Source organism: Marinihelvus fidelis (genome assembly GCF_008725655.1).
GTDB classification, from domain to species: Bacteria; Pseudomonadota; Gammaproteobacteria; order Xanthomonadales; family SZUA-36; genus Marinihelvus; species Marinihelvus fidelis.
Map to the genome: position 1 here is coordinate 45,001 of NZ_VYXP01000007.1, position 57,671 is coordinate 102,671.

A 57,671-nucleotide genomic window follows, 5' to 3' on the forward strand; every position below is an offset into this window, starting at 1 on the left:
TAATAGCTCACTGGTCAAGTCGGTCTGCGCGGAAGATTTAACGGGGCTTAAGTAGTGTACCGAAGCTGTGGATTCGTAACTTTGGTTACGGATGGTAGAGGAGCGTTCTGTAGGCCTGCGAAGGTGAACCGAGAGGTTTGCTGGAGGTATCAGAAGTGCGAATGCTGACATGAGTAACGATAATGCGGGTGAAAAACCCGCACGCCGAAAGCCCAAGGTTTCCTAGCGCAACGTTAATCGGCGCAGGGTGAGTCGGCCCCTAAGGCGAGGCGGAAACGCGTAGTCGATGGGAAGCAGGTTAATATTCCTGCACCAACTGTTACTGCGATGGAGGGACGGAGAAGGCTAAACACGCCAGGCGTTGGTTGTCCTGGTTCAAGCATGTAGGAAGAGATCTTAGGCAAATCCGGGATCTTATATTCTGAGGTGTGATGAGGGGTCCCAACATAGGGACGAAGGTGTTGACGCCATGCTTCCAGGAAAAGCTTCTAAGCATAGGTAACAGTTGACCGTACCGTAAACCAACACAGGTAGGCTGGTTGAGAATACCAAGGCGCTTGAGAGAACTCGGGTGAAGGAACTAGGCAAAATGGTACCGTAACTTCGGGAGAAGGTACGCCCTTGCCGGTGATGAGACTTGCTCTCTAAGCTGGTGGGGGTTGCAATAAAATGGTGGCTGCGACTGTTTATTAAAAACACAGCACTCTGCAAACACGTAAGTGGACGTATAGGGTGTGACGCCTGCCCGGTGCCGGAAGGTTAAGTGATGCGGTTAGCTTCGGCGAAGCTGTTGATCGAAGCCCCGGTAAACGGCGGCCGTAACTATAACGGTCCTAAGGTAGCGAAATTCCTTGTCGGGTAAGTTCCGACCTGCACGAATGGCGTAACGATGGCCACGCTGTCTCCACCCGAGACTCAGTGAAATTGAAATCGCTGTGAAGATGCAGTGTAACCGCGGCTAGACGGAAAGACCCCGTGCACCTTTACTACAGCTTCACACTGAACTTTGACTAGGCTTGTGTAGGATAGGTGGGAGCCTTTGAAGCGTGATCGCCAGATTGCGTGGAGGCAACCTTGAAATACCACCCTGGTGTAGTTGGAGTTCTAACCCAGACCCGTTATCCGGGTCGGGGACAGTGTGTGGTGGGTAGTTTGACTGGGGCGGTCTCCTCCCAAAGAGTAACGGAGGAGCACGAAGGTTGGCTAATCACGGTCGGACATCGTGAGATTAGTGCAAAGGCATAAGCCAGCTTGACTGCGAGATCGACGGATCGAGCAGGTACGAAAGTAGGTCTTAGTGATCCGGTGGTTCTGAATGGAAGGGCCATCGCTCAACGGATAAAAGGTACGCCGGGGATAACAGGCTGATACCGCCCAAGAGTTCATATCGACGGCGGTGTTTGGCACCTCGATGTCGGCTCATCACATCCTGGGGCTGAAGCCGGTCCCAAGGGTATGGCTGTTCGCCATTTAAAGTGGTACGCGAGCTGGGTTTAGAACGTCGTGAGACAGTTCGGTCCCTATCTGCCGTGGTCGTTAGAGATTTGAGGGAAGCTGCTCCTAGTACGAGAGGACCGGAGTGGACGAACCTCTGGTGTTCCGGTTGTCACGCCAGTGGCATTGCCGGGTAGCTAAGTTCGGACGGGATAACCGCTGAAAGCATCTAAGCGGGAAGCCCCTCCCAAGATGAGATCTCTCACTCCTTGAGAGTGTAAGGACCCTTGTAGACTACGAGGTTGATAGGCTGGGTGTGGAAGCGCAGTAATGTGTGAAGCTAACCAGTACTAATTGTCCGAGTGGCTTGGTCATATAACCAAAGCGTTTCCTGGTATGCGTGGCATACCATGGAAAGCATCTTCGCTGACACGAGCGCGAAATCCAGTGCAACTGGAGGACGTGCCGCTCTTGACAGAATTACCAAATCTGTAGGGTTTGAAGCTTCGGCATCAAACCTGAAGAGGCGAAGCGCACCGTGGCAACACTGCGTGCGACGAGCTCCCGGTTTCGGGTGATGGATCTTTGATTCATCGTGCGCCTCAACCCTTTTGCCTGGCGGCAATAGAGCACTGGTACCACCTGATCCCATTCCGAACTCAGTAGTGAAACGGTGTATCGCCGATGGTAGTGTGGGAGTTCCCATGTGAGAGTAGGTCACTGCCAGGCTTTATCCCAGAAAGGCCCCGGCGCGCAAGCGTTGGGGCCTTTCCTTTTTGGCAGTGCAGTAACGGGCACAGCAGGTGTGGAGGCAGTGCGGATCGCGGCGGTGCCGCTTACGCCTCACTCCTCACTCCTCACTCCTCACCACTCACCCCAGCTAAGGAAACAACGGCGGTGGAACACGACGCTTCGTGTTCTGCTCAAACGAATAAGCCAGCCGAATTAGCTCGGGTTCACTGCAGGCCGTTCCCATGAACGTCACGCCATAGGGCATTTCGGCGGGTAAAAAACCCTCGGGCAGTGGCGGATCAAAGGTCAGCGGGTAGGTGCCGTAAGGAACGATGATCTGTGGGTAACCTGCCTTGTCGGCCAGTTGCTCGCCCAGCCAGGCGGGGATCAGCAAAGCATCGAGGTTTGCGGATTGCAGCGCCGCGTCGATACCTTGTGCCCGGGTAAGCCTGAGGTCCTTGGCGCGGTCCGTTTCGTAGCGTTCCCGGTCGCGCTCGATATCCATCTCATCAGAAAAATCGAGCTCCTGCTGGTCGTACTTGATGGCGTTGAGTTGAGGGTGGCTGGCGTTGAACTCGCGTAAGGCTGCCAGGCTGACTACCGGTGCTGTATCGCCAAGGGATGCCAGCCAATGATTGAAATCTCGTTTCATGCCGTACTTCATGACAATGGAACAATCCTGATCATTGCCCCGGACCTGGGTGTCATAACAGTTACCAAAGAGAAGCTGGTTGTCGTCGGGGTTGGTGGCCACATGGCTGGGCACCACGACCGGGTCGACGATGATGGCGCCATTGGCTTTCAGAACCGCGATGACCTCATTCATTCGCGCCAGCCCCCCGGGCTTTAGCCCGCCCCTGGGTTCAGTCTCTCCGGGCGGGGTAACGGGGTCGTAATAGAAGGCGCGTGGCACGCCAATGCGCGCGCCGCGTAACCCATCCTTGTCGAGAAACGCCGTGTAGTCATGGTTAGGTACTGCTTCACAGGTGCCGATGGCGGGATCATTGTCATCGTGATTCTCCGCATTTTCCATGGCGCCCAGCATAATTGCCGCACCTGCGACGGTCCGGGTCATCGGTCCGGCAGAATCCTGGTCGAGCGTAATGGGAATGATGCCATGACGACTCAGGCGACCGATGGTGGGATCAATTCCGACCAGCATATTGTTGTTGGAAGGGATTACCAGTGAGCCCGATGTCTGGGTGCCCACGTTCCCGGCCCAGAAACTGGCGGCCGTTCCGATTCCTGAACTGGACCCACCGGGCGACATGACGGGCCGCCCGTCATTGAAACCCTTCCGGGGGTCGCGTCGCGGGTCGTATGGGTTCATGCCGTAATCGCCTCTTAGCGCGCTGTAGTTATCGGGCATTCCGGTGGCGACCCAGTTGGCCAGTTCCGTCATGGTCGTCTTGGCGATGATGATTGCGCCGGCGCGTTTAAGGTTGGTGACGATCGTGGCTTCATAGGGTGGTATGAATCCCTCGAACGCCATGGCACCCGCTGTTGTCGGCATGTCGATCGTGTGAATGTTGTCCTTAAGCGCGATGGGAATGCCATGCAGCGGCCCACGAATGATGCCTTCACGTCGTTCTTCATCCAGTTGGTCAGCAATGGCCTGTGCGCGGTGGTTCACCGCCATCGTTGCGCGCAAATCGAGTTCGTACAACGCGATTCGTTGCAGGTACTGGTCGACAAGTTCGCGGGATGTCACACGGCCGCTTTGTAGTGCCTGTTGAATCTCTGGAATCGTGGTGTCGACGACGCTGAACGATATGTCCTGGTGGGTTGCCGTGTACTCATCCGGTGTGGTTTGGCAACCCGACGCGGCAACGCAGAAAAGAGCGGAAACAAGCAGTTTATGTTTAATCACGACGCCCCCGTTGGTCGTTTGAGCAGAGTCACATCAAGAGACTTTCTCCCGACTCTAGCACGGGCTGAATTCATGAAGCCAACCACCAGCCTGGGTGCCTGTGCCGGCGGGATTTCTTTTTCGTTCTATAATCCCGTTTCCGTTTCACTGCACCCGGTAGGTTCCAACCGGATGTGCAATCACTTCATAAGCAGAAAGATACCTGACAATGACAATCATGGATTTCCACGCCCTGCTTGACGGCGGTTCGCCTGAAGAACGACCGGCGCCCGCTGCGGCCAGTGGTCGTGAACTTGAAGAACTGCTGAACCCGGTTTCCTGCGAAGACTTCGTCAATAGCTGGTTTGGTCGTACTTCCCTGAACGTGGAAGGCTATGCACAAAAGTTTGAGTCGATTTTCAGTTGGGAACGGCTGAAGCATGCGCTGGCCAGGGGGCGGAACATCCCGGACAAGCGTTACAACATTACCGCCTCGTTCTCACGTGGTGAAACGTCCGGTAAAGGCAAGCCCATGACGTCCGCGACTCACGACCAGGTCAGTGACTTGCTCAACGCCGGTGCGACCATCTGCATCACCAACATTCACATGGCGGATGCCACGTTGGCCCGTTGGGCAGCGGCGCTGCGGGCGCAGATGAATTTTGCCGGCACCGTTGGTGTGAACTGCTACATCTCGCCCGATGGCGCCGGGCTGCCCACACACTATGACAAGCGTGTCGCTACGACGTTACAGATTGCCGGTAAGAAGCGCTGGCGGTTTTCGACTGAAGCGGCTAAAGCGTGGCCCGACCATAATGGCCTGTACCAGGACGGGCGTATCGAGCCGCAGGGTATTGACGGTGGAAAGCTGCCGGATGAAATGGAGTTTCGCGAGGTCGAACTGAACCCCGGTGATCTGCTCTGCCTGCCTGCCGGCGCATGGCACTCGGCCCGTGGTGTAGGGGTTTCAATGGCCCTGAACGTCTATTTCTCCCCGCGTAATTTTGTCGACCAGTTGATTCCACTTCTCAGGGCCTTCGCCAGTGAGGATGGAAACTGGCGGGGCGGCCCGCCGGCGACCGTGGGGGCTATTCGGGGTGACATACCGGAAAACGTCACCAGGTATATGCGTGAGCGCCTGGATGAGTTTTGTACGTTGGCCCGGGAGACCCTGGAAAATCCTGGATCGATGGCCGAGCCCTGGCTCAGCGCACTGACGCAGATTCCGTATACGGGCTGGCGGCCGGAACCAAAACGCCAGATACCAGGTATCACGCCGGCCCAGCCGTTTTACGTTGGCAAGTCATCGTTGCGGTTCGTTAAACAGCACGATCGCATTGTTGTGCCCTGTGACAGCGGGCTGCTCAATCTGCCGCTTGAACTGGCCCCAATGCTCAACCGTTTATCCACCGAGACAGGGTGTTTTACCATTCCGGAATTGTTGTCCTGGCCAGAGGTGCCCGAAGGGTACCCTCGTGAAAAGACCATGGCCTACCTGCAGCAGTTGTACGCCAACGGAATTCTCGAAATGGCCCAATAGGCTTGGGTGTTCTCGCGTGCAACTATCGCGAGGGCATCACCTGCCGGGAGAGGGGCGTGCCGAGCTTATCCAGGAATGCGCCAAATACCTCGTCGCTTAATGCGATGGAGCCATCGATCAGTTCATGGGTCTGGCGCCAGATGGACTGGGCGTCGTGGGGTACGCCGCTGGTGTGAAGCTCATCCAGCATGGTGGGGAGTTTCAGCCAGCGGTTAATCAGGCGGCCGTCCAGTTCCAGGTGAAACTGGAAACCATAAGCCTGTTCCCCGACACGGAAAGCCTGGTTTTCACAGCGCTGGCTTCGCGCTAGCCGGGTCGCGCCATCCGGCAGGTCGAAAGTGTAGCCGTGCCACTGGAATATCGGCCGGGAGCGGCCCAGCCTGCACAGCACCGGGTCATCCTTTGCGGCCGCGGTGGGTTCAACGTCGTACCAGCCAATCTCCCATTCCCGGGCCGGTTTTGTGGGCGCACCCAGCGTATGCGCGAGCAACTGTGAGCCCAGGCAGATCCCCAGGACCGGCATATTTCGGGCCAGTGCCCGCTCGATACAATGCATTTCGGTTCTGAGATGAGGATACCGGTCCTGCTGGTCAGGCATCATCGGGCCGCCCAGGACGATCAATGCCTGGTAGCGGTCGATGTTCGGCTGTGCATCGGGGTTGCGGTGGAAATTGATGTAACGGATCCGGTGGCCACGACGGCGCAGCATCGGGTCCAGGGTGCCGAGCGGCTCTGATGCGACGTGTTGGAAAACTAGCACTTTGGCCATGAACTACCCTTCTGCACCAGCTCCTAACCGGCGCATCCTCCCACGGTTCCACAATCGTGCAAGATAATGGATTCCTGCGGTAACGAGCAACCTGACCGCTTTTAAACAGGGCCGGGGCGGCTTGCCAATCGCGAGGTTAATCGTTTAGCATCAGGGCGATGTTAAACGTTTAGCATGCCCCCTGGCACAGGTAAACCGGTGTCATTAAAGGAAATTGGCTGCGCCTTGTGTTTTTTCTTGACAGCGCAAGACATTTGTTGCGATGCTGTTATGGTAGCGTTAACATCCAAGACAGGCCGGACGATGATCCGGCAAGAAAAGAGCCTGAAAAGGCCAGCAAGACAGGTTCATGCGACCCCAGGGTCGCGGTTCGCGAACAGTAGCGATATGACACAGTTCGATTGCATCAGCCGATAGCACCACTTGCGTTTGCCTGGCGGCGACGCACGGGAAGCATCGTGCACACACACGTTGGAGGAACGACATGTACTACAAAAGAAACAAGCTAAGCGAGATCATTGCCGCCACATTGGCGTCTGCGGTGGTCATGCCGATGGCCTACGCGCAGGATTCGGAAGGCGAGGACACTATCCTGGAAGAGGTCGTCGTGACCGGTATTCGCGGTTCAATGGAACGCGCCATGGACATCAAGCGTGATTCCAGTGGTGTCGTTGATGCCATTTCGGCCGAGGACATCGGTAAATTCCCCAACACTAACCTTGCCGAATCGCTGCAGCGTATTCCGGGTGTGTCCATTGACCGCCAGAATGGCGAGGGCTCAAAGGTGACGGTGCGTGGTTTTGGCCCCGGGTTCAACCTGGTGACTCTGAACGGCCGAACCCTGCCCACCGCAACAGTCGGGATTATCGGCCAGCGTGACAACTACACCGGTGGTCAGGGCCGTAGTTTCGGCTTCGAGAATGTCGCCGCTGAAGGTGTCGGTGGCCTGGAAGTATTTAAGACCGGTAACGCACTTCTGCCTTCGGGTGGTATTGGTGCCACGATCGACATCCTGACACGGCGTCCGTTGGACTACGATAACACCGCCAGCATTGCGCTTAAGGCCAATGCAGACAAAAGCGTAGGCGATAGCGGTAGCGCGATCACGCCGGAAGCGTCTGGCCTGGTTAACTGGTCAAATGACAGCGGCACGTTTGGTATTGGCATTTTTGGCTCGTACTCGGAACGTGATTCCGGTGCGGCCATCGGCCAGGCCAACGACTGGGTGGTTCGCCGTGCTAACGATTTCTTCAGCAACACCAGTATCGTCCGCGCCGATGGCTCGACATCGGTGACAAACCCGCCGGCGGACGGTGAGTTGTACGCAATCCCGCAGGATAGCCGCTACGACTACAGTGAAATTACGCGAGAGCGCATGAATGGCCAGTTGGTGGTGCAGTTCGCGCCGACGGACAACCTGCGTTTCACCGTTGATTACACGGCCGTAAACAACCAGCAGACGGAAATGCGCTCTGAGCAGACCAACTGGTTTGCTACGCCGTTTGACCAGTTGATCTTTGATGGTGAAGGCCCCGTCTCCCAGGCATTGTTCATGCAGGAGAACAACAACGGCACCAAGGATATCGGTTTCGAGCAGACCAACCGCGCAACCGACGAGTCGATCGATTCGTTCGGCCTGAACATCGAGTGGGACCTGTTTGAAAACCAGACGCTGCGCTTTGACGGACACACTTCGTCCGGTGAAGCACGCCCGGACAACCCGCTGGGTCACACGGCGACATTCGTGACCTTCGGTGCCCCGGTGATTTTGCAGCACTCCGTGGACTGGAGCGAAGGATTCCCGATCCAGAGATACACCTACGACGATTCGATTCGTGGTAATGGCAACGGCACGATCGACCAGGGCGACCTGGCCACGCAGGTGCAGCGTAGCTCGACCCAGATCCAGGAGAGCGATGTCGATGAATTTGACCTTCGTTACTCGTTCGACTGGGACAGCGCGCGCCTGGATATTGGCGCCAACAAGCGCGACACCTCGGTTTACGTGGAAGCGACGACGACCGAGCAGGAACTGGGTACCTGGGGTATGGCTAACCCGGGCGACGTGGAAATGTTCGCGCCTGGCCTGGTTGAGAAATACTGCATGGCCTGCCAGTTCAACGACTTCCCGGTGGGTGATGCGTCTGAAGCCTTCAGGGTCGACGCCACCCAGTTGTTCCCGATCTTCGAGTCGGCTTACTCGCAAAACGCCGTATCCCGGAACAGCAGCCAGAACACGGTCGAAGAAGATATCACCGCGTATTACGCCTCCTTCCAGTGGGATACCGAGGTGTTCGGTCTGCCGATGGAGTTGAACGCCGGCGTACGTTACGAAGAAACAGAGGTTGACGCGTACGCTTTCCAGGCCGTACCGAATGGTATTACCTGGCGCTCGGACAACGACTTCCTGATTACCTACAACGCGAGCAACGAGAACGTTGAGGGCTCTGGCAGCTACGATCATTTCCTGCCTAACCTGGACCTCAAGTTCGACCTGACCGACGAACTGGTGGCTCGCTTCTCTTACAGCGAAACCATCGCCCGGGTGCCATACGGCAACATGTTCGCAGCCACCACGGCTGGCGCACCGAACCGTCCGACCGCGCTTGGTGGACAAACCGGTGGCAGCCGCCAGAACCCTGGCCTGTTACCGCTGGAGTCGACCAACTTTGACGTGTCGGTCGAGTGGTATTACGGCGATTCCAGCTACGTGTCGCTGGGTTACTTCAACAAGGATGTGTCCAACTTCCTGGGCACCGGCGTGTTTGACCAGCCATTGTTCGGCCTGACCGACCCAACGGCCGGAGCCCCTGGATCGCGGTCCGGCGATGCCCTGGACATTATCGACAGCCTGGGTGTCGACCGCTCCGAGGCCAACATGTTCACCCTTGTCGCCCTGATCGACGAGTTCCAGGGTGACCTGGCCGCGGCCCAGGCCGAGTTCGAAGCCAACCTGGTCAACGGCGCGTTGCCCCAGGACTATGTCGACCTGATCGCGACCAACTACGATATCGTCGGTGACGCCAACGATCCGTTGATGATCTTCCGCGTGACGCAACCGATCAACAACGAGGACGCCAACATCGATGGCTGGGAATTCGCCTGGCAGCACTTCTTCGGTGACAGCGGCTTCGGTTTCGCCGGTAGCTACACGGTCGTGAACGGTGATATCGATGCCGATCCGGGCCAGGATCCGGACGCCAACGAGTTCGCACTGGTGGGTCTGTCCGATACTGCAAACGCCACGCTGATCTACGAGAACCACGGCTGGCAGGCGCGCGTTGCCTACAACTGGCGCGACACGTTCCTGAATGCCACCAACCAGGGTGGCAGCCGTAGCCCTCAGTTTACTGACGAATATGGTCAGTACGACTTGAGTGTCTCGTACCAGTTGACGGATCACCTGCAGGTACAGTTCGACGCCATTAACGTGACCGGCGAAGACCTGGTGCAGTACCGTCGCAAGGAGAAGATGGTGGTCTGGGCCTACGAGCTCGAGCCGCGCTACTCCCTGGGTGTGCGCTACCGCTTCTGATTACCACCCAACTGCAGTATAGGGAGGGGCCGCCTCGTTTGGGCGGCCCTTTCCATATGCGGCCAGAAAAACCGGGCGACGCGGTTGACGCCGGCGCCCATTTGATAACATGCAATCATTCTTTGGACGGATGCCCAGATGACCAATACTGTTCTGCTGGATAATGTCAGTCACCACGACCTGAAGGTCAGAACCGGCCATTCGGCCAATTTCGGTGATGCCGTTAATATGGCGATGGTGTTCCCCACCGAATTTCCTTTTGTCCAGCGCGAATACCCCATCCTGTTTCGCAGGGAAACCAACGGTGATTTCCAGGCCGTCGTGCTGCTGGGGTTCGATAAGGGTGAGAACCTGTTCCTGGATGCTTCCGGTTGGAATGCTCGTTACGTCCCCGCAGTCCAGGAGCGTGGACCGTTCCTGATCGGGCTGCATGGCGCTAAAGATGGTGTGGATGAACCCGAGCCGATGATCCATGTCGACCTGGATCACCCGCGCGTCAACCGGCATGAAGGTGAATCGGTGTTCCTTCGGCATGGTGGTCACTCGCCCTACCTGAAACGCATCAATCGGATTCTTCAGCTGATTTTTCACGGCGCCGAGCTGGCCAGGCCGATGTTTGCGGCTTTCGAGGAAGCCGGGCTGATCGAGGCCATGGAAGCGAAGGTGAGCCTGGATGAGCGCACGCAGTACACGCTGCCCGATTTTTTCACCATCAATACCGATCGCCTGGCGGCACTGGACGGCGCGATGCTGGAAAAACTGAACCGCGATGGTTACCTGCAGCTCGCCATCATGGTGGCGAACTCACTGGGCAACATTGAATGGTTGATCGAGCTCAAGAACCGCAAACGCGCGGCGGCGAACGCCTGATCGCGCGGTGACGGCCATGCGCGAAACACGGGTGCTTGAAGACATCGCACCGGAGCATGTTCCATGGTCCGAGATTGTTGAGGAAGGCTGTCCCGTCATCCTGAAGGGGCTGGTGCGGGACTGGCCATTGGCGCGGACCAGCGCTCCGAGGGAGGCTGCGTCGTATTTGCGGCAGTTCTACCAGGGTCGTCCCGTGACCGCGTTCCTCGGTCGTCCGGAACTGCATGGTCGGTTCGGCTATACCGAAGACGCCACCCGTCTGGATTTCCAGTCTGAACGGGGCGACCTTGGGGCATACCTGGAGCGCATCCTGGAACTCGCCGGTGATGCCGGCGCGCCATCTATCTATATCGGCTCGACCGATGTTGACCAGTTCCTGCCCGGCTTCCGTACTGAAAATGACCTGGTGCTGAACCACGACATGTTTGAGGCCTCCCCGCCAATGGTCGGCGCGTGGATCGGCAACCGCACGACCGCGCTCGCTCATCACGACCTGTCTTACAACGTGGCCTGTTGCCTGGTGGGTCGGCGACGGTTTTCCCTGTTTCCGCCGGAGCAGGTGGCCAATCTTTACCCGGGTCCGCTGGACCCGACACCGGGTGGCCAGGTGGTCACCATGGCGGATATTGGGGACCCGGATTTCGATCGGTTTCCCGGCCTGCGCGAGGCGCTCGATACCGGCGAAGTGGCGGATCTTGAGCCCGGTGACGCCCTGTACTACCCGGCGTTGTGGTGGCACCAGGTCAGTGCCCTGGAGGATTTCAATATCATGGTGAACTACTGGTGGAACCGCGTGCCGGATTTCGTCGACACGCCACAGACCACGCTGATGCATGCGCTGCTGAGTCTTCGTGACCGGCCGGAGCCGGAAAAACGTGCCTGGCGGGCCATGTTTGACTACTACGTGTTCGGGCCGGCGGATCGCGCCGGTGCTCACCTGCCGGAAGGCGCGCGCGGACCATTGGCACCGCTGGATGATATGTCGGCGCGCCGGCTGCGCGCTCTACTGCAGAGGAAGCTGAACCGATGAGTTCCAAGGGCGAACAGGCGGTTCGGCGAGTGGTGATCGCTGGCGGCGGTACCGCCGGGTGGACCGCCGCTGCCGCGCTGGTACGCCAACTGGGCGCACTGCTGGATATCACCCTGGTGGAATCGGATGCTATCGGCACAGTGGGTGTCGGCGAAGCGACTATTCCGACATTCAGGACATTTCACGCCCTGATCGGTGTTGATGAACGCGAGTTCATGCGCGAGACCAAGGCGACGTTCAAGCTGGGGATTTCCTTCGAGGACTGGGATCGGCTGGGCGAGCGTTACATTCATCCCTTCGGCGAAGTCGGCAAATCGACCTGGATGGGCGATTTCCAGCACATGTGGCTTATGGCGAAGGACCGGGGTGAAGCCGGTGAGCTGGGAGACTACTGTTTTGAGCACGTGGCGGCGCGCGCCGGGAAATTCGCCGTGGCCGAGGGCTCGAAGATCAACTATGCCTACCACCTTGATGCTGGGATGTACGCGAAGTACCTGCGCGGCAAGTTTTCACCCATGGGAATCAACCGCATCGAGGGCAAGATCGACCAGGTTGAGCAGGACGGCGAGTCCGGATACGTCACGGCGCTGGTACTGGAGGACGGCACCCGGGTCGAGGGCGACCTGTTCGTCGATTGCACCGGTTTTCGCGGCCTGTTGATCGAGCAGACGCTGGAAGCCGGCTACGAGGACTGGCGTCACTGGCTGCCCACGGACAGCGCGCTGGCCGTGCAGACCGAGAATGCCGGCAGCACACCCCCGTACACCCGCGCGATGGCGCGCAGCTCGGGGTGGCAGTGGCGGATTCCGTTGCAGCACCGCGTGGGCAACGGCCTGGTGTTCTGCAGTCGTTACCAGGATGAAGATCCGGCGCGTGAAGAACTGCTGGGCAACCTCGAGGGTGAACCACTTACCGAGCCGCGCCTGATTCGTTACGTGACCGGCCGGCGACGACGCGCCTGGGTGAAGAACGTGGTGGCGCTGGGCCTGTCCAGCGGCTTCCTCGAGCCGCTGGAGAGCACCAGTATTCACCTGATCCAGATTGGCGTGATGCGGTTGATTCAGTTGTTTCCCTTTGACGGCAATTTCGAGGCCCTGGCCACGCGTTACAACGCCAAGTCTGAAGCAGAGTTCGAAAACGTCCGCGACTTCATCATCCTGCACTACACGCTGACGCGGCGTGACGACACGCCGTTCTGGCGCCATTGCCGTGACATGACTATTCCGGACAGCCTGGCCGCTCGTATCGAGCTGTTCCAGGAGAGCGGTTGCGTCTACCCGGCCGCCGAGGAGCTGTTCAAGGTGACGTCGTGGCTGTTCGTGATGATGGGACAGGGCGTGATGCCGCACCATTATCACCACATGGGCGCTTTGCTCGGTGACCAAAGACTGAACCGGGCGCTGGGCTCACTGAAAGCGAACATTGCCGCCGCAGTGGACAAAATGCCCACCCACCAGGTCTTCATTGACCGCTACTGTCGCGCGCCGGACGCGTAAACCGGCCTCAGAGGAACAGCTTCCGATAGATTTCGTCGGCCTGCCGCTGCATGTCGCGCGCTTTTACCGTGTCACCCAGCTGCTCATAGACCTGAGCGGCCAGGGCGTAAAACCGTGGCTCGGTGTCGAGTTTCTCGATGGCTGACAAGGCCAGCAATTCCGCCTGGCGGAGTTCACCCTGGTCCAGCGCGACCTGGGCGCGTGTGTAGGCGAAATACGGGTTGGCCTCGCGGTATTCGGCCGCCAGGCGGCGGAAGTATTCGGCGCGTTCCTTCTGGCCTACGGTGCCATACAACGTCCCCAGGTTGCTGGTCAGGCTCAGGTCCCGTGGATTCCAGGACAGGCCTTGCAGGTAAGCCGTCTCCGCGTCCAGCAGCCGTTGGTTGCGAAAGTAGAGGTTCCCCAGGTTGTTCCAGATGTAACTGCGGCCGGGGTCAAGTTCCAGCGCACGACGCATGTGGCGGAATGCGGCCAGGTTGTCGCCTTCGGCCAGGATTTCCATGGCGCGGTTGCTGTAGTAAAGCGCTTCGACCCGCCGGCCGGATATGGTCTGTTGACGGTAGCTGGGGTTGTAGCGCTGCATCTCCAGGTCCACGATCAGTTCTTCGCCGGTGCGCAGCCTGACCTTGGCGTTGACGTGACGTAGCAACATCATGGTGTTGCTGCCTTCTCGCATGTCCCAGGCGGGTGGCAGGATGACGTCGTTGACCTCGGCCACCAGGTTCATCTGCCGTGCCATGGCCACGTAGATCAGCGTGTAGCTCAGGCAGTTGACCTTGCGGGCGGCGAAAGCACGTGTCGGCGGCAGGGTCGGGTTGACGGCGTTATAGTCGATACCGAATCCACCGGTCGGAACCGGGCCCAGCAGGCGCAGGTGAAGTGCTTTCGCCCGACTGTAAGGCGATGCATGTGCGGCTTCGATTTCTTTAGCCGCCGAAACCAGGATCGGCGGCAAGGCATTGAGATCTTCGGCGGGGAGTTCGTGTTCGCGGATGACCTGGCCGGTGAGCGAATGGCCGGACAAAAGCTCGGCAACCGCCGTCTTTGACGGGGTCTGCACCCAGTCCGGATGCGGATCGACGATGCTGCAGGCCGCCAGGCCCAACGTCGCGATCCCTGTCGCGAGCGCCCGCTTCATGGCCAGTTATCCTGGAAAGCTGCTTAAAGCATACGCCTTTTAGCGGGCGCCGGCACCTTCAGCGTGCCGTCGAGGTGCTGGTCCCCTACTTAGCCGGCTTCCAGGATGGAGAGTCGGCGGGCGGCTTCCATCATCGCGCGGCCGGTGTGATACGGGCCTTTCCACGCGCCGGCGCGGTAGTGCGGATCCGGTGCATTGTCCGAAGGGGCGCCCTGGCTGCGCCACTCCACGCCGCCTGGTGCGATGTGGGCGCGTTGCGTGAATGCCCAGACGGTATCGGCGGCCTCGCCCCAGCGGTCGTCGCCGCTAAGCAGGTCGGCATTCAGGAAGCCTACCAGGGCCTCGGCCTGAACCCACCATGTGCTTTCGGAAGGGTCGCCGTTGCCATCCGGACGGTCCTGTACAAAACCGGCAGCGGTCATGGCCTGTGACAACACCCTCTCGGCTAACGCCAGCGCGCGTGGCCGGACGGCGGTCCTGACCACGGGGTCATCAAGCGCTTCCGCGGCCTCCCAGAGCAGCCAGCTGGCCTCGATTTCGTGGCCAAAGGATTCGACTGCGGGCAGCTCGTTCCACTGGCGGTCGAAGTACAGGCCAAGTCTCGGTGTGTCCGCTACCAGGACATGGTCGATGAACAGGTCGATGGATTCCCGCAAGGCCTTGCGACTGCGTGCGTTCGGCGCGGCCTGGTGCAGCGCGGTGCAGGCTTCCACCAGGTGCAGGTGCGTGTTCATGGTCTTGGGCGCGTCGAGGTCGTCGTCGCCCAGGCGCATGTCGGCGGCCGGCGTCCAGTTTCGATTAAATGACTCGATAAACCCACCGTACTCATCGTCTCGCGCGTGCTCCCACAGCGCGGCCAGGTAGTCTCGCGCCTTGGTGATGGCCGAGGTGTCGCTGGTCAGCCGGTAGTACGCGCACAGGGCGTAGATGCTGAAACACAGTCCATATGAGCGCTTGCCGTCGTCGGCGACGCTGCCGTCAGCCTCGAGCGACCAGTAAGCGCCACCAAAACCCGGGTCGTCAAAATGGTCATTGAAATAGCGGTAAGCCCGATCGGCCGCCAGCCGGCATTCGCGGTCGCCACCGGCCCGGCCCACCTCGCTGAAGAACCACAGAAGGCGGGTGTGCAGTACCAGGTGTTTGCGGGCGCCCGCGACGGGCTGGCCCGAAGCGTCGATCTCGCCATAAAAACCGCCGTTTTCCCGGTCGATGGAATGGTCCAGCCACCAGCGCGTGATGGCATCGAGTTCGCGCAGGGCGTCCTCCATGGTGAATATTGTTCTTGTTGTGATTTCCGGTGCGGCTGTCATGGCCCTGGCAGTCGTTGTCGAAAGGATCATTATCTCAAACTTTGGATCGATTTTGATTGGCATTGACCAACTGCCTGATGGCGCTGGCGGAAGTCGCGGTGCTGCCGCCGTCTTCAGGGGCATTCAGGCAGTGATCCACCAGCCGGTCGACACTGCTGGTGGCGACGTGCATGCGCGTGTCCGCCGAGGCGTAATAGATCAGAACACGGGCGTCGTCACCGTTGCCGTCACGTATCCAGCCGTTGCAGAACACCACGTTGGACACGTCCCCCGGCCGTTCATCACCGCGCGGCGCCAGCAGGTGTCCGGCGGGCTTGCGCCGGATCACCCAGGGCCGGTCGAGTTCGGTCAGGAAGGGGTAGAGCACGTAGCGCAGCCCGGCCGCGGTGCCGCGGACGCCATGTGCCAGGTGCAGCCAGCCTTCGCGGGTGCGAATGGGGGGCGGCCCCTGGCCGTTCTTGGCCTCGGCAATGGTGTGATAGGCGCGTGGGTCGACGACGGTTTCCTCGTCTACGCGGGCGTTGTCCATGCGCTCAGCCAGCCCCCAGCTGAGGCCGCCGGCACCGCCGGCCTCGATGAAGCCATCCTGCGGGCGTGTGTACAACCCGTAACGGCCGTCGATGAATTCGGGGTGCAGCACCACGTTGCGTTGCTGCGGTGAGCGCGTCACCAGGTCCGGCAGTCGTTCCCAGGTGTCAAGGTCGCGGGTGCGGGCGATGCCGCAACGCGCCAGCGCCGCGGTCGGGTCGTCCGGGTGGTTCGGGTCGTGCCGCTCGGCGCAGAACAGGCCGTAGATCCAGCCATCTTCGTGCGCGGTCAGGCGCATGTCATAGAGGTTGGTCTCCGCATCGTCCAGCGCGGGCATGTCGATGGGCGCATCCCGAAAACGAAAACCGTCAACGCCGTTGTCACTTTCGGCGATGGCGAAGTAAGACTTCCGATCGGCGCCCTCCATGCGCAGCACCAGCAGGTACTTGCCCTGCCAGGCCATTGCACCAGCGTTGAAGGTGCTGTTGACGCCAATCCGCTCCAGCAAGTGCGGGTTTGTGACCGGGTCCAGGTCGTAGCGCCATTCCAGCGGCACGTGGTCGCGCGTGACCACGGGGTGGCGCCAGCGTTCGTAGATGCCGTTGCCGGCCTCGTCCACTGGCGAGTTGGTGCGCCTGAGCAGCGCGTCGAGCTCGGCGCGCAGGCGGGAAAGGCGCGGGTCGAAACCTGTCATGACTCTGCCGGGGCCATTGACCTTACGCCTGGCCCATCACCACCTCGACTACGCACCGGCTCCCGGGCGCCGCCAGTGGCAGCGTGGTTCCGGTCACGGGCCTTCCGTCGACGCTGGTCGATGCGATGCCGCGTGACACCCTGTCAGGGTTGCGCACGCGAATGTCGTAGGTCGCGTCACGGTAACGGCGCGTCACCTCGAAGCCGTCCCAGTCTGCGGGGATGCAGGGGTCGATGCACAGCCCGTCATAGTCCGGGCGGATGCCCAGGATATGCTCGGTGATGGCGTGCCAGTTCCAGGCCGCCGTTCCGGTGAGCCAGGAGTTCTTGGCTTCGCCGGGCAGGAAGGCTTCCTTGCCGGCCACCATCTGCGCGTAGACGTACGGCTCAATCTTGCGCAGGGCGACGTGGTCCTGGAACGCCGGCGCGATGCGGCGCCAGTAGTCGAAGGCGCGGTCGCCACGACCCAGCACGGTCTCGGCGATTACAATCCACGGGTTGTTGTGGCAGAAGATGCCGCCGTTTTCCTTGTAGCCCTGGGGATAGGTACTGATTTCCCCCAGCTCCAGGTGGTAGCGCGTGTAGGCTGGCGCGTTCAGCACGATGCCGTACTCGCACGCCAGGCGTTCCTCGACCGACGCCATTGCGGTTTCCGCCCGGCTGTCGTCCTGGCCCAGGCCGGCCATGACACAGAACCCCTGCGGTTCAATAAAGATCTGGCTGCCGTCGCTGTCTTTCGACCCGACCGCATCGCCATTGGCGTCGTAGGCGCGCAACCACCATTCGCCGTCCCAGCCATGATCGGCAATGGCGGTGCGCATGTCGGCCACGTGGCCTTCCGCGCGGCATGCCTCGGCCTCGTCACCCAGTCGCCTGCACAGGTCGGCGTAGTCGCCGCCGTAAAGTACGAACTGCGCGGCGATGAACATCGACTCGGCCACCTGGCCCTCGCCGGTCCCGGTGGTCTGGAAGGTCTGGTCCGGGTTGGTGGAAAAGCAGTTCAGGTTCAGGCAGTCGTTCCAGTCGGCGCGGCCGATCAGCGGCAGGCCGTGCGGTCCGCGCTTGCGTACGACATGGTCGAAAGACGCCTTCAGGTGCGCCAGCAGCGGCGCCGTGCGGGTCTCGTCGTTTTCCCAGGGCACCGCCTCGTCCAGGATCGAGACATCACCGGTCTCGCGGATGTAGGCCGTGGTCGACAGCACCAGCCACAGCGGGTCGTCATTGAAGTTGCCGCCGATGGCCGCGTTACCGCGCTTGGTCAGCGGCTGGTACTGGTGATAGACGGAGCCGTCCTCAAACTGGGTAGCGGCGATGTCGAGAATGCGTTCGCGGGCGCGGTCCGGGGCCAGGTGTACCGAACCCAGCAGGTCCTGGTTGGAGTCGCGGAAGCCCATGCCGCGGCCTAGGCCCGCCTCGAAGAACGAGGCGCTGCGTGAAAGGTTGAAAGTCACCATGCACTGGTAGGCATTCCATGTGTTGACCATGCGGTCGAGTCGCGGCTCATGCGACTTCACCTGGAACCGCGACAGCAGATCGTCCCAGTAAGCCGCCAGCCGGCCGAGCGCGGCGTCTGCCTTGTCGGTGGTGTCGTAGCGGGCAATCAATGCCTCGGCCGCGGTGCGGTTCAGGTTGCCATCGGCATCGAACTTGTCGTTGTCGGGCATTTCCACATAGCCAAGCTGGAACACCAGTTCCCGGGTTTCACCGGCGGCCAGTTCCAGGTCGAAACGGTGCGAGGCAACCGGCGACCATCCGTGTGCGACGCTGTCGCCGGACGTGCCGGCGGCGACCTGGTCAGGCCGGTCGAAGCCGTTGTAGGGGCCCAGGAAGGTGTCGCGGTCGGTGTCGAAGCCGTCGATTTCGGCATTGACGGTATAGAAAGCAAAATGATCACGGCGTTCGCGGTATTCGGTCTTGTGATAGACCGTCCCGCCATGCACTTCCACCTCGCCAACCGAGAAGTTGCGCTGGAAGTTGCTCATGTCATCCTCGGCGTTCCAGAGACACCATTCGACGAACGAGTAGAGCTGTAGCGAACGTGCCTGGCCGGAGCGGTTCTCCACCGTTACGCGTTGCACTTCCACGTGATCGCCAGGCGGCACGAAGAACAGCACGCTGACCCGCACGCCATCTTTCTCGCCCGTGATCTGCGTGTATCCCATGCCGTGGCGGCATTCGTAGTGGTCCAATGGTGTGCGGCAGGGCTTCCAGCCGGGCGACCAGGTGGTGTCGCCGTCGCGGATGTAGAAATAACGCCCGCCATCGTCGACCGGCACGTTGTTGTAGCGGTAACGGGTCAGGCGGCGGAACTTGGCGTCGCGGTAAAAGGCATAACCGCCGGCCGTATTCGAGATCAACGAGAAAAACACCTCGCTGCCCAGGTAGTTGATCCACGGGTACGGCGTGTCAGGACGGGTGATGACATACTCACGACGTTCATCGTCGAAATGCCCGAACTCGGTTTCGGCGCTGGCCGGTTTCAGTGCGGCAACCATGGGCTCAGGCCTCCGTCGCATCGGCCGTCCGCTCGAGGCGGTCGTACCAGGTCTTTTTCAGGATCACCGCGGCCACGCCAAACACCACCAGCGTGGTCACCAGCGAACCGCCTTCGCGGATCACCAGGAAGATGGGTGCCGCGACCAGGCAGGTCTGCGCGATGATGCCGACCACGACATTGAACATGTCGCGCTTGAAGTCGGGGTTGCGCTGGAACGTCGGGTCCTCGGCCACGACCTTGTCGTGCACCGGGCCCCACAGGCCCCAGGGCCGGACCTGGCGGTAGAACGCCTTCAGCAGTTCGTCGTCTTCGGGTGGGGTCATCGCCGTGGCAACCACGCAGACGATGCCGGAGACCAGGAACAGCAACGGGAACAGGTACAACGGCAGGATGTCCGGCGCCACGCCCGTGAACATCGGCCCCAGCAGCGGCGGGAACAGCAACGCACCGATAATGCCGGAGAGCATGCCCCAGAAATAGCCGATGCCGTTCAGTCGCCACCAGTACCATTTCAGCACGTTGGCCACCGCGTAGCCCCCAAACAGCCCGGACACCAGCCACTGCAGCACGCTGTTGATTGATTCCACGAACAGGCCGATCAGCGTGCTGATGATCACCACCAGTACCGACACCAGGTAGCTGGCACGAATCAGCGCCTTGTTGCTGGCCTGCGGGTTGATGTAGCGGTGGTAGATGTCGTTGACGATGTAAGCCGGCGCCGCGTTCACGGTGCTGGCGAAGGTCGACATGAAGGCCGCCAGCAGCCCAGCCAGCAACAGGCCCAGGATACCCGCCGGCGCGAACTGCAGCATCGCCGAGGGCAGGATGTTTTCGAAATCGATCTTGCCGCCCGACATCAGGTCCAGCTGCTGGTAGTAGACGATGGCCAGCACCGCGAAACCGGCGATCATCAGGTAACGGATCGGGTTCAGGGCGATCGACACGAAGCCGCTCATCAGCGCGGCCTCGCGCGGCGAGCGCGTGGCCAGGATCTTCTGCATGTCATAGTTGGGCGCGGGGCCGGCCAGCGAAGACAGCACGCCCTTGAACAGCATCATCATGAAGAAGATCGAGAACAGCGTGTAGCCGTCGGACACGATCTTGTCGTTGACCTCGGCGATCTTTGCGCCCCAGTCGAGGTCGAGCGTCCAGCCGAAGAACGGGTTGGCCCAGCCCTCCGGCGTGGCCGCGTGCAGCGCCTCCGGCGTGACGTTCATCATGGCGATGGTGGCAATGATGACGGCCGATATTGCCATGATGGTGAACTGCACCACGTCCGCCCAGACAATGCTGAGCATGCCGCCCAGCATGACGTAGAAGGTGGCGAAACTGGTAAAGAAGACACCGTACAGGTGCGGTACGTACTCAGGCGGAACGTCGAACGGCACGTAGGGCGCGACGGTCTCCCAGGGGATGAAGATCTCGATGAACTTGCCCACGCCGATGAAGCCATAGGCCAGGAAGCCCAGCACCGAGATCACCGCGAACAGCACCACCACCATGTGCGCCAGGCGGCCGCCGGTGTTGTCACCGAAGCGGGTCTGGATCCACTGTGCGCCGGTAATCACATTGGACCGGCGCAGCCAGCAGGACAGGAACGCGGCCAGGAATACCTGGTTGAACACCGGCCACAGCCAGGGAATCCAGATGCTCTTCATACCGTAAACGAAACACAGCGTGACCAGCCACATGGTGCCGGAGATGTCGAACATGCCGGAGGCATTGGACAGGCTGAGCATGTACCAGGGCAGGCGCTTGCCGCCCTGGTAGTAGGCCTTCATGTCCTGGGCGGCGCGGCGCTTCAGGTACAGGCCGATAAAGATCGTGAAGGCGAGATACGCCCCGATGATGGTCAGGTCGATGGCTTGTAGTTGCATGTTGTTTTCACCGGCCTCTTGAGCATGGAGGCCTTTTCGTTATTGGACAGTCGCAGGGCGCTGTTTTGGCGCATGTTAAACGTTTCACAACGGCACGGTCAACCAACGAGTTAAACGTTTAACGTGCAGTTAACACCGACTTGACGGTGGGTCTGGATGATGTGATCTGTCAAAGGGTCAATCGTTTTACATGCATGTGACATGCCCCTAAAATTGGCCTGATAACAAGGAAGCTGGGCAAATGGCCAAAGTCGGTCTCAAAGACATCGCCGCGCAGACGGGGTATTCCATCGCCACCGTCTCGCACGCACTGCGTAACCCGGACCGGGTCGCGGACGCTACCCGGAAAAAGGTCATCGCAGCCGCCGAGGCGGTGGGCTATACCCCCAACAACCTGGCGGTCAGCCTGCGCACGGCGCGCTCGGGCAATATCGTGGTGATCATTCCGGATATCGCCGACAGCCATAACTCGAACATCATCAAGGCCATCGAGAAGGTCGCCCGGGCCAGGGGATATTCGGTGCTGTTGGGTGATACGCAGGGGTCGGAAGCCCGTGAGCGTGAGTTCGCGCGCATGACCCAGACCCGGCAGGCCGATGGCGTCATCCTGATGTCGCACCGGTTACCGTTCGACAGGAAGCCGGGGCTGCCCATCGACAAGTTGCCGCCCATCGTCAATGGTTGTGAATACGCTGGCCATGATGACCTGCCACGGGTGTACATCGACGATTACCAGGCCGCGATCGATGCCACCAACCACCTGCTCGATTACGGCCATCGGCGCATCGCGCTGATCAGTGGTGATGTCGAAACCCACAGCACCCGGGAGCGCCTGCGTGGCTTTGATGATGCGATGGCTGCCGCCGGGGTCGAGGTGGACAGGAGCCTGCAGGTGCGCGCCGGTTACACGCTGGAGGAAGGCATTGCCGGTGCCACGCGCCTGATGCGCCACCGCGAGCCGCCGACGGCCATTTTCTGCTTCAGTGACGAGATCGCCTTCGGCGCCATGTACGCGTTGCGGGACATGGGTCACTCGGTGCCCGACGACGTCTCCGTCATGGGTTTCGACAATATTCCCTTCGCGCGTTACATCACGCCGCCGTTGACGACGATTGCCCAGCCGACCGCGGAGATCGGCGCGACCTGCGCCGAGATCCTGCTGGATATTATCGATGGCAAGCGTCCGGAAACACCGCTGCGGATTCTTCCGCACGAACTGAAGGTTCGCGAGAGCACCCGCCGTATCAGCGGCTGAGCAGCGCTCAGTCGTCCAGCGTCTGCCAGATAGCATCCAGGCAGGATGCGCCCAGGCGCTGGCAGCGTCCCGGCGACCAGCCGATTTCCGGCACCGGGTGGTTGGCGGCATCTTTGAACGGCATCTCCAGCGTCATGGCCAGGCAACCGAACGTCTCCGTCACGTAGTCGGTGGCCTTGCGCAGGTCGGACGAGGCCGGTGGGGAGACCGGGTAGCCATACGTGGTCTGGAAGTCGGGGGTGATGGCCGCCAGGCGGTTCTTGAACGCCTGAAACTGTTGGTTCATGGCTTCGGTCCATGACGGAACGCCTTCGCCGCCGGCCACAAAGTTGTAGGGCAGGGCCTCGTCGCCGTGTACGTCCATGAAGAAGTCGACGCCGGTCTCGTGCATGCGCCGGCGGGTGAAATACACCTCCGGTGAATGCGTTTCGTCCGGGTCTTTCCAGGCCCGGTTCAGGTTCACGCCGTGGGCGTTGCAGCGCAGGTGGCCGCGTACTGCGCCGTCCGGGTTCATGCTGGGAACAACATAGACAACGGCCCGCTCAAGCAGGGCCCGCGCGACGGCGTCTTCCGGGTCCAGGAGGCGGTTGACAAAGCCCTCCGCCCACCACTCGGCCATGCTTTCGCCGGGGTGCTGGCGGGCGATCACCCAGCACGACTTCTTGTTGGCGGCCGGCTCGCCGAAACGCAGCAGGGTCACCGCGTGACCATCGGGGGTGGGGCAGAGCACCTCGGCGCGGACACCCGGTGCGGCCTGCGCGCGGCCAATGAGACGCTGGTGCCTATCGTATGTGTAGGGTGCGAAATACGCGAACCAGGTGGTGTCCGTTTCCGGCGTGTGGCGCCAACTGAGCGCCGTGCCGTCAAACGCCGTGTCGATGCGAAACCAGTTCGACAGGTCGGTTGAAGCGACAACACGGTAGTTCTCAAACCCCGCCGGGTACGACATCTCGCCGGCGTTTTCGATGCTGATCGTGCAGGCCTCGCCACGCACGTCACTGAGCTGGAAGAAAAACCACTGGCCGTGTTCATCGCCTTCGTCCATGCGAATGCGCAGGCGAATGTCTGAAGGGTTTTCGGCCGACTGGACGTCGATATTGCCGCTGTCGAAATGCGCGTTGATATGCATGGTGTCACCGTAACGGGAAAATTAAGGGCGCGCCACGGACTTATGGTACGTGGCGCGCCCCGGGTGGCGATAGATTGCCTGGTCTAGAACGCGGCCTTCAGGCCGAAGATCCAGTTGCGCCCGATCTGCGGGGCCTGGTCCTTCAGGAACGACGCGCTGTTGCGCACATCCTCATCGAGCAGGTTGCGGCCCTGGACGTACACCACCGTTTGCATGCGATCGCCAAAAGGCAGCGCCCATGACAGTTCGGCGTTGAGCAGGTCGTATCCGGGGGTGATGGTCTCGTTCACCGCGGTACGGTTGTGCTCCGCGGCGCGGATCCAGTTCAGGCCGCCGGCCCAGGCGCCGTTGTCCCAGTCCACGCCCAGGCCGAAGCGCTGCGGCGGAATGCGGGGCACGGGGCCGCCGGTGTCCAGCGTGGCCTTGACGGCATCGTAGAAGCCGTACAGCTGCCAATGACCCGTGGAGTAGTCGCCGACATCCCAGCGGACCTCGACCTCGCCGCCGGTAAACTCGGCGTCCTGCTGTGACCACAGGAACTCGGGCAGGCCGTCGACTTCCTCGCCGGCATCGGCCAGGTAGATGAAGTCCTCGAAGTCGTCGTAGTACACGGTGATCATCGCCGTCAGGGGCCCTTCGTGCAGGCGCCATGACATCTCGTAATGCGTGTTGGTCTCCGTGCCCAGGTCCGGGTTGCCGACCTCGAATGCCTGGGTGGCGATATGCGGTCCGTTGGCGAACAGTTCCTCTGATGACGGCGCGCGCTCGGCATGGGCGAAATTGAAGGCCAGGTGGGTGGCCTCGGTCATATGCCAGATGGCGCCTACCGAGGCACTGAATGGCTGGAAGTCGCGGCTGGCCGGCTCCATGTGCTCATCATCGTGCTCTTCGTCGTGTTCCTCCTCATGCTCATGCTCGTGGTCATGGTCATGCTCAATAAGGAAGGAGTCGATCGAGGTGTCCTCGTAGCGCAGGCCCAGGTCCACGGTCCAGTCCTGGAACTCGGCGGTTTCGACCCAGAACAGCGCCGCGGAACGGGTCTCTGAAGGCGGCACGAAGGCTTCTTCGCCCACGGCTTCGAAGTCGTTGTCGGACCACTGGCCGCCGAACGTGCCAACCCAGTCGCCCCACCGCGAGTGCTCCAGTTCAAGGCGTGCGTTGGTGGTGTCGCTGTCGAACACGGTGCCCACTTCATCACCCTCGAACTCGGTGTGGGTGTAGCGCGTGATGTTGGTCTTCAGCGTAAACCGCGAGAAGCCGGAGAATGGGTCTGCCTTGGTCGCGATGGCATCGGCACGCTGGGATTCGAGGTGAATGGTGACATTCTCATCTTCGTGCTCGTCGTCGTGCTCTTCCTCGTGCTCGTGTTCATCCTCGTGGTGATGGCTGTGAGCACCGGGAATGCCGTACTGGCTGTCGTAATCGGTCCAGGACGCGCCAACGCGCCAGTCATTGTTGATCCAGGCTACGCCAACAGAGCCGCCTTCGTTGTCCAGGAAGCTGTTCTCGAGCACGCCGGTTGACGCTTCGTCGTGCTCGTCCTCGTGGTCTTCCTCGTGTTCGTGATGATCTTCTTCGTGATCTTCTTCGTGATCGTCGTGGTCGTCATCCGGGTAGAGGTCGGCGGCACCGGGGATCTCGTAGTCATCGGTTCGGCGGACGAAACCGTTCACGTGGAAGGCGAAATCGCCGACGCCGAAATCCAGGCGGCCGGCACCGAAGCGCTGGTCCGCGGCGCTGTCACCCTGGACCAGCACCCGGCCGTTGACGCCGTCCTCCGGCATCTCTACCGGGATGGTGTTGGTGACCATGTTGACGACGCCACCAATGGCGCCGGAGCCGTACAGCAGCGTGGTGGGGCCGCGAAGCACCTCGACCTGGTCGGCCAGGAACGGCTCGGTGGGAACCGCGTGGTCCTGGCTCACGGCCGAGGCGTCAAAACTGGTCATGCCGTCGTTCAGGACGCCGACACGGCCGCCCTGCAGGCCGCGAATCACGGGCCGGCCGACGTTCTCGCCAAAGCTGGCGTTGGACAGGCCGGGCAGGTTGCCCAGGGTATCGCCGATGTTGTTGTTGACGACGTCGGCCAGGGCCTCGCCGCGCAGAACGGTGGCGGATTGTGAAAGCTCCAGCGCCTCGCGGGGGATGGCGGTGGCGGTGACGTGCACTTCCTCGAGCACATCATGTTCGTGTTCATCGCCGTGAATTCGGTCATCGGCGGGGTCCTGCGCGGCCACGGCGGCAACGTGCAGGCTTGCGGCAGCCGCCAGGCTGCGCAGGCAAAAGTGGTACTTCGGGTGCATTTTAGTAACTCCATTGATTCCTGTACGCCGACACCTCTGGCCGGCAATTAAGTTGGGATCAATAGATTGCGGGCGGGCCCCTGGCGGTGGCGCGCCGGGCTTCGGCGCTGGCCAGGCTGTCCGCGTGGCGGACGTATGCGGGCTGCAATGTGCCGGCGTTGACCGGCGGGTGAGCATGGTCGATGGCGCCATGCTGAAGGTCGCTGCCGATAGAGCAGGCCACGCAGGGCGTGTGGTCAATGCCCGGCGCGTGTTCAACCTGGTGGGCCAGCAGCCCGGTTTGCGCACACAGCAGAACCGCCAGCAGTATCGACTGCCAGACGCTCCGAAAACGATCTGTGCGGACTTTTCTCACGACTTTATTTTATCGCTTCCGCAGGACTTGCGCACGATCAGTTGTGGCGGCAGCTGGCGTGAGTCGCCCTTACCGCCGGCAATGCGGGTCAACAGCAGGTCGACCAGGGCGCCGGCCGCGGCGCGCGGATCCTGGCGGATGGTCGTCAGCGCGGGCGTGATGCAGGACGCGGCGTGAATGTCGTCGTAGCCAACCACCGAAACATCGCCGGGCACCGAAAGCCCGGCTTCGTGCAGGGCGGCAATGGCGCCGATGGCGATCAGGTCGCTGGCGGCGAAAATGGCATCGAACTGGGTGCCGGAAGCCAGTAGTTGCTCGACGGCCTGCACCCCCAGCGACTCTTTACCGCGCGCGTCGAACTGCAAAGCGGGGTCGATGTCGATGCCCTCGGCGTTCAGGGCATCCGTATAACCGTCGTAGCGGTCGCGAAACTCCGGGCAGCGCTCGTCCATTTCGCCGAAGAAAGCGATCCGGCGGCGGCCGAGCGAGAGCAGGTGCCGCGTGGCGATTTCGCCGCCCAGGCGGTTTTCACAGCCGACTGATCGACCATCCAGCCCGGGCGCGCTGGCGCCCCAGACGACAAAGTGGGCGTCGTCGCGTCGCAGCCGTTCCAGCTTGTCGTCGAACGACACGAAATCGCCATAGCCCAGCAGGATAATGCCATCGGCGCGGTTGCTGATTTCGTAGTGCTGGTGCCAGTTCTCGCTCAGCTGCTGGAACGCCACCAGGACATCGTAGTCACGGCGCGCGGCAGAGCGGGTGATGTGGCCCAGCATGGAAAGGAAGTACGGGTTGACCGAGGCGTCGCCGATGGTGTCGTCCTCGAACAGCAGAACCGCCAGGGTGCGGGTCTGGCCCGAGCGCAGGCCCGCGGCGCTGCGGTCGACGTGATAGTTCAGGTCGCGCGCGATCTGTTTGACCTTTTCACGTGTCGCCTCGCTCACGAGCGGGCTGTCACGCAAGGCGCGCGACACCGTGGCCTGGGATACCCCGGCCATCAACGCGATATGAAATGAAGTGGTCTTGCCTGAACCCAAGGTGTTGCTGCCTGCTGCCGCCAAGCGCCGCGGCGAGTGGTCAATACAGGATGATAACATCCGGGGGCGCAAGGCTGAATACGAATACAAACCGTTGCGCCACTGCCGGTGCACGCATAGCCTTCATCGGACATGCCAAGCCCGTTCGCGGGCGGAGAATCAAAAACATGGCCAAGTTTGTACCGGTCGACCTGTTCGACCTCGTTATTTTCGGTGGCGGTGGTGACCTGTCGCTGCGAAAACTCCTGCCCGCGCTCTACCATCGCGACCACGATGGCCAGCTGCCGCCTTCATCGCGAATCATCGCGACGGGCCGCAGCGAGATGACGCGCGAGGCCTATCTCGAAGAAGTCGAGGCGGCGCTGCGCAAGCACCTGGACGATCACGAATTCACCGAGGCTCAATGGGAGACCTTCGCCGAGCGGCTGCACTATGTCCGCTCCGATGCCCTGGATGCCAGTTCCTGGGGTGACCTGAATGCGCTGCTGGAAGGATTCGATGATCGGACCCGGGTGTTCTACCTGGCGACGTCGCCTTCGCTGTTCGGGTCCATCGCCAGCGGCCTCAACAGCAATGGCCTGATCAGCAAGGATGTGCGCATCGTGCTGGAGAAGCCGGTCGGCAAGGACCACGCCTCGGCGCGCGAGATCAACGACCAGGTGGGCGAATTCTTCCCGGAAGACGTGATCTACCGCATCGACCACTACCTGGGCAAGGAGACGGTCCAGAACCTGCTGGCCCTGCGCTTCGCCAATTCCCTGTTCGAGCCGCTGTGGAACCGCGGTAACGTCGACCATGTGCAGATCACGGTCGCCGAGGACCTGGGGGTAGGGCAGCGTATCGAGTTCTATGACCAGGTGGGCACGCTGCGCGACATGGTTCAGAACCACCTGATGCAATTGCTCTGCCTGGTGGCGATGGAGCCGCCGGCCAACCGTGACCACGACGCCGTGCGCGACGAGAAGATGAAGGTGCTGCGCGCCCTCAAGCCCATCGACGCCGCTTCCGTGCGCAGCCACTCCGTACGCGGCCAGTACCAGTCCGGTGCCATTGGCGGTGAACCGGTGAAGGGTTACCTGGAAGAGCTCGGCAACGATGACAGCACCACCGAGACCTTCGTGGCGCTGAAGGTCGAGATCGATAACTGGCGCTGGTCCGGGGTGCCGTTCTACCTGCGCAGCGGCAAGCGATTGAAGAGCAAGTACTCGGAAATCGTGGTCGAGTTCCAGCAGGTGCCGCATTCCATCTTCCCGGAGTCCAGCTACCACGTCGCGCCCAATCGCCTGGTGCTGCGCCTGCAGCCGGATGAAGGCGTGAACCTGACGCTGATGTCGAAGGAGCCGGGCCCCGGTGGCTTCGACCTGCGCCCGGTATCGCTGAACCTGAGCTTCGAGGAGACCTTCGGGGTGCGCTACCCCGACGCCTACGAGCGTCTGCTGATGGAAGTCATCCGCGGCAATCCGGCGCTGTTCATGCGCCGCGACGAGGTCGAGGCCGCGTGGCAGTGGATCGACAGCATCATCGCGGGCTGGGACGTGGCCTCGCAGCCAGTGGAAGAGTACCCAGGGGGCACCTGGGGGCCGACGGCCGCCTCGTTGCTGCTGGACCGCGACGGACGGACCTGGGGCAAGCTGGACTGACCCATGACCAGCGCACCTGAATTGATCGCCTGTGAAGATCGCGCGGAAGCCTCCAGGGTCGCGGCCGACCTGCTGGGCGGCGCCATCGCAGCGCGCCTGAAGACCATGACATCCACCAGCCTGGTGGTCAGCGGTGGCACCACGCCGGGTGACTGTTTCGACCTGCTGGCCTGCCGGCCGCTCGACTGGGGGCGCGTGACTGTGTTGCCCAGTGACGAGCGCTGGGTGCCGGCATCCAGCCCGGACAGCAACGAGGCACTGGTGCGCTCGCGCCTGTTGCGCGCCCGCGCGGCGAATGGCCAGTTCCTGCCGCTGTTCCGCGAGGGTATTGAGCCGGAAGCCGCGCCGCCTGTGGTCGCCGCCGATATCGCCGCGCTGCCACCGCCGCATGCCGCCGTATTGCTGGGCATGGGGGCGGACGGCCATTTCGCGTCACTTTTTCCTGATTTTGATGGGCTGGAAGCGGCCCTGGACACGTCCGCGGCCCCGGGTTGCGTGGCGGTTCGCACCGACGGCAGTCCGCATCCGCGGATCAGCCTGGACCTGCCCGCCCTGTTGCTGACCGACACCCTGGTGTTGCTGTTTTTCGGCGATGAGAAGCGAGCCGTCTACAACCAGGCCCTGGCGGGCGAGGGCGGGTACCCGGTGCAGGCGCTGCTGGCCCAGCGCCAGGTGCCGGTGCAGGCCGTCTGGGCGCCATAAGTACAGCCGAGGTTTTGAATATGCATGCCACCCTGAAAAATGTCACCGAGCGGATCATTGAGCGCAGCCGGCAGTCCCGAGCCGACTACCTGGCCCGTATCGACGCGGCCGCCGCCGAGGGGCCGGGTCGAGGGGTGCTGTCCTGCGGCAACCTGGCCCACGGCTTCGCGGCTTGTGGCGCCGGTGACAAGACAGCGCTGTCGGGTACGACGACACCGAACATTGCCATCGTGTCGTCATACAACGACATGCTCAGCGCGCACCAGCCGCTGGAGACGTTTCCGGCCCTGATCAAGCGTGCCGCCCACGAGGCCGGCGCCGTGGCCCAGTACGCCGGTGGCGTCCCGGCCATGTGCGACGGCGTGACCCAGGGGCAGCCCGGCATGGAGCTGTCGTTGTTCAGCCGTGACGTGATCGCCATGGCGACGGCCGTGGCGCTGTCGCACAACATGTTCGATGCCGCCATCTGCCTGGGTGTCTGCGACAAGATCGTTCCCGGGCTGGTGATCGGCGCGCTGGCCTTCGGCCACCTGCCGATGGTGTTCGCGCCGGCGGGGCCGATGCCCTCAGGGCTGCCGAACAAGGAGAAGGCCCGGGTCCGTGAAGAGTACGCGGCCGGCAAATGCGGCCGGGACGAGTTGCTGCGCGCGGAATCGGAGTCCTACCATTCTGCCGGCACCTGCACGTTCTATGGCACCGCCAACAGCAACCAGATGCTGATGGAGTTCATGGGCCTGCAGCTGCCGGGTGGCTCGTTCGTGAACCCCAACACCGCGCTGCGCGACGCGCTCACCGAAGAGGCGGTCCGCTCTGTGCTGAGAATTACCCGCAGTGGCGAGGCGTTCACGCCCATCGGCCACATCGTCGATGAGAAAGCCATCGTTAATGGCATCGTCGGCCTGCTGGCGACCGGCGGGTCGACTAACCACACCATTCACCTGATCGCCATGGCCGCGGCCGCGGGCGTCGTTATCGACTGGGATGATTTCGCTGAGCTGTCATCGGCTGTGCCGCTGCTGGCGCGGGTCTACCCGAACGGCAGCGCCGACGTGAACCATTTCCATGCCGCCGGCGGCCTGGGTTTCTGCATCGGTACGCTGCTGGAAGCCGGCCTTTTGCACGAGGACGTGACCACTATCCTGGGCGATGGCCTGTCACGGTTTTGCCAGGAACCGACGCTGGAGGACGGGGCCGTGGGGTGGAAGCCGGCGCAGGCGACATCGCTGGATACGAACATTCTCCGCCCCGCCGACGCGCCGTTTGATGACGAGGGCGGGATCCGCCTGGTCCAGGGCAACCTGGGTCGTTCGGTGGTGAAGATTTCGGCCGTGCCGCAGGAACAACGCGTGATCGAAGCCGCGGCGCGGGTGTTTCCGTCGCAGCAGGCTTTCGTCGACGCGTTCAATGCCGGCGAGTTCAAGACCGACATGGTCGCCGTCATTGCCGGCCAGGGCGCGTCCGCCAACGGCATGCCAGAGCTCCACAAGCTCACGCCGTTCCTGCGCGTGTTGCAGGACAGCGGCCTGAAAGTGGCGCTGCTGACCGATGGCCGCATGTCCGGTGCCAGCGGCCAGGTCCTGGCGGCCATCCACCTGACGCCGGATACCGTGCAGGGTGGCCTGATCGCCCGCGTACGTGATGGCGACACGGTGGTGATCGACGCCGATCGCGGCGTACTTGAGTTGCAGGTCGACGAGGCCACGCTGGCGAGCCGCGAGCCGATGGTCGTTGATCCCGCGCTCAATCGCCATGGCATGGGCCGGGAACTGTTCGAGGTCTTCCGTCGCAATGCCGGGGCGAGCGAGTCCGGCGCGTCCGTGTTTGGCCCGGTCGCCTGAGCGATGACGGACTGTCTGCTGGTCGGCGACCTGGGTGGGACCAACGCGCGCTTTGCGTTGGCCGACTCGACCCAGGCCGGGTTTAGCCACTGCCGGACGCTGGCCGCGGTGGATTTCGAAACGCCCATCGACGCGATGCAGGCCTATCTCGACGGCCTGGGTGACGCGCGCCCGGCCGGGGTCGTCATGGCGGTCGCCGGGCCCATCGTCGATGGCCGCGTCCGTTTCTCCAACAGTCACTGGTCGCTGGACGAAGCTTCGATTCGCGCCGCCTTTGACGGTGCCGCCGTCCGGCTGATGAACGATTTCGAGGCGATCGCCTGCTCCCTGCCCCTGTTGGGGCCGGATGATTACGAGGCGATCGGCCCGGTGAAATGCGCCCTCGAAGGCGCGAGCGACCTGACTGTCGGCGTGCTGGGCCCCGGTACCGGCCTGGGCGTCGCCAGCCTGGTGGTCCGTGACGGCAGGTCCTATCCGCTGGCGGGCGAGGGTGGACATGTCGGCTTCGCACCGGAATCGGCCGTGCAGATGGAGGTGCTGGCGTTTCTGCGGCAGCGTTTCGAGCGTGTCTCCATCGAGCGCTTGCTGTGCGGGCCCGGTATCGAGAACATTTACGATGCCATGCGTCATATCAACGGATTGTCGCCCCACCCCACCGACGCGGCCGAGGTGTTCACGAAGGCGCTGGAAAACCAGGACGAGAGCGCGTCCGAAACCGTGCAGATGTTCTTCGAGGTGCTCGGGCAGGCAGCGGGTGACCTGGCCATGACACTGGGCGCCGCGGGCGGAATCTTCATTGCCGGTGGCATCGTCAAGCGCTATCCCGAACTGCTCAAGTCCAGCAGTTTCCGCGCCGGCTTCGAGAACAAGGGCCGGCATCGCTCCCTGGTGGAGCGCATTCCCACGGCATTGCTGACGCACTCACAGCCCGGCCTGCTGGGTGCCAGCAACATGGCTCACCAGCTCGTTCCCATGCCCGGGGGCGCCGCCACTTGAGGCGCGACCCCGCCACGATTCCGAAGGGCATGACCCGCGGGCGGCGTGTCGCGGGCGTTGGTCTGCATATTTCCTCGCTGCCCTCCGCGCACGGCATCGGCGACATCGGTGATGCGGCCCGGGATGTCATTCCCGAGCTCGCCAGCATGGGTTTTGCCGTCTGGCAGGTGCTCCCCTGTGGGCCCACCGCTTACGGTGATTCCCCATACCAGCCGTTGTCCGCGTTCGCCGGCAACGAGATGTTGGTGGGGATGTCGCCGCTGGTTCGGGGCGGGTTGCTGGAGCAGGCCGAACTGGATGAACTGGAGGACCTGCCGGTTGCGCACGTGGAGTATGGCGAGCTGATTCCCAGGAAGCGGCGACTGCTCGACAGGGCGGCCGGGCGTTTCCACGATGTCGCCGACCGCCGCACCCGGGCCGACTACCAGGCTTTTCTCGCCCGCTCTGCAGCCTGGCTGGATGATTACGCGCTGTTCCGGATTCTGAAGACCATGCACGACGAGCGGCCCTGGGTTGAGTGGGCGTCATGCTACGCCCGCCGTGATGCCGCGGCGCTCGCGCAACTGCGCGACGACCACGCTGACGCCCTGGAGTCGGTGCGGATCACGCAATACTTTTTCGACCGCCAGTGGCGGGTCATGCGCCAGCGGGCGGCCCGCGCGGGCATCGCGCTGATGGGTGACCTGCCCATCTACATTGCCCTGGATAGCGCCGACGCGTGGGCGCGACCCGACCTGTTGCGCCTGGACGCCGAGGGGCGGCCAACCCACGTGGCCGGTGTGCCGCCAGACTATTTTTCCGCCGATGGCCAGCTCTGGGGCAACCCGCTGTACGACTGGGCGCGGCATGCCGAAGATGGTTTTGCCTGGTGGATCGAGCGCATGCGTCACACCATGGCAATGTGCGACCTGGTGAGGATCGACCATTTCCGTGGCTTCGAGGCTTACTGGTCGGTGCCGGGGGGTGATGACACGGCACGCAATGGCCAATGGGAGCCCGGGCCCGGGCAGGCGCTGTTCGACGCCATCAACGGCGCCCTGGGCGAGGTGCCCATTGTCGCCGAAGACCTGGGCGTGATCACGCCCGAGGTCGACGCGTTACGACAGTATTTCGGCATGCCGGGGATGAAGGTCCTGCAGTTCGAACTGGCCAACCCGGGGTTCGACCCTGCCACCCTGGCCGAGGACTGCGCGTGTTATACGGGCACCCATGACAACGACACCACCCGCGGCTGGTTCGACGGGACCGGCGCCGATACCCGCAGCGACGCGGAGCGCGAAGCGACGCGGGAAAATGCCTTGCGCCTGACCGAAGGACAGCCGGAAAAGATTTGCGACGACGTCTTCAGGCTGGCCCTGCATTCGGGCTGCCGGCTGGCCGTGGCGCCGATGCAGGACCTGCTGGGGCTGGGTAGCGATGCGCGCATGAATGTGCCGGGCAGGACCGGCGGTAACTGGCGCTGGCGACTTTCGCCGGGTGCCCTGACGGGCGACCGGCGCCTGGCAGTGCGCGCGATGATTCGCACTGCCGGTCGTGAATTGCCTGATTCGTTACACTGAGGGTCTTTCCACCCTGGGGAGGGGACAGTAACCATGAATGATCACGCCGCAGGAGAAAGTCGCTTTGTCAGCCGGCTCACACGCGACACCCTGGCGCTGGTCCTGGCCGGTGGCCAGGGATCTCGTCTGTATGAACTGACGCGTTGGCGCGCCAAGCCCGCCGTGTATTTTGGCGGCAAGCTGCGGATCATCGACTTTCCACTGTCAAACTGCATTAATTCCGGGGTGCGGCGCATGGGTGTGCTCACCCAGTACAAGGCGCACTCGCTGATCCGGCACCTGGTGCGTGGCTGGAGCGGGTTCCAGGCCAGCCGCCGCGAGTTTGTCGAGATCCTGCCGGCGTCACAGCGCGTGGGTGGCGAGTGGTACATGGGCACCGCCGACGCGGTCTACCAGAACCTGGACATCATCCGTACCCACAGCCCCGGCCTGGTGTTGATCCTGGCCGGCGACCATGTCTACAAGATGGACTACGGCCCGCTGCTGGCCTGGCACTCGGAGCAATCGGCCGACCTGACCGTGTGTTGTATCGAGGTGCCCATCGAGGAAGCCGCCGGCCAGTACGGCGTCATGACGGTCGACGGGAACAATCGCATCATTGATTTCAACGAGAAACCGGAGAGCCCGGCGCCGTTACCGGGCCGGCCGGGCTGGTGCCTGGCGTCGATGGGTAATTACGTGTTTAACACCAGCTTCCTGTACGAGCAGGTGATCCGGGATGCCGACACGCCTGATTCCACGCACGACTTCGGCCGCGACATCATTCCTTCCGTCATTGACCGCTACCGCGTCTACGCCTACCCGTTCCGCGACCCGGCGACCGGCGAACAGGGTTACTGGCGTGATGTGGGAACGCTGGATGCCTACTGGCAGGCCAACATGGAGCTGAACCACGTGGTGCCGCCGCTGGACCTGTACGAGAACGACTGGCCCATCTACACCAGCCAGCCGCAGTTGCCGCCCGCCAAGCTGGTGTTTGACGAGCCGAACCGCCGTGGCATGGCGACCGAGTCAATGCTGTCGGCCGGTACCGTCATTTCCGGGGGCACCGTGCGCCGCTCACAGCTGTTCTACAACAGCCGGGTGGAAGCGGGTGCCGAGGTGGAGCTTTCCGTGGTGCTGCCGGATTGCCGCATTGGTGCCGGGGCGAAGGTGCGCAATGCCATCGTCGACCGTGGCACTCAGATTCCGGACGGCATGGTCATCGGCCACAACCTGGACGACGACCGGAGCCGGGGCCTGCGGGTCACCGAGGGTGGGCGCACCCTGGTCACGCCGGACATGCTGGGCCAGCAACTTCACTACACACGCTAGGGCATCGGGCTGATGTCTGGCGGACCCTGGATGGTCGCTGCTGAAAACGGGGCGATCCCGGGCGGCAAGGTGGGTGGCGTCGCGGACGTCATCCGCGAGTTGCCACCGGCGCTGGCCCGCCTGGGCCTGCGGCCGCGCGTGATTACACCCGGCTACGGGCGCTTCCATGCACATCCCTCCGCCAGGCACCATGCCACGCTCGAAGTGCCGTTCGCCGGCACCACCGAAACGGCCGAGGTGTATCGTCTTGTTGACCTTGTGCCGTCAGTTGACACCTTCGTGATCGACCACCCGCGGCTGGCCCCACGGGATGATGGCCGCATCTACCACGATGACGAGCGCGAAGGGCCGTACGAGACTGATGCGGCCAAGTTCGCCTTCTTCAATGCCGCGGTGGCCGCCTGGCTGGATGTGACCCGTGAACCCCCGGCCGTGGTTCACCTGCACGACTGGCATGCGGGCCTGTTGCCGGCCTTTCGCAGTGTTGCGCCGGAAGGATCGGCGCTGGCCTCGACCCGCCTGGTGTTCACCATTCATAACCTGGCTTACCAGGGCGTACGCCCACTGGCGAATCATGAGTCGTCTTTCGATGCATGGTTCTACGAGCGGGGCATCGACCACGAACTGCTGCGCGACCCGGTGTACGACGACTGTGTGAATTTCATGGCCACGGCGATCCGGCTTTGCGATGGCCTGAACACCGTGTCACCCAGTTACGCGGCCGAGATTCTTCGCACCCCCGATCCGGCAGCCGGCTTCGGCGGCGGTGAGGGCTTGCAGGACCTGCTCCGTGAAGCCGATGACACCGGGCGGCTGCATGGCATCCTCAATGGCTGTGACTACCCCGCCCCGCAGCCCGCCGCAAACTGGGACGACGTGCTGGAAACTGTCGCCGAACAGGGCAGCCTGCTCGACTGGCCCGGTGGCGCGGCCCGATTGCGCGTCTGGCAGCGCTCACGACCGGAAACGGTCATGCTCAGCATCGGCCGGGTCGTGCGCCAGAAGTCGGCGCTGTTCCTGGCGCCGGTGCCGGGGCATCCCACGGCGCTCGACGCCATCCTGGCCGGTGCGGCCCGGCGCGGTGCCGGGCTGGTCACGCTGGGGAACGGTGAGCCGGCGCTGGAGGAGGGGCTGGTTGCAGTCGCGGGCCGGCACGACAATTTCCTGTTCCTGCGCGGATTCGCCGAGGCGTTGTCGGACCCGCTTTACACCCTGGCAGACCTGTTCCTGATGCCCAGCAGTTTCGAGCCCTGTGGCATCAGCCAGTTGCTGGCGCTGCGGGCCGGGCAACCGGTGGTCGCGCACGCGGTGGGTGGCCTGCGCGATACGATCGAGGACGGCGTCACGGGTTTCCTGTTTGACGGTGACTCGCCCGGTGCGCAGGCGGCGCAGTTCGTTGCGACGGTCGATGACGCCCTGGCCCTGATCGGTGAGCGGCCGGCGGACTTCGCCGGCATGCGCCGCCAGGCGGCCTCGCGCCGTTTCGACTGGGCGCGCTCCGCCCGCAGTTACATTGACCGGCTCTACGATGCAGATGTCTGACTGGCGCTCCCTGCCCCAACCCATGCTCGACGCGCTGGCGGCGGGCTGGTGTCATGACCCATTTGCCGTGCTGGGCCCGCACCGGGTCAGCGGAGGCCGGGTGGTGCGCGTGTTCCGTCCCGATGCCGAGGCCGTTGACCTTCTTGACCGCCATGGCGCCCGGGTCGGGCCGATGCGCCGGGTTCACGACGGCGGCGTGTTCGTGGCCGAACTGCCGCCCAGCGTTCGCAGCTACCGGCTGAAGATCGTTCACCCGGATGGCAGCTGGTCGGTGGTCGAGGATCCGTATCGATTCCCCTCGACGCTGGGCGAGCTCGATCTTTACCTGATTCGCGAGGGCGCCCACGAGGACCTGTATCGCAAACTGGGCGCCCAGCCCGCTACGCTCAAGGGCATGCGCGGCACCGTGTTTTCCGTGTGGGCGCCAAACGCCCGGCGGGTCAGCGTGGTGGGCAACTTCAATGGTTGGGACGGGCGCCGCAACATCATGCGCCTGCACCCCGGCAACGGTGTCTGGGAAATATTCCTGCCCGGGGTGGGCGAGGGCGAGCCCTACAAGTTCGAAATGCTGGGTCCCGACGGACGCCTGCTGCCGCTTAAAACCGACCCCATGGGCCAGCGTTTCGAGCCGCCGCCCGGCAATGCCGCGCTGACCTGGCGCTCGCGCTATCGCTGGCACGATGAAGAGTGGATGCGTGAGCGGCACGGACAGACCGGGCTCCACCAGCCCATGTCGGTTTACGAGGTGCACGCCGGCTCCTGGCGTCGTCACGAAGACGGCAGCTGGCTGGGCTGGCGCGAGATGGCCGAGGCGCTGGTGCGGTACGTCCGGAAGATGGGCTTTACCCATGTCGAGTTGCTGCCGGTGACCGAGCACCCGTTCGACGGCTCCTGGGGCTACCAGCCCACGGGCATGTACGCACCAACGCGGCGCTTCGGTGACCCGGACGATTTCCGCTACCTGGTCGATCGCCTGCACCGCGCGGGCATTGGCGTGCTGGTGGACTGGGTGCCGGCACACTTTCCCCGTGACGAGTTCGCGCTGGCGCGCTTTGACGGTACCGCCCTGTACGAGCACGAGGACCCGCGCCGCGGGGAACACGCCGACTGGGGCACGTTGATCTATAACTTCGGCCGCAGCGAGGTCATCAATTTCCTGGCCGCCAGCGCGCTGTACTGGATCCGCGAGTTTCATATTGATGGCCTGCGTGTCGACGCCGTGGCGTCCATGCTTTACCTCGACTACTCGCGCAAGGACGGCGAGTGGCTGCCCAATATTCACGGCAGCAACGAGAACCTGGAGGCTGTGGCCTTCCTGAAGGAACTGAACATCGCCATCCATCGCGTTGGCGGTACCGCACACGCGGAAGAGTCGACGGCCTGGCCGGGGGTGTCGAGGCCGGTGGAGATGAACGGCCTGGGCTTTACCTACAAGTGGAACATGGGCTGGATGAACGACACGCTCGCGTACATGCGCGAGGAGCCCGTGCACCGGAAGTACCACCACGACAAGATGACCTTCGGGATGGTCTACGCCTTCGACGAAAATTTCGTCTTGCCGCTGTCGCACGATGAAGTGGTGCACGGCAAGGGTTCGCTGCTGGGCAAAATGCCCGGCGACGACTGGCAGCGCTTCGCCAACCTGCGGGCCTATTACGGTTTCATGTTTGGCCATCCCGGCAAGAAGTTGCTGTTCATGGGTGGCGAGTTCGCGCAGTGGCGTGAGTGGGACCACGACCGGGCGCTGGACTGGGAACTGCTGGACCAGCCCAGGCACGCCGGGGTGCAGCGCTGCGTGCGCGACCTGAATCACCTGTACCGTGATGTTCCGGCCCTGCACCAGCGCGATTTCGAGGCCGGTGGGTTCGAATGGCTGGACTGGAATGACCGTGACGCCAGCGTGTTCAGCTGGCTGCGCTGGGATACCGAAGGGGGCTTCGTCATCTGCGTCAGTAACTTTACGCCGGTGATCCGGCGCGACTATCGCCTGGGGGTTCCCGTTGCGGGCGATTACAGGGTGTTGTTCAATAGTGACGGGGCTGATTACGGGGGCAGCGGTGTGGAGAACGCTGCGCTCATTTCATCAGAATCGCGTGGCGTGCTCGGCCGCGAAGATTCCATTGTCGTGACATTGCCGCCCCTGGCCACGGTTTACCTGGCCAGGGTCGCAGATCGTCATGAAGCGGGAGACTCGAATGCGAAGCAACAGTGACACGCAAACCCCGGCCGGCGGGCTGGAAATCCTGCCATCGGCGAGCCTGGAGATGGATGCGGACGCGATCCTGTCCGACCTGACCCACTATTACACGCGGATGTATGGCCGCCGCACGTTGCGTACGGACACGCCGTTCCTGAGCCAGGCGCTGGTGCATACCATCCGTGACCGGCTGATGGAACGCTGGAACCGGACCAATATCGCGTTCGAGCGGGCCGACGGCCGCCGCGCCTGCTACCTGTCGATGGAATTCCTGATGGGGCGCCTGCTGAACAACGCGCTGTACAGCCTGGGCAGTACCGATGAATCTTCCCACGCGCTGGGACTGTTGGGCGTGGAGCTGGAGAAGGTGCTGGACGCCGAACGTGACGCCGGCCTGGGCAACGGTGGCCTGGGTCGCCTGGCGGCATGTTTCCTGGACAGTTGCGCCACGTTGGGGCTGCCTGTTCGCGGTTACGGTATCCGCTACCACTACGGCATGTTCCGCCAGCGCATCGTCAATGGCTTCCAGATCGAGGAGCCGGACCCGTGGCTGCGTGAAGGATTCCCCTGGGAGATCGAGCGCAGTGAGCTGGCCAGGACCATCCGCTTTGGCGGCCGCACGGTCACCTTCCGCGACGAACATGGCCGTACCCGGCATGGGCTGGAGGACACGCATGACGTGCTCGCCATTCCTTTCGATGTGCCGATTCCCGGTTACCGCAACGGCGTGGTCAACACGCTGCGACTGTGGTCGGCCGCGGCCACGGACGAGTTCGACCTGGAAGAGTTCAATGCCGGCAGTTATACCGAGGCGGTCGAGGCCAAGAACGAGGCCGAGAACATCTCCATGGTGCTGTACCCGAACACGGCCACCGAGTCGGGGCACGAGCTGCGCCTGCGCCAGCAGTATTTCCTGGCCTCAGCCAGCCTGCAGGACATCCTGCACGACTACCGCTACCGCCATGGCGGTAGCCTGGCGGGCCTGGAAGACAAGGTCTGCTTTCAGCTGAACGACACGCACCCGGCGATCGCGGTGGCCGAACTGATGCGCCTGTTGATGGACGAGCACGGCATGGAATGGGACCAGGCCTGGGGCATTGTCCGGTCGACCACGGCTTACACCAACCACACGCTGCTGCCGGAAGCGCTGGAAACCTGGCCGGTGCCGATGTTCGAGAAGCTGTTGCCGCGCCTGCTGGAAATCATCTACGAGATCAACGCGCGGTTCCTGGACGAGGTCAGCATCCGCTGGCCCGGCGACAACGCGCGGCTGGCACGGATGTCACTGATCGACGAGGGCGGCGAGCGCCGGGTGCGCATGGCCTACCTGGCGATCGTGGGCAGCTACTCGGTCAACGGCGTTGCGGAACTGCATTCGCGTTTGCTGCGCGAAGGGCTGTTCCGGGATTTCTACGAGCTCTGGCCCGACAAGTTCAACAACAAGACCAACGGCGTCACGCCGCGGCGGTGGCTGGCGGCCTGCAATACCCGGCTGGCCGCGCTGGTCAGTGGCAAGATTGGCGACGGCTGGGTGACGAAGCTCGATCAGCTGGAGGCCCTGGCACCGTTGGCCGATGACGCCGGTTTCCAGGCCAGCTGGCGGGCCGTCAAGCTGGCGAATAAGCAGCGGCTGGCGGAAGACATCAAGCGCCGTACCGGGATTGAGCTTGACCCGGCCATGCTCTTCGATGTCCAGGTCAAGCGTATCCACGAATATAAGCGCCAGTTGCTGAACGTGCTGCACGCGGTGCACATGTACGACCTGATCCGCCGCGGCGACGGCGACGAATTGCCGCCGCGCGCCATCATCATCGGCGGCAAGGCCGCGCCCGGTTATGTCATGGCCAAGGGCATCATCAAGCTGATTGGCAACGTCGCCCGGGTGATCAACAATGACCCGGCCATGGCGGGGCGCCTGCAGATGGTGTTCTACCCCGACTACAACGTCTCCGCGATGGAAAAAATCTGCCCCGCGGCGGACCTGTCCGAGCAAATTTCCACGGCCGGCAAGGAGGCCTCCGGCACCGGCAACATGAAGTTCATGATGAACGGTGCCATCACCATCGGCACGCTGGACGGCGCCAACGTGGAAATCCTCGAGGCCGTGGGCGACGAGAACTTCTTCCTGTTCGGCCATACGGTGGAGGAGGTCGCCTCGTTGCGGGAGAACTACGATCCCGGTGCCTATATCAACGCCGACGAGGACTTCCGGCGTGTTGTTGGCCTGCTGGAATCAGGCCACTTCTGCCGTTTCGAAGTCGGCGTGCTGGACGCGGTGATCGGCGCCTTCCAGGACCCGTCGGACCCATGGATGACCGCGGCCGATTTCCGCTCCTTCATCGACGCCCAGCGGCGCGTGGACGAGGCCTGGAAGGACACCGCCCGCTGGGATCGCATGAGCATTCTCAACAGCGCCTGTTCCGGGCGGTTCTCCACCGACCGCACGATGCAGGACTATAACGACGACATCTGGCGCCTGGAGCCGGTCGAGCCGGGCTGATCATGCTGGAGCGCGGCGACCCCGGGTGCCTGGGCGGTCGCGCCCTTGAGGGTGGCGCGAACTTCGCCGTATACGCCTCGCGCGCCGAGCGGGTCGAGCTGTGCCTGTTTGATGCCCATGGGAATGCCACCGGCAGTTTTGACCTGCCCGGCCACGATGACGGCGTCTGGCACGGGTTCTTTCCGGGCCTGTCAGCCGGGCAGGCCTATGGCTACCGGGTCCATGGGCCCCATGACCCCAAAGCCGGGCTCAGGCACCATCCCGGCAAGCTGCTGATCGACCCCTGGGCCCGGCGACTGTCCGGCGAAGTCCGCTGGGACCCTTCATTGTTCGATACGGACCCGTCAGACAGCGCCGGTGCGATGCCGCGCTCACTGGTGACTGCCCCCGGCGAGGGTGCCGGGCCGGTCATACGGCGCGATGACAGCGGTCGGATTCCGTGGTCGGAGGCCGTGGTCTACGAGACCCATGTGCGCGGCTACACCATGCGCCATCCCGGGCTGACGGAGGCCGAGCGCGGGCGCTTCAAGGGCATGGCCAACCACCAGGTGCTTGATTACATCCGCGCGCTGGGCGTGACTCACGTGGAGTTGATGCCGGTCCACAGCATGGTCGACGAGGCCTTCCTGTCGGCGCGTGGGCTGCGCAATTACTGGGGCTACAACAGCATCCAGTTCTTCACGCCCGCCGCGCGTTATGGTGGCGAGGACCCGGTCGTCGAGTTCCGCGACATGGTCAACGCCATCCATGACGCGGGGCTCGAGGTGATCCTGGACGTGGTCTATAACCACACCGGCGAGGGGGGTGAGGACGGGCCGACCCTGGGTTTCCGGGGCCTGGACAACCTGGCCTATTACCGCACCCTGCCCGGTGACCCCTCGACCTACATCAATGACACCGGCTGTGGAAACACGATCAATGCCGACCATCCCAGGGTGCAGGAACTGGTGACCGCCAGCCTGGAGTACTGGCACCGGGACATGGGCGTGGATGGTTTCCGTTTCGACCTGGCGCCCATCCTGGGGCAGACGGCGACCGGTTTTCGCACCGACCATCCCCTGTTGCGGGCCATCACCACGACGCCCGGGTTGCGCAATGCCCGGCTGGTGGCCGAACCCTGGGGGCCCGGGCCGGGAGGATACCGGCTGGGTGAGTTCCCGCCGGGGTGGTCGGAATGGAACGACCGCTACCGCGACACCGCGCGGCGGTTCTGGCGCGGTGACGCGCAGCAACTCGCGCCACTGGCGAGCCGGATACATGGCTCGTCCGACCTGTTCGACCGGCCCGGGCGCGGCCCGCTGGCGTCGGTCAACTTCATCACCAGTCATGACGGCTTCACGTTATCCGACCTGGTCAGCTACAAACGCCGGCATAACCACGCCAATGGCGAAGACAACCGAGACGGCCACAGCCATAACTACAGCTGCAATCATGGCGTGGAGGGGCCGACGGATCGAGGCGCGACCCTGGCGCTGCGTCGCCGGCACCGGCTTAACCTGCTGACGACCCTGTTGCTTTCCCAGGGCGTGCCCATGCTGCTGGCCGGCGACGAGTTTGGCAACAGCCAGGGCGGAAACAACAACGCCTACGCCCAGGACAACGAGACGGGTTGGCTGGACTGGTCCGGGCTGGACCATGATCCGGAGTTTGTCCAGTTGGTCCGGGCACTGATCCGCATTCGCAGGCGGCAACCATTGCTGCGGCAGCCGGAATATGTCCATGGCCAAGTCGATGAAGCGGCCGCCGGCAAGGCCCGGTACATCGACTGGTTCAACGTAGATGGAGAGCCCATGGCGGCAGGCGACTGGGCCCATTCCCGGGCTGTCATGAAGCTGCTGTCCGGTCAGGGCAACGAGCTGGCCCTTCTGGTCAACGGCCATGATTTCGAGGCCCGTTTCGTTCTGCCAGGCGGCGGCTGGGTGTGCGAGTTCTGCAGTGACGCACGCCAATACCCTGGGCAAAACGACCGTTTCGACGCACCGGCCTGGAGCATGACCTGTTTGGTGCGCGGCTGAGCGGCGTACCGGGGTAGACGCTTTTCCAGCGCGAACAGGTATAATCCGGCATCGTCCGGGATCACTAAAAACCATATGAAAATCATTTCGGTAGCCCCCTCATGGCCGGTGTAAAGCGCAACTACCAGTGGCTGGTGTTGTCGCTGGTGCTCATCGCCGTCAGCGGCGCGATCACGTGGCAGAAGATTGCCGGCCTTGGATTTCCGACGCGGCCCGATATGACCAGTGAGACCTGGTCGATCCAGGCCAAGGTGGAACTCGAGCGCCGTGGTGGGCCGGTCAAGGTGGCGCTACGGCTGCCGTCGAGCCCGCCCGGCTACGTGGTGGCCGAGGAACACTATATTTCCCGCGGCTTTGGCCTGACTGTCGATGACAGCCCCGGCGCCCGCCAGGCGGACTGGGCCATTCGCAGGCTACCCGAGGATCGCACGCTGTACTATCGCGCCCGTGTCAGCCCCGGAGGGCCGCGTGGCGCCATTGCCGGGCGACCGGATTACCCGCCGGTGCCGGATTTGCAGGAGCCGTTCAGGACCGCCTTGATCGATATCGTGACCGAGGTCCGCCAGGCGTCCGCCGACACCCGTACCTTTGCCGCGGCCATGCTCGCCAAGCTGAATTCCGCTACACCCAACGAAAGCATGGCCCTGTTCCTTTCGGAAGTTCATGATCGCGAGGACCGCATCGCGCTGGTCCAGACATTGTTGGCCGGCGCGCGAATCCCGACGCTGCAGATCCATGGTTTTGTGCCGGAGGGCGATATCCGCCGGATTGACCTGCAGACGCTCATTGGCGTCTACAACGATCAGGAATGGCTGGTGTTTGACCCGGTCAGTGGTCGCCAGGGCCTGCCACCGGGGTTCCTGGTGTGGGCCACGGGCTCGCCCGACCTGGTCCAGGCGGATGGCGCGTCTGTCCGGGATTTCCAGGTTTCCGTGCGCAAGCAGATGGTCAGTTCCCTCGAACTTGCCAGCCAGCGCGCCGCCGCCGAGCGTATCGGCGTGGGCCAGGTATCGATCCTGCAGCTGCCTATCCAGACCCAGGCGGTGTACGAGATCCTGTTGCTGGTGCCGTTTGGCATCCTGGTGATCGTCATCCTGCGCAATATCGTTGGATTCAGCTCATTCGGTACGTTTGCACCCGTGCTGATCGCGCTGGCGTTTCGCGAGACCGAGTTGTTGCGTGGCCTGGCGCTGTTTGTGCTGATTGTCGCGCTGGGCCTGTTTTTCCGCTTCTACCTGGAGCGCCTGCGCTTGCTGCTGGTGCCCAGGCTCGCGGCAGTGGTGACGATCGTGGTCCTGCTGATGACGATCATCAGTATCGTCAGCAATCACTATGGCATCGATACCGGCTTGTCGGTCTCGCTGTTCCCGATGATCATCATCTCCATGGTCATCGAGCGAATGTCCGTGGTCTGGGAGGAGCGGGGCGCAATCACCAGTATCCGTGAAGGTATCGGTAGCCTGGTCATGGCGGCGCTGGCCTACGTGGTGATGTCGATCAACATCCTGGGCTACTGGGTGGCGGTGTTCCCGGAGATCAACCTGGCGGTACTCGGGCTGATTATCATGCTGGGCCGTTACACCGGCTTCCGCGTCACCGAGCTGTTCCGCTTCCGCCAGCTCGACCCGAAGCAGGCGCCCTGAGATGCTGGGCCGCTACAGCCGGCTCAAACGTGCCGGGGTGCTGGGCCTGAACCGCAGGAACGGCGACTACATCTTCACTCACAACCAGCGGCGCTTTTATCCGCTGGTGGACGACAAGGTGCTGTGCAAGCAGCGCATGCAGGCGGAAGGGCTGGCCGTGCCCGACCTGCTGGGCGTGGTGGGCTCCAATCGCGAGACCCGCAACATCGACGGCATCCTGGCCGGCGCGAAGGAGTTCGTGATCAAGCCGGCGCATGGCAGCGGCGGTGACGGCATCATGGTCATTACCGACCGCAAGGCCGAGTACTACGTCGACTCCGATGGCGGCCTGGTCGACCAGGACCACCTGGGTCATCACCTGACCAATGTCATCGGTGGGCTGTATTCACTGGGCGGCCGGCCGGATGTGGCCATGATCGAGTCGCTGGTGCATTTTGACCCGGCATTCAGCCAACTCACCTGGCAGGGTGTGCCGGATATCCGCGTGATCGTCTATCGCGGCTACCCGGTGATGGCCATGACGCGGTTGCCGACCCGGCAGTCTCACGGCAAGGCCAACCTGCACCAGGGGGCCATTGGCGTGGGGATCGACCTGGGCAGCGGCAAGACCCATGGCGGGGTGTCCGGTAATTCGGCGCAATCGACGCATCCGGATACCGGCTCGGATATTGCCGGCTTCGAGGTCCCGGGCTGGGCGCAGGTGCTATCCATGGCGGCGCGCTGTTACGAGGCGGTCGAACTGGGCTACCTGGGGGTCGATATCGTGCTTGACCGCGACTTGGGGCCGTTGATCCTGGAACTGAACGCGCGCCCCGGCCTGAATATCCAGATTGCCAATCGTTGTGGCCTGGCGGCCCGGCTCGAGGCGGTCGACGCTGAGGCCGGTGATGGCGAATCACCCGACCAGCGGGTGGCCTGGTCTCGCAACCGCTTTACGCTTTCCCACGACGACTAAGCACTTTCCTGCGGGCAAGAAAAAACCCCGGGGGCTGGGCCTCCGGGGTTTTCCTATTACGGCACCAGCCTGCGGGCAGGCCGGTTGGCTTATCGCCGGTTACTGCGCGTCTTCCAGCATCTCGTTCAGCACGTCTGGCTTGGTCTGTGGAAGTTCCTGGTTCATCAGTTCTGCACGCTTCAGTTCGCTGTCCACGTAGTTGATCCACTGCTGCGCCGTACGGCGGCTGCGGTCATCCCTGGCGGCGGCTTCGAAAGCGTTGCGGGCCTGGCTGAACTTCTTCTGGTTGAACAGCGCCATGCCCAGCATGATGTTGGCCGTGTCGGTGCGCGGCAGGCCGCCCATCTGAATGCCACGCTGCAGGGCGCTGGCGGCGTTATCCCAGTCCGACAGGTTCAGGTAAGCCTGGGCCAGTCGAACGTAGAGCTCACCGTCGTTGGCAATCTCGGCAGCCTGGCGCAGCGGCGGGATGGACTTCTCGTCCTCACGCGCCGTGAACCATGACTGGGACAGCAAACGCAGGTTGCGCTCGTTGGAGGGCACCGTGCCAGCATCCAGTTCCTTTTCCAGCACAGTGGCCGCCTTGTAGGGCGCTTCGTGCAGCAGGTAAAGGTTGGCGAGGTTGATGATATGCGCCTGCGAGGTGATGTAACCCTTTTCGTACAGCGCTTCGACAATCACCAGCTGCTTCATGGTATCGCCCAGCTCGGAATGAGCGCCGGCGAGGGTCAGCAGGTAAGTGTCCTTCGGGTAGTGAGCAATCAGTTCTTCCAGAATCGCAATCATGTTCTGGTAGTCCTTAAGCTCGTAGTAGATCACCCGAAGCAGGAGCAGCTCGTTCTCTTTCGGAACGGTGCCCTGGGCGCGCTTCATGTCGACGCCTCGCTTGATGGGCCCAAGTGCCTTCTGGTAGTCGCCCAGCTGGAAGTAGGCCTGGCCCTGCAGCAGGAAGATATCCGCTGAAGGCTCCGGCACGACCGCCATGAGCTGGTTGACCGTCTCCAGGGCGCCCTGGTAATCGTCGGTGGTGAACTGCAGCTGTGCCTTGGTCTTCAGGGCGCTCTGCTGTACCGCCGCCGGCAAGCCGGGCTGGGCAAGGACCTGGTTGTACGAGTTGATGGCGTCCTGGTACTTCTCCTGCAGGTAGTAGGAGTAGGCGGACAGGTTCCAGGTCTGGGCCCGTTCGTACGGTTCCAGCTTCTCGTCCTGCAAGAGGACGCGAATCGCGGTCTCGGCCTGGGTGTACTGCTTGGCCTCGACAAAGCCCTGAATTTCCGTAAGCGCCTCGTAGACCTTCTGGCTCATGGCCAGGGTCTGCTTGGTCTCGCGGTCATCGCCATCCTGCGCGTGAGCGTAGGGTACGGCTGCCACACCGAGCGCAACCGACAGCACGAGGCTGGCGGCTTTGATGGTTCTGCGTTGGATTCGGTTCATGGCAGTTACTCGCTGATCTCAAAGGTGAACTTGTTCTGTACGCCCGGGACTTCCACGGCCTGGCCGTCGATGACGCGGGGCTTGTACTTGAACTTCATCGCCGCCTGGACGGAAGCACGGTGGAACAACGAACTGCTGCACTGGCTTTCGACCACGAACGGGTCACGAATGGTGCCCTGCCGGGTCACGGTGTACTCCACCACGCAGTAGCCTTCCGTCCCGCGGGACAGTGCGCGCTGCGGGTAGATGGGCGCGACCTTCACGATGGGCAGGTAGTCACCTTCGCCGACACCCAGGCTGAAGCCACCGGACATCTCGATATCCGTCTGCACCGGGGCGGCCTCAATGGCGATCGTCTCGGCGGTCGGGTCAGGATTTTCCAGCTGCGGGGTAGGTGGCTGCGGCGGCGGGGCGTCGGGTGGTGGCGGCTTTTCGGGCTTCGGCGATTTACGCTGGATGGTCTCGTCTCGCTGCACACGAACGAAGTCCACCAGGGCGCCGCGGTCGCTCTCGTCGAGCGTGCGGTCGGCGGTTTCGATCATGTACTGCATGAACCAGAACAGGAACAGCGTAACGACGAGGCCAACGACAAAGCCGATGACCAGTCGCCCCACACCGGGGGTTTCCCGGGTGGAGAGGGTTTGTTGGATTGTGGCCATGGGCGCGCTCCTATTGCTCTTGCGCGGCAATCGAAACGTTGTAAACGCCGGCCTGGCGTGACGCATCCATAACCTGGATCAAGGTATCAGTCTTCGATTCCTTGTCCGCCTGGATGACCACGGAACCCTGGGGATTCTCCGCATGCAGGCGCTCGATGTTCGGGCGCACTGAGCGGATATCGACCTGGCGGCGGTCAATCCAGATGTCATTGTTGGGACCGATCGCGATCAGGATGTTGGCTTTCTCCTGCTTCACGGCGGTGGCCGCGTCGGGCCGGTTAACGTCGATACCCGCTTCCTTGATAAAGGTGGCGGTAACGATGAAGAAGATCAGCATGATGAACACCACGTCCAGCATGGGCGTAATGTTGATCTCCGACTCTTCTTCCTGTGGTGCTTGGTTGAAAAACTGCTTCATTTTGCGATCTCCAGCTGCGGCCCGCTCACGCGGGCCGCAAGCCCGTCAGCTATGTTTTATGACCAGATGGTCACTCAGGAGTTCTCTTTCCCTGGCGGCCTTGCGCTGCAGGTAGGTGCTCATGGCAATGCCAGAGAGCGCCGCGACCATGCCTGCCATCGTCGGGATGGTAGACATGGACACACCCGAGGCCATCGACCGCGGGTTACCTGAGCCGGACACGGCCATCACCTCGAACACGTTGACCATGCCGGTCACCGTGCCCAGCAGACCCAGCAGCGGGCACAGGGCCACGCAGGTCTGGATCATGGCGATGTATTTATCCATGTTCCGGCTGACCACTGAGATCAGTCGGTAACGCACCTGGTGTGCGTTCCACGACTGGTGGTCAGGCCGTGCTTCCCAGAGCTGCTGTGCGGCGGAGACCATCTTCTTGTGACCGACCTTGAAATAGATCAGTCGTTCGATGATGAGAACCCACATCGCCAGCGTCAGCAGACCGATCCAGTTCAGGACCGGCCCACCGAGCTCCATGAAGTCACGTACGGACTCCAGGAAGGGCAGGTAGTAGTAGAGCGTATCCACGCCTTATGCTCCCCGCTGCGCTTCCGCCTGCTCTGCCAGCAGACCAGCGGATTCTTCCTGCAGGATCTGCGTCAGTTTGCGGGCCTGGCCAGAGACCAGGGTGTGCAGGAACACGGTCGGGATCGCCACGACCAGGCCGAGCACCGTCGTCATCAGGGCGGTCGAGATACCACCGGCCATCAGCTTCGGATCACCTGCACCGTAAAGGGTGATGGCCTGGAAGGTCACGATCATGCCCGTCACCGTACCCAGCAGACCCAGCAGCGGCGCGACCACTGAAATGATCTTCAGCATCGGCAGCATGGACTGGAACTTGGGCGTTTCACGCAGGATGGCTTCGCCCAGTCGCAGTTCCAGCGCCTCGACGTCGTCGCCCTTGTGGTCGTGGTAGACCTTGAGCACGCGGCCCAGCGGGTTGTTGCCCGGGTTCTGCGGGTTCTTGATCTGCGCACGGACCTTCGAGCCGATACCGGTCAGCACCAGCCAGCGCCACACGGCAATGGCCACGCCGATGATACCCAGCACGATGATCACCCAGCCGACTTCCTTACCCTGCGCGATACGCTCGCTCAGGCTCGGTGACTGGACCAGCAGGCCCAGCAGCTGGCCACGGGTCGGGTCGATGGCGACCGGCGTGTAGCCGCTGGAGGCGCCTTCGAAGTCGCCCAGGCGCTTGGTGTAACGGGCCTGCGGCTGGCGCTGCAGTTCCAGTACACGGCCGGTTTCCGGCAGGTACTCCAGGTATTTGCCATCGGCAACCAGGTTGAACGCGCCGATACGGGTCACGGTCTTTTCGACTTCCTCACCGGTAGAGGTCACCACGGTGGTCGGGAATTCGACGACCTTGCCGGTCTCGGTCATTTCACGCTGGATTTCGAACCACAGGCGCTCGATTTCGTCCAGGGACGCCATGCGCGTGGTCTGGCCCATCTTGGCGGCGAACTCGGTCAGCCAGGCGGTACGGTCAGGGTACTGCACCTGGGTGATGGAGTTGCTGAACTGGCCGATGGCATCGCCGGAGGCCTGCTGCAGAACACCAAACAGTTCCTTCAGGTCGCCCAGTCGTTCCTGCAGGGCGGCTTCCAGTTCGAAGATTTCAACGTCGTTGGCTTCGAAGGTGGTTTCCAGCTGCGCAGAGAGGTTCTCCTGGCGGGTCTTCTCGGCGCGCATGTTGGCCAGCTTCTGCTGCTGGCTGGAGCGATCGGCACGGAACTCGGCCAGGCGCTCCTGGGCTTCCTGCGCGTCTTTCACGCGACCGGTTTCAACCTGGCGAAGCAGCTCGTCAAGGTTGACGGCTTCGGCAGCAATGGCGGGGGCGGACAGCCCCATGGACAGGGCGACAGCGCCCAGGAATTTCATGGTACGGGTCTTCACTGTCCTGCCTCCTTCGCGGCTGCAACAGGCACGACCAGCAGATCAGGCGCGACCTGCTTGCGTGCGATCTTCAGGCCTTCGGTGACCTGGGCCTTGTAGGTTTCCGGCGGCAGTGAAACGAACGCGCCTGCGTCCTTGTCCCATGCGCCGGTGGTGCCGCCGCCAACCGTCTGGTAGGCCAGCACAACACGACCGATGCGCAGGAAGTCGACCTCCTGCATGCGGCCGTCAAGGTCAATGGAACCCTTGTAGGCTTCGATGGTCCGACCGTACTCATTCTCAATGGAGTAGGCCTCGAGGATCTGGCGCAGCTTTTCGGCCGGCGTGACGTCGGAGCGATCCATCATGTCACGCAGGCGTGCGATACGGTCGGTACGCTCGGTCACCAGGAACGGCGTGTCGAGCTGGACGAACTCGTCCAGGGCGTCGAGCATGCGGGTCATCAGCGGGACGATCTGGCGCTCGATCAGTGCAACGTCGTCGATGGCCGCGGTCAGGTCGGCCTTGGCGGCTTCCTGGTTGTTGACCTGGCGCTGCAGGAGGTTGTTGTAGACCTTGAGGCCGTCGACCACCTTGGCCTCGGTTTCAAAGTCAATAACGATCTGTTCGATCTGGTCGGCCACCTGGTTGATGCGCTGCTGGTCGGCGGCTGCTGCCGCGGCCCGCTGCTCACCGGCGTTGGTGACTTCCTGGATGGTGGCGCCGAGGGCGGCACCGGAGACCGTCGTCATCAGGAGGGCGGCTGTTACCGCTACCTTCATCGGACGGTATGAAAGGGTTCGTTTAGTGATCATACCGATTCTCATTGTGGGAAATGATTTAGTGGAGTCTGGGAAAAGCGAACGCACACTCTATAGTCAAGCCCAAGAGTGGTCAAACTGTAATAAAGGTGTGCTTCGGACAACCTGACTCATTCTGGCACCACGCCTGTAAAAAAAATGTTATTCACAGGCCCTCTCTCACTCCGGTCGTCGTGCCTGGACGGCCGGTTCGGCGAACGCGCGTTCCAGCGCGTCGCCCAGTATGCCCGCCCAGTGCGCCAGCCCTTCGGCTGAGCTCACCAGGTCCTGGCGTACCTCGATCCCGACGCACGGCAGTCCACGGCCTTCGCCGTGGACATCGACGGTGTAATCCGCCGGATGACGTCCGGAATAGGGTTCGTTGTCGCCAACGCACAGCCCGTCAACGTCGCGCAGCGCGTCCAGCAGGGGTAGTGCGAGCCGCGGGTCACGGTCCCACATGACGCCGATATGCCAGCGTCGGCTGACACCGTTGAAGACCGGCGCGCAGGTGTGGATGGAGACCAGTGGAGGCGTGTGCCCGGCAGCGACCTTGCCGTCGAGCTGTGCCTCGATGGCGTCATGGTAGGGGTTGAACAGGGCTTCGATTCGCAGCTGCCGCTGCGCCTGGTCCAGCCCCAGGTTGCCGGGGATGGCGATGCCGTCACTGACCCGGACAAACGCGGTCGGGTCGTCCGGGTGGCGGTTCAGGTCGATGACCAGCCGCGAGTAGCCGGCCAGCACGGCGGTGGCGTCAAACCGCGCCGACAGGGCCCGTGTCAGCCCGGCCGCACCGATATCCCGCGCCACGTGTCGTTCCAGCACCCAGTCGGCCACGCCCAGTTGCCGCAGCGTGCCGGGAAAGGCGCGGCTGGCGTGGTCGCAGGTCAACAGGAACGGCGCCCGCCCCTGTGGGTTGAGAATCTCGAACGGCGCCGGATCACCCGGCCCAAGCAAGGCTTCGGCAGGTGCGGTGACAACGGTTCCTGGTGTGGATTCAGTAGGCGTGGGGCGGGAACTCAAAATGAAACGGGCTCAGTGCTGTGCGTCAAACACCGGCTTCCACTCCCCCCGGTGGGATGCCGGACTCATTATATATATGGTGCCCAATATACATGAACGCACCGTAAATGCCATTACCCCGACCGGGGTTTCAGAGCCCGTAGGCCCAGATCAGCACCGCGCTCAGCGAGAACCAGAGCAGGATGGCCAGTGGCAGGCCGACACGGACGAAGTCGCCGAACTTGTAGCCGGCGGCATTCATGATCAGCAGGTTGGTCTGGTAAGCCATCGGCGTGACGAAGCTGAGGTTGGCGCCAAACAGCACGGCCAGCACGAACGGCTCCAGCGGCAGGCCCAGTCGCTGCGCGATACCGATGGCGATGGGCGTGCCGATGACGGCCGCGGCGTTGTTGGACACGACATTGGTCAGGACCGCCATCATCGCCATCAGGCTGGCCATGACCACCGCGGGTGAGGCGCCGAAGGTGATATAGACAAACAGGTTGGCGAGGAAGTCCGCGCCGCCGGTCATCAACAGCGCCGTACCCATGGCCAGGGAAGCGACGATGATGAAGATGACCTGGGTGCTGAGCGCGCCCATGGCGTCCTTCCACCCCAGGCAGCCGGTGATGATCAACAACAGGCAGCCGAGCAGGGCGCTGACTTCGATGGGCATGATATTCGCCGCCGCGGTGACGACCACGCCGATCATGATGGCCAGCGCGATGGGCGCCTTGCGGGTATGCGGCAATTCGACGCTGCCATCGAGGACCAGGAAGTCACGGCTGCTCTTGAGTTCGTTCAGGCGTTGCGGTGTGGCCTGCACCAGCAGTACATCGCCGGTACGCAGCGCGACGTCGTCCAGCCCCGGCGAGCCGCGCCCTTCCGAGCCTTCCATGCGGTTGAACGCCAGCAGCCGCAGGCCGTAGCGGGACATCAGCTGGGCCTTGCCGATCAGCACGTCCTTGAGCCGCGAGGCGGGCGTGATGGCCACCTCGGCGATGCGGCTGCCGCCGGTCGACAGCGGGTGCTCGGCGTCGACTTCCTGGTCACCGTCGAACAGGGTGCCGCCCAGCAGGCGCGCGAACTCGCGCAGGTTGCCCTGGGTGTCACTGGTGGTGATACGGTCGCCGGCGCGCAGTTCAACGTCCGGGAGCGGGGTGACGAAGACGCCGTTACCGCGCTCGATGGTGTCGACATTCATTGCGTCGCTGGTCTTCAGGATCGCGTCCGCGAGTCGCTGGCCGACCACCGGGCTTTCCTTGTTCAGGCGAATCTGTGCCGTGTACACGCGCGAGATGCCACGGTTGAGGGGCAGTTCGCGCTTGGGCAGCAACCGGGGCGCGACCTGCCACAGGTAGAAAATGGTCACCGCGCCACCCACCAGCACCGGCCCGGTGAAATCGAACATGTCGAATGGGTCCATGCCCATGTCGGCCGCGACGTTCACGACCAGCAGGTTGGTGGAGGTGCCGATGGTGGTGGCCATGCCGCCCAGGATGCTGGCAAAGCCCATCGGGATCAGCGTGCCGGCCGGCGAAGAACCGGTGCGGACGGCGACACCCACAAGGATCGGCAGCATCATCACGACGATGGGCGTGTTGTTGATGAAGGCGCTGAGTACCGCGGTGATCAGCAGCGTCAGCAGCAGGCAGAATGACGGGCCCCAGCGCCACACCCGGGCCAGGAAACGGCCCACGGGTTCCAGTGCGCCGGTCGCCACCAGGCCCTGGCCGACGATCATCAGCCCACAGACCGCCACCAACGCGCGGTTGCCAAAACCAAGGAAGAAGTCGCTGGCCACCACCGCGCCCTGCTCGCCCTCGTAGGGGAACAGCGTGAAACCCACCGTGAGCAGGACCAGCACCACCAGGCTGGTGGTTTCCAGCGGCACGTCCTCACGCGAAAACAGCACCAGCGCGACCACGATCATGACCATGACGGACAGGGCGTGCAGGTTGGGTAGTGCGAGTTCGACCAAGCGTCAGTCCCGGTTCTGGAGTTGTTCTTCGAGTTCGGCCGCCGTCGACACGGGTGGCAGGCAGTGATTGCCGATACACACGCTGGCCCTGGATGGGCCCGGCCCCGGGCGTGTGAAGCAGTGTACCGCATCGTGGCGCCGGGCCGTGACAACCATTGCGGCGGCGGCCGCGGTGCCGTCGTCCGTGACCGACACGATGGCCGGTGGGGCCATGGCATCGGCCAGCGCGGTGACGAAGCTGGCGTGCCCGAGCGCGTACTTGAGGATATCCGGGCGCGCCGCGCGCAACGCCAGGTCGGCCGCCGCCAGGTAGCGGGGTACGGCGGTTAACCAGCCCAGCAACTGCAGCGCCCGGGTGGCAATGGCCGCCGCCGACGGCGTGGCGTCGTCCTGCGTCACCTTGAGCCGTTGCATGGGCACATCGACGCGCTCGTCGGTGAGCCAGAAACCACCACCGTCGTTATCAAAAAAGCGGAGCAGCAGGGTGTCCGCCAGCCACTGGCAGAACACCAGGCGCTCGTCCGACCAGCGGCCCTCGAGCAGGGCCAGGCCGGCGTCCAGCGTGAAGGCGTAATCGTCCAGGGTGCCGGCGTTGTAGGCGGCGCCATTGGCATGTACGGCGTGCAGGGTCTCGCCGTCCCACATCTGCTCCTGGATGAAGGCGAACGCCCTGTCGGCCCGGTCCAGCCAGTCGGTCCGCCCGAGCGACACCGCCGCTCGGGCCAGGCCGGCGGCGGCAAGCGCGTTCCATGACGCCAGGCGCTTGTGGTCCGTGGCCGGCGCGACCCGCCGTGCGCGGGCCCTGCGCAGTCGCTTGATGGCGGCGTCGAGCTCGGGGCCATCGCCTTCCGGGCCGCCGCGCCGGGTCAGGTGCCAGGCGCGGCCCTCGAAGTTGGCCGGGCCGTCGAGCCCGAACACGGTTTCGGCCACCCGCCATTGCGCGTCATCAAGCTCGGCCCGGGCCGCGGCCGGGGTCCAGGTGTGGAAGCCGCCTTCCTCACCGTCCGCATCGGCGTCGATGCTGGCGGCGAAGCTGCCCGTGTCGTCGCTCATGTCGTCGCGCAGCCAGCTGACGATGCCTTCCGCACAGGTCTTCAGCCAGTCATCGTCGCCCCGCCGCGCGGCATCGGCATAGAGCGGCAGCAACTGGGCGTTGTCGTAGAGCATCTTCTCGAAATGCGGGATGGTCCAGTCATGGTCGACACAGTAGCGGTAGAAGCCGCCATCGAGCGGGTCCCTTAGCCCGCCACGGGCCATGGTGTCCAGAGTGAAGTGCTGGAATTCGGCCAGTTCCGGGCGCCCGGCCAGTCGTGCGAGCCTCGGCAGCATGGCCAGTTGCGGTGCCTGTGGAAACTTCGGCGCGCCGCCAAAGCCGCCGTGCTCGCGGTTGGCGCGTTGGGTCACATGCCCGGCCGCCGCTGTGATGAGCGCCGCGTCATCGACACCGTCTTCGGGTTCACGTTGCGTTTGCATCGCCTGCAGGCCGGCATCCAGCCGCTGGCCGATGCTGGCGACATCATCAGGCTTGCTGTCGTGCCAGGCGCGGGCGCGCCGCAGGACCTCCGTGAACGGTGGCATGCCATGGCGCGGTTCAGGCGGGAAATAGGTGCCGGCAAAAAACGGCGCCAGGCTGTCAGCCGCCAGGAACAAGGTCAGCGGCCAGCCGCCGCCCTGGCCGGTCAGCATCTGGTGTGAGAGCTGGTACAGGCGGTCCAGGTCAGGGCGCTCTTCGCGGTCGACCTTGATGTTGACGAACAGTTCGTTCATCACCGCGGCGGTGTCCGGGTCTTCGAAGGACTCGTGCGCCATGACATGGCACCAGTGACAGGCGCTGTAGCCCACCGACAGCAGGATCGGGCGTGATGATTCACGCGCGGCGGCGATGGCTTCATCGCACCACGGCCACCATGCCACCGGGTTGTCGGCATGCTGTCTCAGGTACAGGCTGGCGCTGTCTCGCAGTCGGTTCACGGCTCGTGATCGGGGTCGGCTTGTCACCGGTGAAGGGGTGACTTATCCTGCCGCCAGACCCATTGTAACCCTTTCGGAAACGCCTCCTTGGACGCTCCCGCCCATTTTCTCGTGCATTTTGACCCGGTCGCGTTCTCGCTCGGCCCGCTGTCGGTTCACTGGTACGGCATCACCTACCTGGCCGCGTTTGCCGCCTTTTGGCTGATCCAGTCCTGGCGCGCGAAGGCGCTGCCCTGGGCCGGCTGGGCCACCGAACAGGTCAGCGATTTCATGTTCTACGGCATGCTCGGCGTGATTGCCGGCGGGCGCCTGGGCTACGTGTTGTTTTACAGCATGGACAGCCTGGCCGGCGACCCGCTCTACCTGCTGCGCATCTGGGAAGGGGGCATGTCATTCCATGGCGGCATGCTGGGCGTGGTCGTCGCGTCTTTCGTGTTTGCGCGGCGCAACCGAAAAGGCTTCTGGGAGACCGCGGATTTCATCGTCCCTGTCGTGCCCCTGGGGTTGGCCTTCGGTCGCCTTGGAAACTTCATCGGTGGCGAGTTGTGGGGCCGGCTCAGTGACCTGCCCTGGGCGATGATTTTCCCGGCATCACTGCCCCCCGGTGCCGTCGAAGGTGGGCTTGAGACGGCCTGGCGCGCCGGCCTGCTGGATGCCTACGCGCGCCATCCCAGCCAGCTCTACCAGGCCGGGCTCGAGGGCCTGCTGCTGTTCATCATCCTGATGGTTTTTGCCTCGAAGCGGCGGCCGCCCGGTGCCGTGTCCGGCCTGTTCCTGGTCGGTTACGGGCTGTTTCGCGCCACCGCCGAATTCTTCCGCGAGCCCGACGCGCATATCGGCTACCTGGCGGGCGACTGGCTCACCATGGGCATGGTATTGTCGCTGCCAATGACGGCCGTTGGCCTGGCCTTCATGGTGATGGCCTTTCGGCGGCCTGGCACTCCTGGCGGATAGGAACTGATGCGCGAATACCTCGACCTGCTCACCGATATCCTGGAGAACGGCAGCGACAAGTCCGACCGTACCGGCACCGGCACGCGCAGCGTGTTCGGGCGGCAGATGCGGTTCGACCTGTCTGCCGGCTTTCCCCTGCTCACGACCAAAACGGTACACCTGCGTTCGATCATTCACGAGTTGCTGTGGTTCATTCGCGGTGACACCAACATCGCCTACCTGAATGAGCACGGCGT

The 57,671-nt window shown here is 63.0% G+C and carries 40 protein-coding genes and 2 rRNA genes (2 of these 42 only partly in view); 22 read left to right on the top strand and 20 right to left on the bottom strand.

Annotated elements, in window-relative coordinates:
* Both F3N42_RS12125 and rrf read left to right on the top strand, forming a co-directional pair.
* Nucleotides 1-1,809 (top strand): 23S ribosomal RNA (locus tag F3N42_RS12125); it begins 1,081 nt to the left of the window's first position.
* 239 nt (nt 1,810-2,048) lie between these two features.
* Nucleotides 2,049-2,163: ribosomal RNA gene (gene rrf / locus F3N42_RS12130) — 5S ribosomal RNA — on the top strand.
* A 151-nt stretch (nt 2,164-2,314) separates the two neighbouring features.
* On the opposite strand, the gene F3N42_RS12135 is transcribed toward rrf, so the two are convergent.
* Nucleotides 2,315-4,036, bottom strand: a complete 1,722-nt coding sequence (locus tag F3N42_RS12135) for an amidase family protein (RefSeq protein WP_150864749.1) — start codon at nt 4,034-4,036, stop codon at nt 2,315-2,317.
* Nucleotides 4,037-4,244: 208 nt separating this feature from the next.
* Here F3N42_RS12135 and F3N42_RS12140 point away from each other — a divergent pair, with 208 nt between their 5' ends.
* A complete protein-coding gene (locus tag F3N42_RS12140) occupies nt 4,245-5,555 on the top strand; it encodes a JmjC domain-containing protein (protein WP_150864750.1) in 1,311 nt (436 codons plus the stop codon).
* A gap of 22 nt (nt 5,556-5,577) precedes the next feature.
* On the opposite strand, the gene F3N42_RS12145 is transcribed toward F3N42_RS12140, so the two are convergent.
* The gene (locus tag F3N42_RS12145; protein ID WP_150864751.1) at nt 5,578-6,324 is read right to left on the bottom strand and encodes a type 1 glutamine amidotransferase; all 747 of its coding nucleotides are present in this window, start codon (nt 6,322-6,324) and stop codon (nt 5,578-5,580) included.
* A gap of 484 nt (nt 6,325-6,808) precedes the next feature.
* On the opposite strand from F3N42_RS12145, the gene F3N42_RS12150 reads away from it, so the two are divergent.
* The 4 genes from F3N42_RS12150 to F3N42_RS12165 all read left to right on the top strand — a co-directional run bounded on the left by F3N42_RS12150 (nt 6,809) and on the right by F3N42_RS12165 (nt 13,255).
* Nucleotides 6,809-9,859, top strand: a complete 3,051-nt coding sequence (locus tag F3N42_RS12150) for a TonB-dependent receptor (protein WP_150864752.1) — start codon at nt 6,809-6,811, stop codon at nt 9,857-9,859.
* A 138-nt stretch (nt 9,860-9,997) separates the two neighbouring features.
* Complete coding sequence (locus F3N42_RS12155) at nt 9,998-10,729, top strand: SapC family protein (RefSeq protein WP_150864753.1); 732 nt, start codon at nt 9,998-10,000, stop codon at nt 10,727-10,729.
* 16 nt (nt 10,730-10,745) lie between these two features.
* Nucleotides 10,746-11,759, top strand: coding sequence for a cupin-like domain-containing protein (locus tag F3N42_RS12160; protein WP_150864754.1), 1,014 nt, complete (start codon nt 10,746-10,748; stop codon nt 11,757-11,759).
* Nucleotides 11,756-13,255: a tryptophan halogenase family protein gene (locus F3N42_RS12165; protein WP_150864755.1), complete on the top strand. Its 1,500-nt coding sequence runs from the start codon at nt 11,756-11,758 to the stop codon at nt 13,253-13,255. Before F3N42_RS12160 ends, F3N42_RS12165 begins: the two co-directional genes overlap by 4 nt.
* 7 nt (nt 13,256-13,262) lie before the next feature.
* Here F3N42_RS12165 and F3N42_RS12170 read toward each other — a convergent pair whose 3' ends face one another.
* The 5 genes from F3N42_RS12170 to F3N42_RS12190 all read right to left on the bottom strand — a co-directional run bounded on the left by F3N42_RS12170 (nt 13,263) and on the right by F3N42_RS12190 (nt 21,298).
* Complete coding sequence (locus tag F3N42_RS12170; RefSeq protein ID WP_150864883.1) at nt 13,263-14,393, bottom strand: tetratricopeptide repeat protein; 1,131 nt, start codon at nt 14,391-14,393, stop codon at nt 13,263-13,265.
* 89 nt (nt 14,394-14,482) lie between these two features.
* Complete coding sequence (locus F3N42_RS12175; protein WP_191621389.1) at nt 14,483-15,703, bottom strand: AGE family epimerase/isomerase; 1,221 nt, start codon at nt 15,701-15,703, stop codon at nt 14,483-14,485.
* Between the two features lie 34 nt (nt 15,704-15,737).
* A complete protein-coding gene (locus F3N42_RS12180; protein WP_150864757.1) occupies nt 15,738-16,925 on the bottom strand; it encodes a glycoside hydrolase family 130 protein in 1,188 nt (395 codons plus the stop codon).
* Nucleotides 16,926-16,947: 22 nt separating this feature from the next.
* On the bottom strand, nt 16,948-19,419 hold the full coding sequence (locus tag F3N42_RS12185; protein WP_150864758.1) for a GH36-type glycosyl hydrolase domain-containing protein: 2,472 nt from the start codon (nt 19,417-19,419) through the stop codon (nt 16,948-16,950).
* Nucleotides 19,420-19,423: 4 nt separating this feature from the next.
* Nucleotides 19,424-21,298, bottom strand: coding sequence for a sodium:solute symporter family protein (locus F3N42_RS12190; RefSeq protein ID WP_150864759.1), 1,875 nt, complete (start codon nt 21,296-21,298; stop codon nt 19,424-19,426).
* A 241-nt stretch (nt 21,299-21,539) separates the two neighbouring features.
* Between F3N42_RS12190 and F3N42_RS12195 the strand changes: the two genes are divergently transcribed.
* Complete coding sequence (locus F3N42_RS12195) at nt 21,540-22,553, top strand: LacI family DNA-binding transcriptional regulator (protein WP_150864760.1); 1,014 nt, start codon at nt 21,540-21,542, stop codon at nt 22,551-22,553.
* 7 nt (nt 22,554-22,560) lie between these two features.
* Here F3N42_RS12195 and F3N42_RS12200 read toward each other — a convergent pair whose 3' ends face one another.
* The 4 genes from F3N42_RS12200 to F3N42_RS12210 form a co-directional block, all read right to left on the bottom strand.
* On the bottom strand, nt 22,561-23,682 hold the full coding sequence (locus F3N42_RS12200; protein ID WP_150864761.1) for a M14 family metallopeptidase: 1,122 nt from the start codon (nt 23,680-23,682) through the stop codon (nt 22,561-22,563).
* 83 nt (nt 23,683-23,765) lie between these two features.
* Complete coding sequence (locus F3N42_RS12205; RefSeq protein ID WP_191621390.1) at nt 23,766-25,985, bottom strand: TonB-dependent receptor; 2,220 nt, start codon at nt 25,983-25,985, stop codon at nt 23,766-23,768.
* Nucleotides 25,986-26,043: 58 nt separating this feature from the next.
* Nucleotides 26,044-26,340 carry a hypothetical protein gene (locus F3N42_RS15640; protein WP_191621391.1) on the bottom strand — a complete coding sequence of 99 codons (297 nt, stop codon included), beginning with the start codon at nt 26,338-26,340 and terminating at the stop codon, nt 26,044-26,046.
* The gene (locus tag F3N42_RS12210; protein WP_224784900.1) at nt 26,337-27,338 is read right to left on the bottom strand and encodes a LacI family DNA-binding transcriptional regulator; all 1,002 of its coding nucleotides are present in this window, start codon (nt 27,336-27,338) and stop codon (nt 26,337-26,339) included. The genes F3N42_RS15640 and F3N42_RS12210 overlap by 4 nt, the downstream gene beginning before the upstream one ends.
* A 206-nt stretch (nt 27,339-27,544) precedes the next feature.
* Here F3N42_RS12210 and zwf point away from each other — a divergent pair, with 206 nt between their 5' ends.
* The 12 genes from zwf to F3N42_RS12270 all read left to right on the top strand — a co-directional run bounded on the left by zwf (nt 27,545) and on the right by F3N42_RS12270 (nt 46,278).
* The gene (gene zwf / locus F3N42_RS12215) at nt 27,545-29,017 is read left to right on the top strand and encodes a glucose-6-phosphate dehydrogenase (protein ID WP_150864764.1); all 1,473 of its coding nucleotides are present in this window, start codon (nt 27,545-27,547) and stop codon (nt 29,015-29,017) included.
* Between the two features lie 3 nt (nt 29,018-29,020).
* Nucleotides 29,021-29,719 (top strand): 6-phosphogluconolactonase, encoded by a 699-nt coding sequence (pgl, locus tag F3N42_RS12220; protein ID WP_150864765.1) that lies wholly within the window; start codon nt 29,021-29,023, stop codon nt 29,717-29,719.
* A gap of 20 nt (nt 29,720-29,739) precedes the next feature.
* Nucleotides 29,740-31,557: a phosphogluconate dehydratase gene (edd, locus tag F3N42_RS12225; RefSeq protein ID WP_150864766.1), complete on the top strand. Its 1,818-nt coding sequence runs from the start codon at nt 29,740-29,742 to the stop codon at nt 31,555-31,557.
* A 3-nt stretch (nt 31,558-31,560) separates the two neighbouring features.
* A complete protein-coding gene (gene glk, locus F3N42_RS12230) occupies nt 31,561-32,553 on the top strand; it encodes a glucokinase (RefSeq protein ID WP_150864767.1) in 993 nt (330 codons plus the stop codon).
* Entirely contained in the window at nt 32,550-34,112 is a 1,563-nt protein-coding gene (malQ, locus tag F3N42_RS12235; RefSeq protein WP_224784902.1) for a 4-alpha-glucanotransferase, read from the top strand. Before glk ends, malQ begins: the two co-directional genes overlap by 4 nt.
* 33 nt (nt 34,113-34,145) lie before the next feature.
* Nucleotides 34,146-35,426 (top strand): glucose-1-phosphate adenylyltransferase, encoded by a 1,281-nt coding sequence (glgC, locus tag F3N42_RS12240; protein WP_150864768.1) that lies wholly within the window; start codon nt 34,146-34,148, stop codon nt 35,424-35,426.
* 12 nt (nt 35,427-35,438) lie between these two features.
* Complete coding sequence (locus F3N42_RS12245; protein WP_150864769.1) at nt 35,439-36,968, top strand: glycogen synthase; 1,530 nt, start codon at nt 35,439-35,441, stop codon at nt 36,966-36,968.
* Complete coding sequence (gene glgB, locus F3N42_RS12250) at nt 36,961-39,180, top strand: 1,4-alpha-glucan branching protein GlgB (RefSeq protein WP_150864770.1); 2,220 nt, start codon at nt 36,961-36,963, stop codon at nt 39,178-39,180. The genes F3N42_RS12245 and glgB overlap by 8 nt, the downstream gene beginning before the upstream one ends.
* Nucleotides 39,181-39,232: 52 nt before the next feature.
* Nucleotides 39,233-41,665, top strand: coding sequence for a glycogen/starch/alpha-glucan phosphorylase (locus F3N42_RS12255; RefSeq protein WP_150864885.1), 2,433 nt, complete (start codon nt 39,233-39,235; stop codon nt 41,663-41,665).
* A gap of 2 nt (nt 41,666-41,667) precedes the next feature.
* Nucleotides 41,668-43,680 (top strand): glycogen debranching protein GlgX, encoded by a 2,013-nt coding sequence (gene glgX / locus F3N42_RS12260; RefSeq protein WP_150864771.1) that lies wholly within the window; start codon nt 41,668-41,670, stop codon nt 43,678-43,680.
* Nucleotides 43,681-43,781: 101 nt separating this feature from the next.
* Nucleotides 43,782-45,323 carry a UUP1 family membrane protein gene (locus tag F3N42_RS12265; RefSeq protein WP_150864772.1) on the top strand — a complete coding sequence of 514 codons (1,542 nt, stop codon included), beginning with the start codon at nt 43,782-43,784 and terminating at the stop codon, nt 45,321-45,323.
* A gap of 1 nt (nt 45,324) precedes the next feature.
* Nucleotides 45,325-46,278 (top strand): alpha-L-glutamate ligase-like protein, encoded by a 954-nt coding sequence (locus F3N42_RS12270; RefSeq protein WP_150864773.1) that lies wholly within the window; start codon nt 45,325-45,327, stop codon nt 46,276-46,278.
* Nucleotides 46,279-46,377: 99 nt separating this feature from the next.
* Here F3N42_RS12270 and F3N42_RS12275 read toward each other — a convergent pair whose 3' ends face one another.
* The 9 genes from F3N42_RS12275 to F3N42_RS12315 all read right to left on the bottom strand — a co-directional run bounded on the left by F3N42_RS12275 (nt 46,378) and on the right by F3N42_RS12315 (nt 56,481).
* Entirely contained in the window at nt 46,378-47,712 is a 1,335-nt protein-coding gene (locus F3N42_RS12275) for a tetratricopeptide repeat protein (RefSeq protein WP_150864774.1), read from the bottom strand.
* Nucleotides 47,713-47,717: 5 nt separating this feature from the next.
* On the bottom strand, nt 47,718-48,371 hold the full coding sequence (locus F3N42_RS12280) for an energy transducer TonB (RefSeq protein WP_224784903.1): 654 nt from the start codon (nt 48,369-48,371) through the stop codon (nt 47,718-47,720).
* A gap of 10 nt (nt 48,372-48,381) precedes the next feature.
* Nucleotides 48,382-48,789 (bottom strand): ExbD/TolR family protein, encoded by a 408-nt coding sequence (locus F3N42_RS12285; protein WP_150864775.1) that lies wholly within the window; start codon nt 48,787-48,789, stop codon nt 48,382-48,384.
* Between the two features lie 45 nt (nt 48,790-48,834).
* On the bottom strand, nt 48,835-49,374 hold the full coding sequence (locus F3N42_RS12290; RefSeq protein WP_224784904.1) for a MotA/TolQ/ExbB proton channel family protein: 540 nt from the start codon (nt 49,372-49,374) through the stop codon (nt 48,835-48,837).
* A gap of 3 nt (nt 49,375-49,377) precedes the next feature.
* Nucleotides 49,378-50,748 carry a MotA/TolQ/ExbB proton channel family protein gene (locus F3N42_RS12295; protein WP_224784905.1) on the bottom strand — a complete coding sequence of 457 codons (1,371 nt, stop codon included), beginning with the start codon at nt 50,746-50,748 and terminating at the stop codon, nt 49,378-49,380.
* Nucleotides 50,745-51,479, bottom strand: a complete 735-nt coding sequence (locus F3N42_RS12300) for a DUF3450 domain-containing protein (RefSeq protein WP_191621393.1) — start codon at nt 51,477-51,479, stop codon at nt 50,745-50,747. Before F3N42_RS12300 ends, F3N42_RS12295 begins: the two co-directional genes overlap by 4 nt.
* 228 nt (nt 51,480-51,707) lie before the next feature.
* Complete coding sequence (locus F3N42_RS12305; protein WP_150864889.1) at nt 51,708-52,484, bottom strand: N-formylglutamate amidohydrolase; 777 nt, start codon at nt 52,482-52,484, stop codon at nt 51,708-51,710.
* 196 nt (nt 52,485-52,680) lie between these two features.
* Nucleotides 52,681-54,510, bottom strand: a complete 1,830-nt coding sequence (locus F3N42_RS12310) for an SLC13 family permease (RefSeq protein WP_224784906.1) — start codon at nt 54,508-54,510, stop codon at nt 52,681-52,683.
* A 3-nt stretch (nt 54,511-54,513) separates the two neighbouring features.
* Complete coding sequence (locus tag F3N42_RS12315; protein ID WP_191621394.1) at nt 54,514-56,481, bottom strand: thioredoxin domain-containing protein; 1,968 nt, start codon at nt 56,479-56,481, stop codon at nt 54,514-54,516.
* An 87-nt stretch (nt 56,482-56,568) separates the two neighbouring features.
* On the opposite strand from F3N42_RS12315, the gene lgt reads away from it, so the two are divergent.
* Nucleotides 56,569-57,435: a prolipoprotein diacylglyceryl transferase gene (gene lgt / locus F3N42_RS12320; protein ID WP_224784907.1), complete on the top strand. Its 867-nt coding sequence runs from the start codon at nt 56,569-56,571 to the stop codon at nt 57,433-57,435.
* A gap of 6 nt (nt 57,436-57,441) precedes the next feature.
* Nucleotides 57,442-57,671, top strand: the 5' end (the start) of a protein-coding gene (locus tag F3N42_RS12325; RefSeq protein WP_150864778.1) for a thymidylate synthase. It continues 604 nt past the right edge of the window; only the first 230 of its 834 coding nucleotides appear in the window; the start codon lies at nt 57,442-57,444; the stop codon falls past the right edge of the window.

Excerpts from the sequence above, each read along its gene's own strand:
- F3N42_RS12210 (WP_224784900.1), bottom strand. The coding sequence starts at position 27,338 with ATGGCCGGGGTATCCCAGGCCACGGTGTCGCGCGCCTTGCGTGACAGC.
- F3N42_RS12150 (WP_150864752.1), top strand. The coding sequence starts at position 6,809 with ATGTACTACAAAAGAAACAAGCTAAGCGAGATCATTGCCGCCACATTG.
- F3N42_RS12275 (WP_150864774.1), bottom strand. The coding sequence starts at position 47,712 with ATGAACCGAATCCAACGCAGAACCATCAAAGCCGCCAGCCTCGTGCTG.
- zwf (WP_150864764.1), top strand. The coding sequence starts at position 27,545 with ATGGCCAAGTTTGTACCGGTCGACCTGTTCGACCTCGTTATTTTCGGT.
- F3N42_RS12200 (WP_150864761.1), bottom strand. The coding sequence starts at position 23,682 with ATGCATATCAACGCGCATTTCGACAGCGGCAATATCGACGTCCAGTCG.
- pgl (WP_150864765.1), top strand. The coding sequence starts at position 29,021 with ATGACCAGCGCACCTGAATTGATCGCCTGTGAAGATCGCGCGGAAGCC.
- F3N42_RS12195 (WP_150864760.1), top strand. The coding sequence starts at position 21,540 with ATGGCCAAAGTCGGTCTCAAAGACATCGCCGCGCAGACGGGGTATTCC.
- F3N42_RS12185 (WP_150864758.1), bottom strand. The coding sequence starts at position 19,419 with ATGGTTGCCGCACTGAAACCGGCCAGCGCCGAAACCGAGTTCGGGCAT.
- glgB (WP_150864770.1), top strand. The coding sequence starts at position 36,961 with ATGTCTGACTGGCGCTCCCTGCCCCAACCCATGCTCGACGCGCTGGCG.
- F3N42_RS12170 (WP_150864883.1), bottom strand. The coding sequence starts at position 14,393 with ATGAAGCGGGCGCTCGCGACAGGGATCGCGACGTTGGGCCTGGCGGCC.
- F3N42_RS12180 (WP_150864757.1), bottom strand. The coding sequence starts at position 16,925 with ATGACAGGTTTCGACCCGCGCCTTTCCCGCCTGCGCGCCGAGCTCGAC.
- F3N42_RS12165 (WP_150864755.1), top strand. The coding sequence starts at position 11,756 with ATGAGTTCCAAGGGCGAACAGGCGGTTCGGCGAGTGGTGATCGCTGGC.
- F3N42_RS12300 (WP_191621393.1), bottom strand. The coding sequence starts at position 51,479 with ATGACGACGGTCTCCGGTGCCGCCCTCGGCGCCACCATCCAGGAAGTC.
- F3N42_RS12160 (WP_150864754.1), top strand. The coding sequence starts at position 10,746 with ATGCGCGAAACACGGGTGCTTGAAGACATCGCACCGGAGCATGTTCCA.
- F3N42_RS12140 (WP_150864750.1), top strand. The coding sequence starts at position 4,245 with ATGACAATCATGGATTTCCACGCCCTGCTTGACGGCGGTTCGCCTGAA.
- glk (WP_150864767.1), top strand. The coding sequence starts at position 31,561 with ATGACGGACTGTCTGCTGGTCGGCGACCTGGGTGGGACCAACGCGCGC.
- glgX (WP_150864771.1), top strand. The coding sequence starts at position 41,668 with ATGCTGGAGCGCGGCGACCCCGGGTGCCTGGGCGGTCGCGCCCTTGAG.
- F3N42_RS12270 (WP_150864773.1), top strand. The coding sequence starts at position 45,325 with ATGCTGGGCCGCTACAGCCGGCTCAAACGTGCCGGGGTGCTGGGCCTG.
- F3N42_RS12285 (WP_150864775.1), bottom strand. The coding sequence starts at position 48,789 with ATGAAGCAGTTTTTCAACCAAGCACCACAGGAAGAAGAGTCGGAGATC.
- F3N42_RS12265 (WP_150864772.1), top strand. The coding sequence starts at position 43,782 with ATGGCCGGTGTAAAGCGCAACTACCAGTGGCTGGTGTTGTCGCTGGTG.
- edd (WP_150864766.1), top strand. The coding sequence starts at position 29,740 with ATGCATGCCACCCTGAAAAATGTCACCGAGCGGATCATTGAGCGCAGC.
- F3N42_RS12205 (WP_191621390.1), bottom strand. The coding sequence starts at position 25,985 with ATGCACCCGAAGTACCACTTTTGCCTGCGCAGCCTGGCGGCTGCCGCA.
- F3N42_RS12145 (WP_150864751.1), bottom strand. The coding sequence starts at position 6,324 with ATGGCCAAAGTGCTAGTTTTCCAACACGTCGCATCAGAGCCGCTCGGC.
- glgC (WP_150864768.1), top strand. The coding sequence starts at position 34,146 with ATGAATGATCACGCCGCAGGAGAAAGTCGCTTTGTCAGCCGGCTCACA.
- F3N42_RS12175 (WP_191621389.1), bottom strand. The coding sequence starts at position 15,703 with ATGACAGCCGCACCGGAAATCACAACAAGAACAATATTCACCATGGAG.
- F3N42_RS12280 (WP_224784903.1), bottom strand. The coding sequence starts at position 48,371 with ATGGCCACAATCCAACAAACCCTCTCCACCCGGGAAACCCCCGGTGTG.
- F3N42_RS12155 (WP_150864753.1), top strand. The coding sequence starts at position 9,998 with ATGACCAATACTGTTCTGCTGGATAATGTCAGTCACCACGACCTGAAG.
- F3N42_RS12190 (WP_150864759.1), bottom strand. The coding sequence starts at position 21,298 with ATGCAACTACAAGCCATCGACCTGACCATCATCGGGGCGTATCTCGCC.
- F3N42_RS12245 (WP_150864769.1), top strand. The coding sequence starts at position 35,439 with ATGTCTGGCGGACCCTGGATGGTCGCTGCTGAAAACGGGGCGATCCCG.
- F3N42_RS12255 (WP_150864885.1), top strand. The coding sequence starts at position 39,233 with ATGGATGCGGACGCGATCCTGTCCGACCTGACCCACTATTACACGCGG.